This window comes from Flavobacterium sp. CYK-55 (assembly GCF_018413465.1).
GTDB lineage: Bacteria > Bacteroidota > Bacteroidia > Flavobacteriales > Flavobacteriaceae > Flavobacterium.
This window is the reverse complement of sequence record NZ_JAHCDK010000003.1, coordinates 1-57,671: the sequence shown is the minus strand read 5'-3', so window position 1 is coordinate 57,671 and position 57,671 is coordinate 1. Positions and strand designations below refer to the sequence as shown.

Below are 57,671 nucleotides of genomic sequence, written 5' to 3'. Positions count from 1 at the left end.
GCAAATTACGAATTACAAATGATGCTTCAAACTCAACTTCTTAAACCTTTTACACTTTTTAAACCTATATCAGGCACTCAGCTTCTCAGCTTCTCAGCAAATTACGAATTACGAATTATGAATTACGAATTACGAATGGGGCTTCAATCTATACTTCTTAAACCTTTTACACTTTTTAAACAGAAATAGACAGCTGGGATATAGACACGGCTGCGCCTACGGACACGCTTTGCTATAGACCGCTTCGTTGTATGACTGAAGGTAATTTGAAAATGAGATAATTTGAAAATTTGGAAATGAAATGATTCGTATGACTGAATATCTCGACTAAACTTCTTAAACCTTTTACACTTTTTAAACCTATATTGGTTTCTCGGTTACACCAATGCTTCATCGTTAATCTTTAATCATTACTGACCCTTTCGCTGGCGCGAGGGACGTTACAGAATTGTCAACAAAAAAGCCGCTACAGCGGCTTTTTATCATCATAAGTGATTTATTTAAATAGCAAAACCACCCGCTACTTCAATTCTTTGGGCATTGACCCATTTGGCCTCTTCACTGCATAAAAATGCCACTACGCTACCAACATCATCGGCTAATCCTACTCTACCCAAGGCGGTTCGGTTCGCAATCATGTTGTTGAGCTCTTGGTTGTCGCGTACTGCCCCACCGCCAAAATCAGTTTCTATAGCGCCCGGCGCTACGGTGTTGACTCTGATTTTTCTGCTGCCGAGCTCTAAGGCTTGATAACGGCTCAAACTCTCAATTCCGGCTTTCATGATGGCATAGGCCGAATAGTTGTTAAAGCTGAATCGGGCCAGCCCTGACGATATATTGACAATGCTTGCCCCATCGCTCAGTACACCCAAGAGTTTTTGCGTCAAAAAGTAAGCGGCTTTTAAATGAATGTTCACCATTTGATCAAACTGTTCTTCGGTGGTGCTTTCATAGGCTGCATGAACCCCAATACCCGCATTGTTCACCAAGGCATGCAAGCCCGATACACCAAATTCATTGCTAAGCGTTTCTGTAACGGTGTGGGCAAAAGCGCCAAAACTGTTACTTTGGGCTACGTCTAAAGGCAGTGCTACGGCCTTTTGGCCCAACGATTTTATTTGGCTGACCACTGCATCAGCCAATGCTTTATTGGTTTGATACGTAATGATGACATCAAAACCTTTGCAGGCCAAATGAAAGGCCATTTCTTTGCCCAGTCCGCGGCTGCCACCGGTAACCAAAGCTACTTTGCTATTGTTCATAATTATTGTTTTAAAATGATGGGGCAAAGTTCTGTTGAAAAAACCTGTGATGGTTTGCAAAAGTCAATCTTAAATTTGCAAATTTCAATCAATTTCTATACTTGAGCGGAGAAAGTGAGGTTTGCTTTTTGAAGAAATTTGAAAAATGAGCCACCTCATCAAAGCCCAAGGCAAAGGCTATTTCAGAAATGTTCCATTGCGTTTGTTTGAGCAGTATTTTGGCTTCTTCGGCCAAGCGGCTGTTGATGATTTCTGTGGTGCTTCGACCCGTGGTTTCTTTGAGCACTTTATTGAGGTGATTGATGTGAATGCCCAGCGTTGAAGCAAAGTCAAGCGGAGTTTTGAGCTGAATTTTCTGCACATCGCTCTCAATCGGAAACTGCCTTTCGAGCAATTCAATAAACAGCGCTGAGATTCTACTAGCCGCGTTGGTGACCGGCCCGGGTGTTTGCACGGGTTTTAATTTTTGCCCTAAATGAATCAGCTCTAAAACATAATTGCGCAACAAATCATATTTATAAAGATAATCTGATGATAGTTCAGCGTCCATCTTTTTAAAAATAGCTTCAATTTCGGCAAATTGTTCATCGGTGAGTTCAAAGACAAAATCAGTATTGGGCTGGTAAATGGGCAAGTCATCTAGCAAAATTCCCGTGTGTAATTTAGACAGAAAATCTTTGGTAAACACACAAAAACACCCTCCTTGCTCACTGTTTTGAGGTGTATATCGATAAGGAATTTTAGGCGTTGCAAATAAAATCCCCTGCTTTTCAATGAGCACTGTTTTATCGGCATACTCAACCAAATTGCTGCCTTTAATCAGGCTGATTTTGTAGTACAGCCTGCGGTTATAAGTCATCTCAGACTTTTTTGGGTTGCAATAGTAGAATTTGGCAATGTCAAAAACATTAAAATGTCCTAGATCAGTGTTGTTTTTTTGATCTAAAAAATAATCGAGCTGACAATTGGAATTGCCGCACATTTCTTTATAAAATTCTTTGATATCAATCGTATGCATCATTTGTAAAATTCAAACCATACAAAAGTAAGAGATCCTCAATTAAAAAATAACCCTTATACAAGACAATTGTGATTTTCACTTGATGATCAACCTAGGGTCTCTCAGCGCGCTTTCTTATGACCAACACTCTAATTCTTATCAATGGACAAGACGTTTTAGTTGGTGTTCAAAGGCAACAAGTTGATGTTTTATGATTTCAGTCATAAAATGAAAAGTGCTCTAAATCTGAAATTTGTATATGAAATTTTAATCTTATTCAATCATGAAAAAATCATTCATCATTATTTTATCAGCGGTGCTCTTAACTGCTTGTGGTAAAAAAGAAAAAGAAGCCGGCGATTTTGACAAACCAGCAGCAACTGAACAAGGAGCGGCTGATGCATCTTCATATGACCCGAAAAGAGGTGAAGGCAAATTTGACAAAGTTGATTTAGGTGCCACCTTAGATCAAGCTATGGCCACAAAAGGTGAAGAAGTAGCCGGTGTAAAATGTATTTCTTGTCACAAAACAACAGACGAAAAATTAGTGGGGCCAGGCTGGAAAGGCGTAACACAAAGAAAAAAACCTGAATGGATCATGAACTTCATCACCAATCCTGACCCAATGATTGATAAAGACCCTGAAGTTCAAGCACAACTTGAAATTTGTTTGGTGCGTATGCCCAATCAAAGCCTTACCGATGAAGATGCTCGAAATGTACTAGAGTATATGCGCAAAAACGACGGGGTAAAATAAACAAAACAAGCAGAGATAGGCAGTAGGTGAAAGTATTGCTTGTCTCTTTAAAACCAAGTAATATGAAAAATAAGTTTGTAACTGCAATGTATGCTATGGCTTTAGGAAGTTTATTGTTGACTTCTTGCAAGCCCAAAAATTCCGGAGATGCCGTGAGCGGAGATGCTGCTCAAAAGGCCTATGTAGCACCCGGTAAATACGATGAATTTTACAATTTTGTGTCAGGCGGATTTAGCGGACAATTAAGTGTTTACGGTTTGCCCAGCGGCAGATTGTTTCGCGTGATTCCGGTTTTTTCGGTAGATCCTGAAAAAGGTTGGGGCTACAGTGAAGAAACCAAACCCATGCTCAACACCTCAAATGGTTTTGTGCCGTGGGATGATTTACACCATACCGAACTATCGCAAACCAATGGTGAAGTAGATGGAAGATGGGTTTTTGGCAATGCCAATAATACTCCGCGTATTGCCCGCATTGATTTGAAAACATTCAAAACAGCAGAAATTATAGAGTTGCCCAACAGTGGCGGAAATCACTCTTCTCCATTCATCACAGAAAACACCGAATATGTTGTAGCGGGCACTCGTTTTAGTGTTCCGGCAGATTATGCCAACGGAGATGTGCCGATCAATACCTATAAAGAAAACTTCAAAGGACACATCAGTTTTGTAAAAGTAGGTAAAGAAGGCCAGATGGATTTGGCGTTTCAAATTGTAACGCCGGGTGTAAACTTTGACTTGTCACATGCCGGAAAAGGCAAATCACATGGCTGGTTTTTCTTTTCTTGTTACAATACAGAGCAAGCCAATACTTTGCTTGAAGTAAACGCTTCACAAAAAGACAAAGACTTTATCATGGCTGTTAACTGGAAAAAAGCCGAAGAATACATCAAAGCAGGAAAAGGCATTAAAAAATCGGTGAAATATGCCCACAACAAATGGAATGAAAAAACACACAGTGCTACTTCAGAAATTAAAAATGAAGTATTGGTTCTAGATGCTGCAGCACTCAAAGATATTTGCTACATGATTCCGTGCCCGAAATCACCACATGGTTGTGATGTTGATCCAACGGGTGAATATATTGTGGGTTCAGGTAAATTGGCCGCTTTGATTCCGGTGTTTAGTTTTGACAAATTACAAGACGCAATTCAAAACAAAAAATTTGAAGGCAACTACGGAGGCATCAACGTAATTAAATATGAAGCTGCGCTACACGGCGAAGTTCAAAAACCGGGATTAGGGCCATTGCACACTGAGTTTGACGGAAAAGGCAATGCCTACACTACGTTCTTCGTATCTTCTGAGGTGGTCAAATGGAACATCGAATCGCTTAAAGTGCTCGACAGAGTGCCAACGTATTACTCTGTGGGTCACTTGTGTATTCCGGGTGGCGACAGTAAAAAACCTTTTGGCAAATATTTGGTAGCCTATAATAAAATTACCAAAGACCGCTACTTGCCTACCGGCCCTGAGTTGGCACAATCAGCGCAGTTATATGACATTAGTGGCGATAAAATGCAGTTGGTGCTAGACTTCCCAACCATTGGCGAGCCGCACTACGCTCAGGCAGCACCGGCTGATGTGATCAGAAACAATGGTCAGCTCAAGTTCTATCCGATCAAAGACAACAACCACCCGTTTGTAGCCAAAGGAGAGAAAGAAACCAAAGTAGTTCGCAAAGGCAATCGAGTGGATGTGTATATGACCTCTATACGCTCACACTTTGCCCCGGATAATATTGAAGGTGTCAAATTGGGCGACGAAGTGTATTTTCACGTAACCAACCTCGAACAAGATTGGGATGTACCGCACGGATTTGCCATCAAAGGTGCAGACAATGGCGAATTGCTCATCATGCCGGGCGAGACCACCACGCTCAAATGGATTCCTAAAAAAGTGGGGATGTTCCCAATGTATTGCACCGATTTCTGTAGTGCACTACACCAAGAAATGCAAGGATATGTTAGGGTTTCACCAGCCGGAAGTTCGGTTCCGCTCACTTGGAGTGTAGGAACCAATCTACCCAAAGCAAACCAATAAAATTAACCAAAGGGAGCAATTTTATTGTTCCCTTTTTTTCTCAAATAAAATGAAAAAGCATCGTATTTCTGTTCTATCCAAAGCGCTACTGCTCCTCACGGCTTTATTGTTTATCGGTGCCTTGTTTGTTCCGATGTGGCAAATTCAATTAGAAGCGCCTCAGTATCCGGAAGGATTGGTTCTCCGGCTCTACGCAAACAAAATTGGCGGTGATGTAGACATCATCAACGGATTGAACCACTACATCGGCATGGCTACTTTGCACACCGAAAACTTTCCTGAATTTCTGGTATTACCATATGTTTTTGCGGTATTTGCCTTGATTTCGGCCGCTTTGGTCTTTTTATCAAATAAAAAATACATCTTGATTTTCGCAGTGGTCTATTTGGTTTTTATTGCCTTGGCCGCAGTTGATTTTTACCGATGGAACTATGAGTACGGACACAATTTAGATCCGAACGCTGCCATCAAAGTGCCTGGAATGGCCTATCAACCTCCGCTGATTGGCTACAAACAATTGCTCAATTTTGCAGCGTATTCTATTCCGGATACCGGAGGTTGGTTGCTCAGTCTGGCTTTGGTATTTATTTGTGTCGTGCTGCTGAAAGAATATAAGTTTACTTCAAAAAAAGGAATATGAAAAAAGTATTTTTAATGCTACTCCTCTGGAGCTTATGGTCTTGTAATGGTTATGAACCACAGCCTATTGAGCTCAATATTGACAGCTGTGATTTTTGTAAGATGACTATTGCCAACAGTAAATTTTCGGCAGAACTCATCACCCAAAAAGGGCGTTGTTATAAATTTGATGACTTGGCCTGCATGATTCAGTTTGCACAATCAAATACGGTGGTGCCCTATCGCGCCTTTTATGTCAACGATTATCTGCAAGACAATCATCTGATAGCTGTAGAAAAAGCTTATTTGCTCAAAGGCGGAAGTATCAACTCACCTATGCGGGGCAATTTTGCCGCTTTTGCCGATGAAGCCAACCAGAAAAAAATGGCGCAAACATACCAAGCACAGCTCATCAGTTGGTCAAGTGCTTATAAATCATACCAATGAAAAAATGGGTTTACATAGTGTTTGTGTTGAGTTGCAGTGTTGTAGCCAAAACTATTGAAGTGGGCAAAACACCCGGAGCACCTACCATTCACAAAGCCCTCGTGCTGGCTCAAAATCACGATACTATTATAGTGCCCCACGGCTGTTATCGCGAAGGCAATATTAAGATTGATAAATCTATTGCACTTTTAGGGAAGAACTTCCCCACTATTGACGGTCAAAACAAACACGAAGTCATTTCGGTAACTGCCGATGGGGTTATTATCAAAGGATTCAAAGTAATCAATTCAGGATACGCGGCTTTAGATGATCCGTGCGGTATTAGAATTTACAATCGCCGCAATGTGGTTATTGCCAACAACCAATTAGACAATAATTTTTTTGGAATATATCTGCAAAACGCTCAAAATTGTCTCATTCAAAACAACATCATCAAAGCCTACGGAAAACAAGAACAACTTATTGGCAACGGAATTCATTGCTGGAAAAGCAGTCAGCTGCAAATCATTGGGAATAAAATTTCAGGACACAGAGACGGAATTTATTTTGAATTTGTAACCGAATCAGTGATTTGGCGCAACCTATCAAACCAAAATATTCGCTATGGTTTGCACTTTATGTTTTCAAATGACGATGCCTATATATCAAACGTTTTTAAAAGAAACGGAGCCGGCGTGGCGGTCATGTTTACGCGCAATGTTCGGATGATTCACAATTATTTTGAAGAAAACTGGGGCGACTCTGCTTATGGACTTTTGCTTAAAGAAATTTCAGATAGTTATATTTTAAACAATCATTTTATGAAAAATACTTCCGGAATATATATGGAAGGTACCTCACGGATTCAAGTACAGAAGAACGTTTTTGAAAGCAATGGTTGGGGCATGAAAATACAAGCCAGTTGTATGGAAAATAACATCACACAAAACAATTTTTTGGGCAATACCTTTGACATCAGCACCAACGGCAGTTTGGTTTTAAACACTTTTGATCAAAACTATTGGGATAAATATGAAGGCTATGACTTAGATAAAAACGGTTTGGGCGATGTGCCGTATCATCCGCTGAGTTTGTTTGCGGTACTCACTGAGAACAATCCGTCGGCCATGCTTTTGTTTCGAAGTTTTATGATTACCCTTTTAGATAAATCCGAAAAAATATTGCCCAGTATTACGCCAGACAATTTCGTTGACCACCAACCTTTGATGAAATCTTTGCCTTTATGATTCAGCTCAAAAACATCACTAAAAAATTCGGAAAACTCACTGTTTTAGACCAAGTAAACCTGCACTTTAAATCAGGTGAATGCATTGCTTTGATTGGTCCGAACGGCTGCGGAAAAACTACGCTAATCAAATCAATCTTAGGGATGGTTTTACCCGATTCCGGACATATTGAATACCGCGAAGAATCAATTTTCAACCAACATCAGTACCGAAATAACATTGGTTATATGCCGCAAATTGGTAGATATCCAGACCACATGACCATCGGACAAATCATTGAGATGATCAAGCAAGTGCGCAACCAATGGACAAATCTAGACCAAGAACTCATTGAGGCTTTTGGGCTTGAAAAAATGTTTGACAAACCCATGCGTACCCTCTCGGGCGGAACCACGCAAAAAGTAAGTGCGGTTTTGGCTTTTTTGTTTGATCCTGAAATATTGATTTTAGACGAACCCACCGCCGGTCTTGACCCTCTGGCTTCTGAGATTCTCAAAGAAAAAATAATCAAAGAAAAACAACGCGGCAAGCTCATTTTGATTACCTCGCATTTGCTCAATGAGCTTGATGACTTAATTACCGAAATTATTTTTATGCAAGACGGCTGCGTACAGTTTCACGAAAAGAACAGCGCTTTAAAGCAACGCACCGGTGAAGAAAAAATTTCTAAAGCGATTGCTAAAATTTTAAAACAAAATCAGCATGAATCAAATCATTAAAATCATACTGCTCGACATACTCAAAAACAAAATTGTGTTGGTTTATACCTTGATTTTGAGTGCGCTTTGTTGGAGTTCATTTGCGCTTGAAGACAACTCAGCCAAAGGTTTGCTTACGGTTTTGAACATAATTTTGTTTACCGTTCCGTTGGTATCCGTACTTTTTGCCACCATTTATTTATACAACAGCGCTGAGTTTATCGAACTCTTGGTCAGTCAACCCGTGAAGCGTCAAAAAATATGGCTCAGTTTGTTTTTAGGATTGACCCTGTCGATGATTTTGGCTTTTGCAGTGGGTGCCGGGATTCCTTTATTGGTATTTGCTCCTGACGCAACCGGTTTGATGATGCTTTTGGTGGGCGCGCTGATCACGATGATTTTTATTTCATTGGCTTTTTTGAGTTCTATTTTAACCCGAGATAAAGCCAAAGGCATCGGAATTGCCATTATGCTGTGGCTGTTTTTTGCGCTGCTGTTTGATGGGATTGTTCTGTTTTTACTGTTTCAGTTGGCTGATTATCCCATTGAGCAATTTATGGTAGTTATATCGGCGCTTAGCCCCATTGATTTGGCCCGAATTCAGATATTAATGCAACTTGACGTATCGGCTATGATGGGCTATACCGGCGCCATATTTAAAGACTTTTTTGGTACCTCGACAGGTTTGGTTGTCTCATTTTTGTTGTTGTGCTTGTGGAGCTTTGTTCCCTTTTTTATTTCGTTGCGAAAATTCAAACAAAAAGATTTGTAAGATGAAACCCGATATTCAAAACAGAAAAGATATTGAAGTATTGGTCAATGCTTTTTATGAAAAAGTAAAAACCGACGCTGTGATTGGTTATTTATTTAACGATGTGGCTCAGGTTAATTGGGCCACACATCTGCCTAAAATGTATGATTTTTGGGAGAATATTCTTTTTTTCACGGGCAATTACGACGGAAACCCGATGGCCAAACACAAAGAGCTGCATCAAAAAAGCACTATGAATCCATCGCATTTTGCGCATTGGAACAAACTCTTTACCGAAACCGTTGACCATTTATATGAAGGCGCCAAAGCTGAAGAAATCAAAAACAGAGCGCTTAATATTTCGGCGGCGATGATGTATAAAACGTTGAGTTAGGCTCTGTATTCAATAGCGCTAAACTTATGACCGGTCATCGATTTTATAAAAAGCGCCACAATTATTTGTACGTTGAATAGAGTGTTCGATTATAGACCAAGCAGTGGTCAGCATGTTTTTAAGTTCAACCAAATTTTTGTTTATACCATAAGATAATTCCCAATGGTTTACTTGCTTCAGCCACAGCATCACTTGTGTTTGCGAGGTTAGCAAATGGGCATTTTTTCGGACAATCCCAACGTTTTGCTGCATGAGTTTTTGAAGTTGCTTTTTTAGAAATTGAATTTCTTGAAACAGCATCGTCGCATCAGAAACAATTAACGGAAAGATGTGTTCATCGCAATGTATAGGTTCCATTTTTTGTTGTCGCAAATACTGATAAATAGCCTCTGAATATACCAATGCTTCAAGCAAAGAATTCGAAGCTAATCTATTGGCACCATGCAAACCAGTTCTACTACATTCACCGCAGGCCAAGAGTTTTTCTATAGAGGTTTGTCCGTTTTGGTTCACGACAATTCCGCCGCACATATAGTGTTGTGCAGGTTTTACCGGAATCCAATCTCGCGTAGCATCTATACCGTGAATCAGACAATTTTGATAGATGGTTGGAAATTTCTGTTTCAAATCATCGGGGTCAAAATGAGTGCAATCAAGATAAACACAAGGTTGTTGGCTTGCTGCCAATTCGGTCTGAATCGCTCTTGACACAATATCACGCGAGGCCAATTCTCCTCTAGAATCATAATCAAACATGAATCGGTTGCCTTGGTGATTTTTAAGTTGGGCTCCGTATCCGCGAACTGCTTCAGAGATCAAAAAAGTGTTTTCGGCCGTAGGATGATACAGCGCCGTAGGATGAAACTGTATAAACTCTAATTCAGCGAGCTTCGCCCCTGCCCGAATAGCCATCGCCAAACCATCGGCGGTTGCCACCATAGGGTTGGTAGTTTGTTCGTACATCTGACCAATTCCGCCGGTTGCAAGGATGGTAAAATGGGCATGTATGCCGATGATTTTATGTTTTTTTTCATTCAAAACCCAAACACCCAAACATTGATTTTGATGCAGTATAAAATCTAGAGCAAAATAATGATCCCGCAAAATAATGTTTGAAGTTTGGCTGACTTTTTCTAGCAGTGCGCGCTGAATTTCCCAACCGGTTTGATCTTGATAATGAACCACACGTTTGTTAGAATGCCCGCCTTCTTGACCCAAATCAAGAATTCCATCTGTGGTTTTGTCAAACCGTGTGCCCCATTCCATGAGTTCTTTTAATCTTTCCGGACCTTGATGAACCACTCGCTGCACAACTTTTGCATCGCACAAACCGTCGCCACAAATGAACGTATCTTGTATGTGTTGGTCAAAATGATCTTGGGTTTGATCAACCACCACAGCAATACCACCTTGGGCATATTTGGTATTTGATTCATCAGCATGGGCCTTGGTAATGATGGTTATTTTTCGATCCGGAAATGTCTCGGCCAATTTAATAGCCAAAGTCAGTCCGCTGATGCCCGAACCCAAAACGAGGTAATCTGTTGTGTCAATCATTTTTCGATAAAGCTAACATGCGCTTAATGGGTATTACTGCATTATGGGCTATTGAGGCATCTATATTTATTTCGGGGCTTTCGTTTTGTAAACATTCATATACTTTTTGCAGCGTATTGAGTTTCATATAAGCACATTGACTGCAAGCGCAAGTGTTGTTTTCAAACGAAGGAGCGGGAATCAGTTTTTTGTCGGGCACCGCTTGTTGCATTTTGTGCAGAATGCCAACCTCGGTAGCTACAATAAATTCTGTGGTAGTAGACTTTTTTACATAGTCAATCAAAGCTGATGTTGACCCAATAAAACGGGCCGTTTCAAGAATATGCGATTCAGATTCAGGATGGGCAATGATGTGCGCTTGCGGATGAAGCTGATGCAGCGCAATTAATTTGTCTAATGAAAAAGCTTCGTGAACCACACAGCTTCCGTCCCAAAGCAACATTTCTCTACCCGTTTTTTGGTGTATGTAGCGCCCTAAATTTTTGTCGGGTGCAAATATAATCGGTACATCAATCGGTACAGAATTTACTATTTTTTCGGCATTTGACGAGGTGCAAACCAAATCACTCATGGCTTTTATTTTGGCTGAGCAATTGACATAAGTAATTACCCGATGATTTGGATGAGCCGTAATGAATTTTTCAAAAGCCTCTGGCAAACACGAATCAGCTAGCGAACAACCCGCATTTAAATCAGGTAAAATCACTTTTTTATCAGGGTTCAACAACTTGGCGGTTTCGGCCATAAAATGAACGCCTGCAAACAAAATAAGATCGGCTTGGGTTTGCTCGGCTTGTTGTGAAAGCCCTAAGCTATCCCCCACATAATCAGCAATTTCTTGTATTTCGGGCGTTTGATAATAGTGCGCCAAGATGACTGCATTCTTTTTTTTCTTGAGGGAAATAATTTGTTCTTGTAGCTTTTTCATCTGTGTCAAATTCACTTGATTTTTGAATTGCAAAGAAGCTCAACTGTTCTTGATTATAATATGATTTTAGTCATAATTATCAAAGGTCGTTTCGGCTTAATATTGTTCAACTTATAATAATTTAAAAAGCATTTTTATGAATGATATCACTTATCCAACCGTGGGCGCCATTGTCGCTGATGACTATAGAACCGCTGCTGTTTTTTCAAAATACGGCATTGATTTTTGCTGTAAAGGCCACCGAAGTATTGACCAAGCATGCACCAAAAAAGGAATTGACTTAGAGCAACTACTCACTGAAATAGAAACTGTTTTAAGCAGTGATTCGCCGTCTGATGTTGATTTTAAATCTTGGCCACTTGACTTGCTGATTGATTATATTGAAAAGACACATCATCGGTATGTTACCGAACAATCTCAAACGCTTTTATTTTACTTAGACAAATTGGGCAAAGTACACGGGCAAAGACATCCGGAGCTTTTAGAAATAGCCTTACACTTTAAAATCACAGCTACCGAATTGGCGCAGCACATGAAAAAAGAAGAGCTGATTTTGTTTCCGTTTATCAAAAAAATGTTGTTGGCTTTACAGCAAAAACAAACCATTGAGCAACCTGCGTTTTTAACCGTTGAAAACCCGATTGCGCAAATGAAGGATGAACACGACAATGAAGGAACTCGCTTTGATATTATTGCCAAACTTACCCAACAGTATACACCGCCAACTGATGCTTGTGAAACCTACCGAGTAACTTTTGCGCTGTTGGCTGATTTTGAAAAAGATCTGCACAAACACATTCATTTAGAAAACAACATTGTGTTTCCGAAAGCTATTGAACTTGAATCGCATTTTACCATTGTTTAAATCTTTGAAAGCTCATGGAAAAATTGGTAATCAAAAGAAATGGTCAGCAACAACCTTTCTTAGACTTTAAAATTAGAGATGCTCTTTTAAAAAGTTTCCAAAGTGTAACGACTGAGTTTGACCCTCAAGTATTTGAAGCAATCATAGAAAAGTTAAACCAAAGAAAAATATGGGCCGTTGAAGAAATTCAAGACATCATTGAGCAAACGCTTTTTGATTTCGATTATTTTTTGGTCATGCGTTCGTTTATGCTTTACAGGCATACCCGAAAATTACAGCGCGAACACATCGCTGGTTTGAACGATGACACAACCTATGTAAACAGCACCCAAACCATTGAAGAATATATTTCGCAAACAGATTGGCGCATTCATGCCAATGCCAACACATCCTATTCTAATGCTGGTTTGGTCAATAATGTAGCCGGAAAAATCATTGCCAATTATTGGCTTGACAAAGTATATACAAAAGAAGAAGGTTATGCCCACCGCAACGCAGATATACACATTCACGATTTAGATTGCCTCACCGGTTATTGTGCTGGTTGGAGTTTGCGGGCATTGCTTGACGAAGGATTTAACGGAGTACGCGGTCGCGTTGAGAGCAAACCACCGGCGCATTTTCGGGAAGCTCTGGGGCAAATGGCTAATTTTTTGGGCATCTTGCAAAGCGAATGGGCCGGCGCACAAGCGTTTAGCTCTTTTGACACCTATTTGGCGCCTTATGTATTTAAAGATCAATTGTCATTTGACGAAGTGCTCAAAGCCATCCGAAGTTTTGTTTATAATTTAAATGTTCCCGCGCGCTGGGGCCAATCGCCTTTTACCAATATTACACTTGATTGGGTAGCGCCCGAAGATTTAAAAAAACAAATTCCCACGCGGGCAGGACAGCATTTATTTTCAAAGAATGCATCGATTGATTTGTTGCAATTAGCACAAAAAAGAGGCGTTGAAAACCTGACTGATTTGTGTTATGAGCATTTTCAGCCCGAAATGAATCTGATCAACAAAGCCTATTACACCATTATGACCGAAGGTGATGCTCATGGCCAACCGTTTACTTTTCCGATTCCGACGGTCAACATCACAGAAGATTTTGATTGGGAAGGCGAAAATGTTGATTTGCTCTTTGAGAACACAGCCAAAATAGGTTCATCATACTTTCAGAATTTTATTGGCAGTCAGTATACTTATGATGTAAACGGGCAAAAAACTGAGAATCCCGAGGCTTATAAACCCAATGCCGTCCGAAGTATGTGTTGTCGTTTACAACTTGATTTGCGCGAATTGCTCAAGCGCGGAAATGGTCTTTTTGGCAGCGCAGAAATGACCGGTAGTATCGGTGTTGTTACCCTGAACATGGCGCGTTTGGGTTATTTATATGCCGATGATATTACGGCTTTTTACACCAGATTGGACGATTTATTGCATATGGCAAAATCAATACTTGAAAAGAAACGCCAATTTATTCAAGAAATGTATGACCGAGGCTTGTATCCGTATACCAAAAGATATCTGCCGCATTTTAGAAATCACTTTTCAACCATTGGAGTCAACGGAATGAATGAAATGGTTCGGAATTTTACCCACGACCAGCATGATTTAACAACCTCGTTTGGGAAAGAATTTTGCCTTGAAATTTTAGATTATATCCGAAAAAAAATGCGATTGTTTCAAGAAGAAACAGGCAATTTATACAATCTTGAGGCTACTCCGGCTGAGGGAACCACTTATCGTTTTGCCAAAGAAGACCTCAAGCGTTATCCGCAGATTATTCAGGCCGGAACAGCGCCTCATATTTATTACACCAATAGTTCACAAATTCCGGTGCAACATACTGAAGATCCTTTTGAAGCTTTGTTGTTACAAGATGAATTGCAATGCAAATATACCGGCGGAACCGTATTGCATTTATACATGAGCGAACGGCTCAGTTCAGCAAAAGCATGCAAAGAATTCGTGCGTAAAGTATTGACCCAATTTAGATTGCCATACATAACGGTCACTCCGGTTTTTAGCATCTGCCCCATTCACGGATATTTAAACGGCGAACACGAATATTGCCCTAAGTGCGATGACATTTTATTAAAACAACTCAATACAAATGAATATGAACTCAATCACAAATGAATTTTTAGAAAAACATCTTGAGTCTCGAACCAAATGTTTGGTGTACACTCGGGTCATGGGCTACCACAGACCGGTAGAAAGTTTTAATGTCGGAAAAAAAGGCGAACATCAGCAACGCGCCCATTTTAAAGAAGTAATTCATGGTTCGGCCTGTTAGCAACCTTACTCCTTTTACGCTTTTAGACTATCCAGACAAAACAGCCTGTATCTTATGGTATGCAGGCTGTAATATGCGCTGTTTGTATTGCTATAACCCGGAGGTTGTTTTGGGAAAAGGTAAATTTTCTTTAGACCAAATGCTTGTGTTTTTAAAATCTCGCGTGGGCTTGTTGGATGCTGTTGTTTTTAGCGGTGGTGAATGTTTGTTGCACAAAGACATCGAATCACACATCAAAACAGTCAAAGAAATGGGATTCTTGGTGAAAGTTGATACCAACGGTTCACAACCCAAAAAACTTCAAAAATTACTTGAGGCTCAGTTGATTGATTATGTGGCCTTAGATTTTAAATCTAAACGCGAATCTTTTGAGTTCATCACACAATCTGATTTGTTTGATAAGTTTGAGGCTTCACTCAAAATGCTCATTGCCGGAAATTATTCTTTTGAAGTCAGAACCACTTATCATTCTGAGCTCATTGCCAAACAAGAAATGTACGATATGATTGATTATCTGAAATTCAATCAATACAGCGGCGTTTACTATCTGCAACATTTTAGAAATAATTCGCCAACGCTTACTGCTTTGAATAATTCTCAAAACAACCTGGATGCTTTTCGGGATCAAAACCTTCAAATATCGGTTAGATAAGTCTTACATTTTTTTTAGTAAAGACTTTAGAAAACTCAGAATCAACAAAGTCAATCCTAAGGCTGTCATAATCCCGGCCGATAAAAATATCCAGTAAAAAGGCAACATTGATTTCTGAAAAACAGCAAACGAAACTTCAGATTCCTGCCATAGCCAGAGTGTTTTTCGAATTCCCATCAACAATAAACAACACCAGAAAACAAAGAATGAAGGTTTGAAAACCCTGAGTCCTAATTGCAATACTTTTTGTAATTGTGCCGATATCACTGCGTCAGATTCACAGCGAAAACTTATAGAAGCCAATAAAATTAAGGTGTTAATTCCGATGGTTGTTCCCATAGAATGCGCTACCGTGGTATGGGTTCCGTGTGTAAAAAGATTCAGTGCCGGAATCGATATCAAAAGCGCCAAAATAATATTGAGCAAAACCCAAAAGCTTGATAAATGAAGTATTTTTTCGGTGATGGGATGCGGATGAACCACTTGTTGTTGCATCTTGCTTTTGAATTCCTTGAGTATCGACCATAAAACCAACCATTCAGTCATGCTGATTGCATAGGCCAAATAGCGCAACCAAGGAGCGGTGGGCAAAAGATACACATGATGCGCCCAGCCAAACATCAAATTGGTCAATCCTAAAAAATAAAAAAAGAAAGCTTTGGGCGATCGAGCCGATAGATTATTGTGGGTGGTTTGCTCTGCGATATACAACGAAGTTCCGTAAACCAACATATTCCATGCGCCTACGTATGATCCGCCTGACTTCCATTGAAGGGCCATATTTTGAATAAAGTGACCTTTAAAATATGGTAGTAGCCACAGATGTGCTTCGGCAAAATGATAGATCATAAACACAATGCCCGTGGCCCACATCCAAACATATACTGACTGATTTTTGAACGAAAATTGAATCGTCTTAAAGAAATTAAAACCAAATAACATCCATGAAAACAGTATTGGTCCAAAAAAAACGGTGGGAAATTCTAGATATTCTTTTCCTGAAAAATCGCCGTTCGCATAACACGCAACCACAGATAACCCGATGATTACAAGCAATGCATAATGAACAAACACGAGTTTATTGTGGGTAGTATTCAGTTGCTGATTCAAATAGCGGTAAATATTGCCTATGGCTGCCAGTAAAATCCAACTGATTACCAACAAAGTGTGCAATGGTCGCATCTGATTAAAAGCAAGGAAGTTTTTGGCCAAGCCCGGAATGACATATTGTAAACCTGACGACAACCCAAAGAGCAAGCCTAAAAACAAAGAGACTAAAGCGGTAATAAAAAAAAGGTCAGAAAAAGGTTTATTCTTCATATAAAGTGTCTTTATATCTCAGTTTGAGGGCGCCATTAGCTTCAAGAGTAGCTTGGTTCGGATAATATCCGGTTTGATCTATTTCTTTAAAAAAGGCCGTGAGTTGTTTTTTTTCGGTATTGTTGAAACGAAACTTCGGCATGGCACCAATACCACTGTTGAATATATTTTGTAGATAAATGGTATCTTTTTTTCGCAAGCTGTAAATGTTGGTTAAATCGGGGCCCAAATATCCACCCAAACCATATAGTTGATGACAGGCGTGACAATTGTGTTTTAGCCATAAGGTTTCTCCTTTGAGGGCTTGGTCTGAAAGGCAAATGTTTCCGTAATCAGATTTTGTTGTATAGATTTTAAAATTGTAAATGACAAACAAACCCAAGAGTAAGCATAAGAACATTTTGTAAGAAAGTTTCATTTGCGATATTTTATGGATACAAGCATTCAAAAAAAAGACGCGAACGACAACTTTCACGTCTTTTTTCCTTGAAAAATCAATAAAAATGAATTAATAATTAACTATTTCGGAAGCAACACATCGTTGATAACATGGATGATTCCGTTAGAAGTTTCGATAGAAGCTACAATCTCAGAACCATTGACATAGGTTTTTCCATCTTTTTTGGTAATGGTTACTTTTTGTGGTGTTACCATTTCATAGGTCTGACCGTCTTGCATATAGTCCGTTTTTAAACCGCCTACATAAGTGTGGTATCCTAAAATAGTCACCAATTTTTGTTTGTTTTCGGGTTTGACCAAATCTTCAACGGTACCGGCCGGTAATTTATCAAAGGCTGCGTTGGTGGGCGCAAATACGGTAAATGGCCCGGCATTACTCAGTGAAGTGACCAATCCGGCAGCTTTTAACGCAGCGACCAAAGTAGTGTGGTCTTTACTTTTTACGGCCACTTGTACGATGTTTGGATTTGAGGTGTCATCAACAACACCTTCTTGACCAACACTTTGTTCGGTGTTGCTGTTGTCAGTTGCTTCTGGTTCGGCTTGTTTATTTTGGTTACAACTTATGGCTGCAAACAAACAAGCCATCATCAAAGGTTTAAAAATAGTTTTCATGATATAAATACTTGGTTTAGTGATACAAAGTACCTGATAATGAAAAGCATATTTTATGATTGCACGCATAAAGTGCCTTTTTTTTCAGAATCTTTTTATTTTTTTGATACCGACCCAACCATGCCTATCAAACCAAATAGCATAACCAAAGCTACTACAAAGAGAGTTTCGTTTTGAAAGGGAATCAAGGTATAACTAAAAGAAGCGATTCCTTGAATGCCCAATACAATCTCATTGCATACCACACCCACAACAAATACAACAAAGCTTTTTTTCATGATGGATGTGTTGGGCAACAGTTTTTTGGCCAATAGGTAGGTGAGCAAAAAAAGACTGATGACCATCAATAAAACCAAATGCAGATAAGCAATAACAATAGGTCTAAAACCAAAAGCTAGTTGACTGACTGAAGGGATTACTGAGGCCAATTGCAAGGCCATCTTTACAGTCAAGGCCAAAGCGACCAATGCGAAAATAAATCTAAGATGCGGTGCTAAACTTGCAAATTTATTTTTTTGTGTGGCCAATACAACTTGTAAAAGCTTGAGCCAAGCCAAAGTTTGAACCAAGGCTGCCAAAACCACAATTATATAAACAAAAACGGGTAAGTCTAGCCAAAGTATCGACAGTCCGTAGGCGGGAATACAACTGATGAACAAAGCCCAAAAGCATTGGTTATATGTTTTTTGCTCATGGGTTTTAAGGTTTAAAAAACCTATCAATAAGCCTGCGCAGGCAAAGAAAAACCAGCCGTTGTACTGAAAATGCAGGTAATAATATATAGAAGCTAAATATTCGTTTTGGTGGATGTTTTTGGTGGCCATCATATAAGCCAATGCAAAGGTGCCAACTGATGAAACTACATTAAAAAACAAAGCCGCTTTAAACCATGGCAAGGCAGGTTGGCCGAGCATCAATTTTGTAGAATCGCGCCAAAACCAGAAGGCAAACACATACGAGACAACCACTGATAAACTCGAAAAAACAATAGAAAAAAATCCGTATCCCTGAACCGTAAAAAACACCAACATACCATAGGCACACACCAAGTGAATAGCCAAAAGCCAAACATATTTTGGTGAGAAAAAAGCATTAGCATTTAATTTTTTACTCAGCGTATAAATCATCAGAACCATCAAGGTGTGGCTCACCCAACCTGAAAACGCAAAATGAGAGTGTGCGTGTTGTAGGCTTTTTTGATTTAAATACGGAAATTCAAAAGCAATTTTGTAGCGCATCAGCAAGCCAACCAAGGCCACAATCAGCAAATTAAAGATTGAAAACTTAAGCCAAAATTTAGCTTGATAAAGCATCAGAAGTATATTTTATGATTGATAATATCGATTTTGTTTTCGGCTTTCATTTTTGATAAAGCGCGAATCACGGTTTCAACGCGCAAACCCGTAAAATTGGCAATTTCCTGGCGGGTAAAAGGCACCAATTCTTTGGTAGAATCACTGCTTTTTTTGTTTGAATTTAAAAAAGCTAAGATTCTAAATTCTGGTTTTTGATTGATGATGTCTTTAGAAGTTTTGGCTTTGCTGTGAATGCGTTGCGCCATTAAAATCAAGAATTTCTTTTGAATACTCGGATACTCGTCCAATATTTTTAAAAATTTTTCTTTTGAAAGTTTGATGATCGTAACATCTTGAAAGGCGGTAGCAGTGGCCGGATATTTTTCGTCAATAAACAACGGAGGTTCACCAAAACTTTGACCGTTACAGAAATAGCCTTGAGTGAATTCTTTTCCGTCATCATTTGAGTTAAACATGCGCACACATCCGTCTATTACCTGAAAATAAAAATGAGCGGTTTCGCCTTCATTGATGATTACTTCGTTTTTTTTGTATTCTTTGGCCAGAGCACCCCAGGTAAAAAGTAAATCTAAATCTATTGCCATATTGTTTGATGTGTCTTACAACCTTTGTAGTTTTTCAGAAACTCAGAGTTTGAGGTTGTAAATTTAGTTCTCATAAAATTAAGAAAAATATGACTCAGGTCATAAGAAAGACTTTTATGGCTCAATTAAATTTGTAGTGTGAAAAAGTTAATCCTCATAATAGCACTACTGATTTTTTTCAAGCCTATGTTGCCCATCATCAATTATTGGGTGCATTATGAGTACATTGCCCAAAACCTGTGCGTTAACAAATCTAAACCACAGCTGCATTGCAACGGTAAATGTCATCTTAAAAATCAATTGGCCCAAGCGGCTGACACCTCAGATAAATCAAATTCTTCAGACAAAAAAAGTAATTCGGTTACTGATGAAGTTCTGTATTTTCATCAAATTGAAATATTAAAAGTCGTACAAACCTATTTTATCTATAAAAAACCAATCGGCGATTGCTATTCTAATCATTACTTTCACTTGAATAGTGTTGCCTTTTTTCATCCTCCGGCATAAAAGTTTACATTTTAGTTTATCGGTCGACTCACTGGCTTTGAGCTGAGCCGCAAGCATCGGTTAAAACAACCGAACAAAATTCTATTGTCTAAAAAATATAACTTTTATGAAATCAATTCTAAAATACACAGTCCTTTTTGGGTTGTTCCTAACCCTATTTACCGCATGTTCAAGTTCTGATGATGCGCCAAAAACAAACGAACTCAGCGGGCTAACCAAATTCAAAGAAATCACCAACGACACACACATTATTGAGCTATACGCTGCTAAAGGTTCGCTAGCACAAGGCTATAATGAAGTTTCATTGCGCATCAAAAACAAACAAACCGGAGCGTATGAAAAAAACGCAACAGTTACTTGGCAACCTTTGATGCATATGGCAATGATGAGCCATTCATGCCCTTTTTCAGCAATACAAAAAACCACTACCGACGGAACGCTGTACAAAGGCTATATGGTTTTTCAAATGGCACAGAACGACACCGAATATTGGGATTTAAAAGTTGATTATACCTTAGACGGCGTAAATTACAGCAGTACATCGGTTATTGATGTTCCGGCATCAGAATACAAAAACACAACTACCTTTACCGGTACAGACGGTGCCAAATACATCATGGCTTACATTGCTCCTCAAACGCCTAAAGTAGCCGTGAATGATTTTAAAGTTGGGCTCTGGAAAATGCAAAGTATGATGTCATTTACTACCGTTGATGGTTATCAAATTAATATTGACCCGAGAATGCCCAGCATGGGAAATCACGGTTCGCCCAACAATGTAAACGCGACACAAACCAAAGCCGGCGATTTTTATACCGGTAAATTATCGCTCACCATGACCGGTTACTGGAAAATAAATATGCAACTGCTTAATACTGCCGGCGAAGTCTTAAAAGGCGAAGCTATTACAGAAACCCAAACCGACAGCAGCCTGTATTTTGATTTAGAATTTTAAATTTTTCAGGCCCTTTGAATTTTCGGAGGGCCTTTTTAATATTATGTTACGATTTTACACCATCCTTTTATTTTTGTGTTTGCGTTATACAGTAACAGCACAAAAAGAGGTTGACTCTTTACCTCCGAATACTTTAAACGAAGTAATTGTTATAGCGCCCAAAAAACAACTCAACGAAAAGCAATTTAAATCGTTGGCTACCCTTGACGAGTTTCTGCAAAAAGGCGGTAAAGTCAATCTTATCAGACGCGGAACTTATGCTTGGGAACCACTGATCAACAATATGGCTACAGAAAGAACATTAGTAACCATTGACGGTATGAGGATTTTTGGCGCTTGTACCGATAAAATGGACCCGATTACCTCTTATGTAGAAATATCCAATTTGGCACAGGCTGATTTGTGCTCTGGCCAACAAGGAAGTTGTTTTGGCGCAACCATTGGCGGCAGCTTAGATTTAAAACGAAATGCAAGTTTCTTTAAAGAAAAAGGATGGGATTTTGGGCTCAACCACGGATTAGAAGCCAATAATTTACACCAAATAGCTGGTTTATCGGCCACATACTCACATCCGACTTATTATATAGATGCTGATGTAACTTATCGAGAGGCCGGCAATTACTTTGACGGAAAAGGCCGTGAAATAGCCCATTCAGGGTTTAAAAAAATAAACGTTTCTAATACTTTGGGTTGGAAATTCAGCCCGAACAAGCTGATCGAAACTTCAATCATTTATGATCGTGCTACCCAAGTTGGCTATCCGGCCTTGCCTATGGATGTATCGCTGGCTCAAGCATTGATCAGTTCAGTTAAATATGCCTCAACGATGGCTCAAGTTCCTACGAACAAATTTGAAGCTAAAGTATATTACAACACCATTACCCATCAGATGGACGATACGACCCGGCCCGAAGTTCCAATTCACATGGATATGCCCGGCTGGAGCAATACCGGCGGTTTTTATGCTCAGTTAGAACGAACTAAGGCACAACATCAATGGCTTTTTCAAGCAAATTCATTTTATAATCAGTCAAAGGCTGAGATGACCATGTATCCGAAAAACCCAACCGAAAAAGAAATGTTCATGTATACTTGGCCAGATGTGCGCACTTGGTACAGCGGATTGTTCTTACAGGATAATTACACCTTGAATTGTCATTCAGAACTCAAATTAACGGCTTCAGTCGGAAGACATCAAAACACAGTAGCGAGCCCATTTGGCTTGTCAAGTTTACAGATATTTTATCCGGAAATGTCCCAACAAAAAAATCGATGGCTCAAAAGCTTCGGATTGCAGTATCGCCTTCAGCATCGGTCATTGGAATACAGTTTTGGAACCGCTTATTCTGAGAGAGCTCCGAGTGTTTCAGAAGGCTACGGATTTTATCTGTTCAATAGTTCTGATCGGTATGATTACATCGGAAATCCAAACTTAAAAAACGAATCTGCTTTTGAAATCAATGCATCAGCAACGTATAAAACGCCCAAAATACTTCTTAAAATAAGCGGAAATACATTCCGCATTCAAAATTACATCATCGGAGCGCCCGACCTTGATTTTATTCCGATGACCATCGGCGCTTCTGGGGTAAAATGGTATCAAGCAATAAATTATGCCACATTGATGAACTTTGATTTTATCGCTCAATATAAAGCATTTGCACATTTAACGTGCACTGCACAAATCAAATACAGTTCAGGACAAGACAGTCATAACCATTATTTACCGCTCATTCAGCCATTGGCTTATCAATTGAGTTGCAATTGGAACCATCAAAAATTTTCGGCTACTTTTGAGGCTTTGGGCAATGCCACTCAAAACCATTACGGACAAACTTATGGCGAACATAAAACAGCTGATTTTGGCATATACAACCTCAGCAGTTCGTATCAATTCAAATGGAGTCAAACCCAATTGCTCATAAAAATCGGAGTCGAAAACCTTACCGATCAATATTATACAACCTATTCTGATTGGAATAAAATTCCTAGAATGGGCAGAAACGCGTTTATAAATTTAACCGCACATTTTTTTTAATATAAATTATACAGCTAAAAAAAAATAAAGAACTTTTGACAATCTAATGATCAGATTATCAGCAATTATTCTCTTTTTATACTCGAAAATCCCGATATAGATTTCCCTCATAACAAATACCCTCGGTTCACCTGAGATTACTCCTGCGCCTTTAGACACGCTACGCTGTGAGAAGCAAGAAAAAAGAATTGCAAATGAATTTGAATTTAGAATAATACTTCAAACTCAACTTTTGAAACTCCTGGTACTAGGCTGACAAACATCTTGTTTGGACACAACCCCAGCCTATTTAATTTTATTAGATTTGTGGTACCTTGTATTGCTGTAAAGAAGCAACCGGCTCATTGGTAAATCATAAAAAAAATTACAAAAACCACCATTACCCAACATGAAAAACCATTTGTTACTTATTGTTTTTTGTTTTTTTATTCAAAATGCAACAGCCCAAAAAGTTGTGTTTATTAGTCTAGGCGACACGCTTCAAAAGCCTGAATACCAACAATTTATTTATTTGACAGACAGTACAGATACCAGCAACATCATCGAGGTTGGAAAAGTTAAATGCACCGGAAAAATTGACAATGTCATTGTATTGTTTAACGCCATCCGAACCCGAGCCCTCCAATGCGGAGCCAACGCATTTAAATTTGAAAGTTTTAAAAAAACCGAGCCTGAAACCGCAGAATTGGTTCTTTCACTTTACTACAACGAGGACGACTTATTTGATAAAAACGCTGAATTACTCCCCAAAAACAAGATTTATATTTTTGGTCATCAAAACCTGTTGTCAAACAAAAGCCAAACCTTTAAGCTCAACGATGACAAATATGAAGTCAAAGCCGGAACTTACCTTGTATTTGACCGAAAACCCGAAGGAATAAAAATCAGCAAAGGTGGTTTAACGGGTGAAACAATGTACATCAACCCATCAGAAGAAGGCTTTTGTAAGTTTTTGAGCTTTTCGAGTATTGACATCAACGGTGCGCAAAGTTATCCGAGCAACGGTGGTGTGGCTGTTAATTTTAACACCGGACGCATCAATCACATTGAGCCAAATTTAGCCCTTGCTTTATTAAAAATTTACCGTCAAATAGAGGTGGCTCAATAAAGTTGAAGAATGGTTTTTCAGATTTCAAAACTGCCCTCTATAGCTTAAAAAACACAAGGGCTTAAGGCACTCTTAAGGCACCTTTGTAGCACTCAGAGGGCAAAAAACAACGTTTTTACTGGGCTAACAGCCGCCTTACTGCCTTAAGACTGCCTTGAAACTGCCTTAAAACCCCTCGCAAAAAAACACGAATCTTGATTTAAGACAGGCCCAAAACCTCAATGTGAAAATAGATGATTTCCTGGGTGTGTAGTGTAAAGCATATACGGCTTTTGGGAATTGGTTTTTGGGTAAAGGTTAGAGAGAGATTGTTGGCAGTAGTTTTATTTATCTGATTTAACTTTCGGATCATGTTTTATTGCTCGCTTATTATTTCTTTGATAAGCTCTTCGCTGTTTTGTTATTTCATAAAGAACAATTCCTGTTGATGTTGCAAGATTAAAACTTTCAATAATTCCACACATTTCAATACTTAAACATGCTTCACTATTTTCAACTGCTACATCACTAATTCCCTGTGATTCATTCCCAAACCATACAGCTAATCTTTTTTGGATATAATTTCCTTCTTGCAATATCACATTGGTTCTTCCTTTTAGGTGTGGCGAAGTTACAACCGAAGTAAATTTCTTGTTTTTTAAATGTTCAATACATTCTTGAGTACTTTCAAAAGTTTTAACAAAAGTCCATTTTATTGCAGAAACAGATGGCTTCATGAGAGATTTACTTTCTCTCATTTCATCCCAATCTTTCGGTAATCTTTTTTTGCTGTCAACAATATATAATTTTTCAACACCAAGTGCATTAATGTTTCTAACAACAGTTCCGATGTTTTTTATATCGTGAGGTTCTTCAAGTACTGCAATTAAATTTTTGCACCGAAGTTCTTTTATTTCATCGGCTTTTTTTCTTAATGAACTTTTTTCCGGTTTATGAATTTCTTCCATTTTACGATTTTTTCATAATTACAGCCAACGGTCTCTTACTAGACGCGCATTGCAAAACAGCAAACAGCGCAAGCTTGGCTAAGATAGAATTTTGTTCGTGAAAAATTGGCATGAAACTAATAAAACAATAAAGAGAGTTAATGACAAGACTCGCTGCGCTATAGACCGCTACGCTTTGAGAAACAAGAAGAAAGAGAGGTTTTTAATTACGAATGATGAATTATGAATTACGAATGGGGCTTTAATCTAAACTTCTTAAACCTTTTACACTTTTTAAACCTATATTGGTTTCTCAGTTACACCAATGCTTCATCGTTAATCTTTATGCGCAGCATCTCAGGCACTCAGGCACTCAGCAAATTACAAATGGGGCTTCAATCTAAACTTCTTAAACCTTTTACACTTTTTAAACAGAAATTGATTGTTGCGCTTTAGGACTGAAGATAATTTGAAAATGAGATAATTTGAAAATTTGAAAATTTGGAAATGAAATGATTCGTATGACTGAATGTCTCGACTAAACTTCTTAAACCTTTTACACTTTTTAAACCTGTAGCGGCTTATTGGTGAAGTGCAGTTGCTGAGCTTATCGACTGCGCTCGGGGTGACAAAGCATCAGTTTACACCGTGGTTTCAACTCAACTTTTTAAACCTTTTACACTTTTTAAACAGAAATAGACCGCTGCGCAGTATGAAGTATAAATATCTTTATCTGTAAGTTAATGTGAGCACAACCAAGGGTATCGTTTACTTTTTTATGACCTTAAAGGTAACTTCTTGGCTATTTTGGTTTGAGCATTTTAAAAAATAGACTCCTATAGTGCCGTCTATATCTAAGTTAACTTGCGTAGTATTGGTGTATTCCTTTTCAAGAATGAGCTGCCCCAAGGTATTTACTAAGGAAACATTTATGGTTTTGTATACCTCATGAAAATCGATCAAAATATGCTCAGTAGTTGGGTTGGGATAGACTGAAATGGCGGTTGCATTAAAATTATTCCTGGTTAATTGATCAGAGTTCAGTTTTACCAGCCAATAATCTGCCAAGCCTCTTGAAATTTCTGATTTATCACCGGAATTTGATGATAAACTGGTTCCGGCAATTGTTAAACTATCATCGATGATGTTATAACAGTGATCCGCATTAATTTCATTTTCAGTTCCTCCAATGGTTTTATCCCAAACAACACTTCCGGTTGGGTCTATTTTTACCACCCAATAATCATAACCTCCTCTTGAGTTTTCTGTTTTCTCACCTGATGCATTTGAATTTGACACGCCCGTTATATAAAAATTTTGTTGATTGTCTTCAGACAACCCTTCTAAATATTCACTACCTATACCGCCCAGAGTTTTGTCCCAAAGGATATTTCCTTGAGCATCTATTTTTACAATCCAAAAATCTTGTTCTCCTCTGCAATTTTCAGATTTATTTCCCGAAGCATTTGACTTTGATACTAAACCTAACAGATAGCCCCCATCTGAGGTACTTATAGCACTGTCCAACTCATCAAATTGAGCTCCTCCATATTTTTTCTGCCAAAGGATGCTTCCGTCCATATCTAGTTTTACGATCCAAGCGTCTACACCTCCAAAACAAACTCCGTTTTGATCACCGGATGCATCACAATAAGTATAACCGCCAATTAAATATCCGCCATCTGATGCGTTGATCGCAACAGTAACTCCATCGGTTAATTTACTCCCTACGGTGTTGTCCCACATAATATGGCCTTGTGCATCAAGTTTTACCACCCAATAATCAAAATAGGTGTAATAAGGCAAGCCAAATGCAAAGCCTACATTGTTTTCTGTTTTATCACCTGTATTATCCGATACCGAACTACCCGCCAATAAATAGCCGCCATCAGGAGTTTGTATGATTGAATTCAATAAATCTGAAAATGCCGCACCAATGGTATTTTGCCATTCTATGCTTCCGTTAACATCTAATTTAATGACCCAAAAATCGTTAAACCCATTCGTGTCTTCGGTTTTATTCCCTGAGCTATTTGAATCTGAACTTCCGCCCACCAAAATGCCTCCATCAGAGGTTTCAATAATAGTTGGCCTGCTTTCGTTATTATTACCTCCGAAGTCTTTTTGCCATAGTATATTGCCTGATGAATCTGTTTTGATGATCCAATAATCCGATTGTCCGTAGTTGGTTTCGGTTTTATTGCCGGAAATTCCCGATTCAGACTCACCACACAAAACATAACCACCATCTAGCGTTGGTATTATTTTATTTAATCTTTCATTATTTGTTCCGCCAAAGACTTTTTGCCATTGAATATCGGGCGCTTGGGCGTTGACCAGCAAAGCAAACGAGAGGTACAGTATAGAAATGTAGATTTTCATGTTGCACAAATTTAAAGGATTGGTTTAGTCAAAAGAGCAAACCAATCCTTTTTCTTTTTAATTTTTAAAAAATGCTTGTTCTACTTTCGCACCAGAAGTTGTAATTTTTTTTAGGATATAGTAGTATTGTTCCATCAACTTATCATATAGTTCCGGATCTTTTACTTCTATCTCATTAAGCTCTTTAACCGAAATGTTCATAGAACCCAAAACAGCCATAGAATATATGGTTCCAGATTCATACGATTCAAAATTACAATTGCCAATCACACTACTGATGACACCGATTCCTCCGCGAATTTGATTGCTTATTGATGGAATTTGAACTCCAATAGCATGATCAAACGAATTATCATAATTAAATTGCTCATTGGCAGTTTGACTGACCGGGCCATTATTTACGTCATAGAAAATTTGCTGATAACCCGGCTGAAAACGTAGCCTGTATATTTGTTTGCGACAAACAATTGCCCCTCCAAGTTCGGGCTGGTCATTAATACTGATTACATCACCTGCGATAACTTGAGCATCAAATGGCTCATACAAAGCAGCAATATCCGTTTTAGCTGAATCAAGCCCAGATAAATACCCCAAATTAGTAGAACTGTTTTCAATATAGTTGCGCATTCTAGTGATTTGCCCGTCTGTAAAATTCCAACATTGGTCAACAAGCATGCTATTGTTCATGTAATTACCTGGCGTAACACTTAGATAATGTTCTGAATAGCAATTTACAAGGCTAGGGTCGACAATAAAGTTTTGACAATTATTTATCAGCAGCGGTTGAGCTTCTGTATCAACCACTTCGTCACCTGCAATATCTGCATTGTATATTGACGGATCGTCATTGGGAATTCTATTGACCCTTTCACATTGAGTAAATACTCTTATTTCTTCATTTCCTGGGATGTCAGGATAATGACTACCTACCTCATAAGTGTGATATAGAGAAAAATTGTGTGCTACTTCATGGGTCAATACATAAGTTAGAAAGCCTAAATTTTGAGGCATTAAGTAAATAAGTGAATAAATGCTTTCTACACCACCAATCTTTGCAGTAGAGTCTATGCTGCCAGCATAGTTTACAAAATAAAAATTCAAAGCATCGGGTTCTCTATAAAATTGAAGCGCATTCCATTGATCATCGGAACCTGATATCTCTTGGACATTATTATCAGACGTGTTTTCTACTCTAAACCCTGTATATTTAAAGTATATATTGTATGGATTATATTGAATGTTAAGTATTCTAACACATTCCAGAAATCTTCCTTCAATTTGTTGGTTACTTCCTAATTGATTGTTTTCCGAACCATCAACAAAAGTATGTCCATTTTCGTCCTTGAATAAAGTGAAGAAAGCATTAAGAACATGGGGGGTATTACTTGATGGTGGTATCTGACTTTGATTAGCTAATCGATTAATATTTGGAGTTATCGGTATAAACCCATTTGTTTTGCAACCAAAGTTCTGTGCGTTCACGAATTGAATTATGATGGCTAAAAGAATTGTCATTATTTTTTTCATGTGGAGTATATTTAAGATTGTATTTATTTTGAAGTCGATAAACTCTTTGTTATTATCGTGGATTAGGAGTTTGACAATCCCACGAGTAAAGCTACTTTTTTGGGGTTCTTTTGGATAAATTAAATGATTGTTTTTTATCATGCTACTATTTCAAATTAAAACAAAAAATCAGTCCTCAAAGCCTATTTGAGTTGCTAAATATGAAACAGTAAAAAGTGGTGAGTGTAGTAAATGTAATGATTTTAGTTAGAGAAGCAAAAAAAGTTTCTTAAAGGATAAAGCTGGGCTGAACGATGAAAGAAGGAATTTTAATTACGAATTATGAATTTGGAGTAATGATTCAAAAAATACTCAGTGAAATAAAATTGTAAAAAGTGCATGTCACATTCATTGTGCGCAGCATCTCAGGCACTCAGGCACTCAGCAAATTACGAATCGGGCTTCAATCTAAACTTCTTAAACCTTTTACACTTTTTAAACCTATATCAGGCTCTCAGCCGCTCAGGCTCCCATCCCAACCAACCTAGGGTATCTCCCTTTTTAACTGTTATAAAGCCAATTTCAAACTAAACTAAACTAAACAAACGTCCGTATGAAGTATCCTTTTATTTTGCTGTTGGTTCTGGCCTTTAGCTTAAATTTTTATGCCCAAGAAAAAAGCGTTGACCTTGAACCCATTACCATCAAAGGCAGAAAAAAGAACATCAAAGAGCTTTTCGAGTTTAAAAAACACGCTCAAAGTACTGAAGTGCTTGATGCCAATGACCTCAACCGAAACAACCCCGCTTTTATTGAACAAAGTTTAAATACCATGGCCGGAGTTCAGGTAGATAAACGCACCCAATTGGGCGGTCAGCGCATTGTGATAAGAGGCTATGGCAACGATCAAAAGTTCAACAATTGGGGCATTAAAGCCTATTTAAACAACATGCCTTTGACCACGGCCGATGGAACAACAATTTTAGACGATTTTGATTTTTCAATTCTGGATAATCTTGAAGTAATCAAAGGGCCGGCCTCAAGTCAATACGGTTCAGGGGTGGGCGGAACAGTACGATTTTATACAAAAACGCCTGCTGATGAGGGCATATCGGTAGAACAAAAAACCACTACCGGAAGTTTTGGGCTTTTTCAGTCGAGCTCTAAAGTGAACTACAAAAATGACAAAGCTTCGATGTTTTTGAACTATGGACATTTAGAGTCTGACGGTTACCGACCACACGGGGCTAGTTTAAAAAACTTTGTGAGTTATTGGGGTGAATTTTCAATATCCGAAAAAGCCAAAATAAGCCTCTTTACAGGGTTTAACAACTCATATGAGCAGGTAGCAGGGCAAATTTCGTATGCCGACTATTATGCCGGAATTGACAACGGAAACAGCGCTTACCTCAAAAAAGATGCGGGCAATTTGATCAAATCAACGCGCTTTGGAGTATCTTATGAAAATCAGTGGAACGCGCATTTTAAAAACACCACTACTCTATTTTATTACAACTCTGATTTTACCAGAATTGCAGCCGGTGCTTATGAAGTAAGCAAAAACCCGAATTATGGCTTGCGTTCGGTTTTTACCCTAAAAAATCAATTCGGAACCAACTGGCGCAATGAATTTAATTTTGGAACCGAAATGCAAGAATCAACTTCATTGATTTCAAACTACCGATTTCTGGGCACCGATGATAGTAATCCGTTGTTGGTGAGCAATATTGCTAAGGGGTCGTATTTTAAGTACACCAACAATCAGTTGGCTTTTTTTATTGAAGAGCGATTGCAGTATGAGCCTTATGCGCTTGGGCTGGTCTTTGGGCTCAGTGCCAACAAGATTAAGTTTGACCGCGACGATTTGCTGGCTTTGCCGGGTTTGGTGGCTAATTACAACAAAGACTTATCATTTACTAAATCATTCAACACGGTGCTGAATCCACACATAGCTGTGCAAAAAACCATCAAAAATCAGGTGGTTAATTTGAGTTACAGCTTTGGATATAATGCGCCTACAGCAGCTACTTCGTTCATCAGCGCCATCAACCAAACCAATGATCAGTTAATGCCCGAAAAGGCCAGAATGATTGATTTGAGTATTCATGGATTGTTGTTTGACACCAGGTTTGACTACCAAATTGCGGTATATGATATGCAAATTCAAAACAAGCTCACCCAATTATCGGCCATCAACCCACAAGGAGGCGCAGCCTATACCTATTGGGCCAACACGGGCAACCAACAAAACCGGGGTATTGAACTGAGTTTGGGCTATGTGTATACACCCAACGAAGGCCATTTTTTAAAATCGATACAACCTTTTACAAGCCTGAGCATCAATGACTTTAAGTACAAAGATTTTGCTACTCAATTGGGCTCAAACCTAACCGATTATACCCACAAAATGGTGGTGGGTGTTCCGAGTTCAAAATACACTTTGGGGTTGGATATTATATTCAAAAAAGGTTTTTATGTGCAAAATACCTTTAACCGCGTAGGCAATGTTTATACTGATTTTGCCAACACCAACTCAGTACAAGGTTTTGAACAATACAACGCTAAAATAGGCTATCAAAAATCGTTTTTAAACCAGAAACTCGTCTTGGATATTTATTTGGCCGGCAATAATTTGACCCACAAAATCAACTATACTTTTTTATTTCTGGGCAACAGCATCAATGACTCTGACACGGGCAGTAATTATCCGGCCGGTGTAGCCACCGATGTGAATCCGGGTGCTTCAAAAGCCTATTATTTTGGTGGGGTAAACATAAAATACAGCTTGTAGTATAAGGGCTATTTCTGTTGCAAAGCAGGTTACTGAAAAAAAATCAAAATATATTGCTCTGTTGGGCTAGGGTATTACCTGAATTAACTGTTGTTTAAGGGTACGGATTTTTCAATTTTTATCTAACAAAACTACCTATTGCCCCGGGAAGTTGATACAAGTTCAAAAAACCAAACACAACTACACTAAACCACAACAACCACGGGCATGAATAAAAAAACTACACCTCATTTGTATTTAAACAAATCAATCGTTTTAATTCTGCTCATGATGGCTAACTTGGGCTGGAGTCAGCTCACAAACAAAAGCACCCATGCTGCAATGCCCAATGAGCAAGTGCACAACAAATCTAAAGAGTGGGTAAGCACAACTTCAAAAGGCCATACTCCATCGGCTAAAATGCCTGCCAATACGATCAATACACAAGCAATGGCTATGGGGGGCAATGCCTCGTTTATTCAAAACGTGGGTCAATATGGCTCAACCATGAAAGGCTATGAAAACCTGGGCAACATTAAATTTGGTTATGAAGGCTTAGATATGCCGATTCTTTTTACGCCCAAAGGACTCATTCATTTGCATCGTGAATACAAAAGGATTTCACATGAAGAAGAAGAAAAACTAGAAAAACAAGGTATACCCGAAGAAGAAATTGAACGTCGATTGGTGATTACTGACCGCGTCATTACCCTAGAATGGGTAGGTGCCAATGAGCAAGCCGAGATTATTGCCGCCGAAAAAACAACTGATTACCACACCTATGGTATGCTTCAGGAAAAAGCATACGGCTATAAAAAAATCATTTATAAAAATCTATATCCGGGCATTGACCTCGTGTATAGTTTTACCAACCAAAGCCTACTGGGTTTTGAATACAGCTTGCTCGTAAAACCCGGTGCTGATATCAGCGCTGTAAAACTGAAATACGCCGGTGATGTCAAAAAAATAAAAACAAATCGTCAAGGTCAACTCATTATTCAGTCTGACCTTGATGGCATTTTATCAACGGTTCCGGTGAGTTATTATGGCGAAACTTTGCGCCCCGAGGCTACAGCCGCTTTTAAAACAACCTATCATTTGTCGGGCAACGAGGTTAGCTTTTCATTCCCGGAGGGTTATGACCCTACCCAAGCACTTGTTATAGACCCGTTTGTCAGCAGCACCAGCAACCTTACCGGTGCTAATGCAGGCAAAGCGATTGATGTAGATTTTGACTACAATGGCAATGTATACGTGGCCGGCGGTGGGAATCTGGTTACTTCATTTGCCGCAGGAGCCAGTCATAAACACGCCAAATACAGCAGTGCCGGTGTACTCGAATGGACGTTTAGCGGGGTATTAACCATACCGTCGTGGCAAGCCGATTTTTACTACGGAGGCTGGGTAGTTGATAAAGCTACCGGTAATTTATACATAGGTCAAGGTTATGCAACCAATGGTTTTAGGGTAATCAGACTCAACACCACAGGTTTGTATGACAATTATATTTCTGACGGCGACCCTGCCTTTCAAGAAGCCTGGAAGATGTATTGGGCCTGTAATAATGGTTCCCCGCAAATTATTTGTGCCGGAGGGGGTACCACCGGACCCACCAATTTTGCTTATTGTTCACCGCCTTCAACTACCTTGAGTGCTGCGGTTAATTTGACGGGTAGCGGAGTAGTTGGTCAAGATATGACCGATTTGATTGTTGACCCGGTGACCAATAGTTTGTATACCATTTATGCCTCGCCACTTGACCCTTCTACCGGAAACAAAATATACAAAACCAATCCGCCCTATAGTTTTGCCTCAACGGCTTGGAGTACGGCTACCGGATATCCGAGTGTGATTAATGAATTGGCCAATAGGCCTTATTTGTCGGCCGGATATAACGACAACTCCTCAAATATTTTAGGTCAAAATGCCACGTATTTGTTTTATTGGGACGGACAACATCTAAAAGCCTTCAACAAAACCACCGGGGCTGTGGCCGGAACTCCGTTGACCATAGGTGCCAATGCTCTTTTGATGCAAGGAGGTGTTGTGGCCGATGCGTGTAATAATGTATTCATCGGAAACACCAACGGAACCATAAAAGTCTACCTCTTTGACGGTTCTACTTTTAATGATGCCGCAGCAGCTGATATTACCATATCGGGATACAACACCAATGTGTATGATTTAGCGTTAGATGAATCAAAAAAATTATTATACGCCAGTGGCGATGGCTTTGTGTCGTCAATTAATATTGCGGCCTATTGTCCAAGCACTATCTACACCTTAAATGCAGCACCTGATTGTGCAACAGCCAGTGCCTCGGCTACCATAAGCCCTTCTCCACCCGCTGATGCTACGGTGAATTATGTTTTATACAATGGTGTGACTCAAGTGGCCGTGATCAATACAATCGGCAGTAATCCGGCAGTATTCACAGCCCTTAGTCCGAATGTCACTTATGCGATTGTTGCTACAGTTAATTCAGCCTGTAGCGGCGTACAAGCTACCACCCAATTTATACTTCCGGGCCCTTCCATTGCTTATACACAAACCAATACGAGTTGCGGAGCCAACACCGGGAGCATTAGTGCAACGGGGTCGGGCGCATCTGGGCCTTATACCTATAGTATAGACGGAGGCGCATTTCAGCCCAGCGGAATATTTACCGGATTGGCGGCAGGCATTCATACACTTGAGGTCAAAGCGGCAGGCGGATGCCCAAATACTGCCACCGTAAACATTCTAAACAGCAATGGCCCGGCTGTAAGCTTTACACAAACCGATGCCACTTGCGGAAATAATTCAGGTACGGTAACCACTACTGTAACGGGTGGCACCACGCCTTATCAATACAGTATAACTGGAAGCATCAGCTATCCGTATCAAACCGGTAATTTCTTTACCGGACTTACTGCGGGTCAATACATTTTAACCGTAAAAGATGCTGCCGATTGTATCAACAGCGCCATAGTAACCATCACAACCAGTCCGGCCATCATTTTCAACGCCATTCCGGCATCAGCTACTTGTGGCCAAAACAACGGAACCATCACGGCCTTTGGCAGTGGCGGAACTGCTCCGTTGCAATACAGCATCAACGGCAATACTTTTCAGGCAGGCAATATTTTTAACAATGTAACACCGGGTACTTATACCGTTTTTGTCAAAGATGCCATTGGCTGTAACAGCTCGGTTACCGTTACTGTTGACAGCAATCCGTTGCCTACCATCTCAGCCACCACAACCAATGCGGCCTGTGGCAACATCAACGGAAGCATTACCGCCAGCGGTTCGGGTGGTGTAGCACCGCTGCAATACAGTATTAATGGAACTACTTTTCAGGCCAGCCCGCTGTTTAGCGGATTGTCGGCCGGAAGTTATACCGTAACCGTCAAAGATGCCACCGGCTGTCTTGACACCACTACAGTTTTGATTGGAAGCACCGGAGGTCCGAGTGCCTCTGCTACCTCAACTCCGGCCAACTGTGGCGCATCAAACGGAACCATCACCATTACCCCTACCGGCACAGGACCTTTTACCTACAGCATCAACGGATTTACTTATCAGGTGAGCAACACTTTTACCGGTGTAGCTGCGGGCAATTATTTTGTTTTTGTCAGAGATGCATTGGGTTGTGTCGGAGCAGCCATTGTGGTTGTAAACCCTGTGGCCGGCCCATCGATAAGCGCGGTAAGTACCCCTGCCGCTTGTACGGTTAATAACGGAACCATTACCGCTACCGGTAGTGGCGGAACTGCCCCACTACAATACAGTATTGACGGAGTAACTTATTCATCGAGTAATACTTTTAGCAGTTTGGCACCCAACACCTATACGGTTTATGTAAAAGATGCCAGCGGTTGTATCAAAACCACTACCCTAACGGTTGACAATGCATCGGGATTGACCCTAGCTTTAAGCGCAGTATCGTCATCATGTGGCAATACGGGTATCATTACCGCAACAGCCGGTGGCGGAGTTGCGCCTTTGCAGTATAACATCAATGCAGGGGCGTATCAAGCCAGTAATGTGTTCAGCGGGTTATCACCCGGAACTTATACAGTTAATGTTAAAGATGCCAATAATTGTATCGTAACCAAACAAGAAATCATAGAATCATTAACCGGGCTGAGTCTGAGTGCCTCGGTGGTTTTGCAAGCTACTTGCGGCGGAAGTAATGCGGTAATTGAAGCCATCGGTAGTGGCGGATCGGCACCTTTGACCTACAGCATCAACGGAACCACTTATCAAAGCTCGGGTACTTTTTTGAATGTGGCCGCGGGCACTTATACGGTTTATCTTAAAGATGCCACAGGCTGTATCTTTACCCAAACGGGTCTGGTAGTAACCAACAGCGGGGTTGGCCCGGGCATTAGTACCTTTACCTTTACGATCAAAGATGCCTTGGTTTGTGATGGCACCTTGGGAAAAATTCAAAACTTTAAAGTCAACGGTTCTAGTTGCAGCTCATGTACGTTTAGTTTAGATTTCGGGCCGTTTCTTTCGGGAAGTAATTTTATTGATATTCCCCCCGGAGATCACTATGTAATAGCCATGAACGCTTCGGGTTGTACCAAACTAGTTCCGTTTACCATCAGCGATACCAACGGAGCTACTGCAACTGCTACAGTTGTTGGTGCTCCTTGTGGGTCTAGTACCGGTCAAATTACCCTAACCGGAATCAATGGCGATGGCAGCCCACCTTATCATTACAGCCTCGACGGCGGAATTACATGGTCACAATTTAATTCTACCGTAACCCTAACCGGATATGCACCGGGCACTTATACCATACTTATTGCCGATGATTCAGGCTTTGACCCGGACCCTCCCGGCCCTAATTGTATGAACACCATAACCGTGACCGTACCTGCCACTACAGGCAGCCCTACCTTATCAATAACCCCGACCAATGAATCCTGCGCGTTGGGCAATGGCAGTATTTCAGCCGTAGGCTCCGGTGGCAGTGGCGCTCCCTATTCGTATAGTTTGAATGGTGACCCATATCAGCCCGACGGAGATTACTTTGGGCTCACAGCCGGAACTTATTCGGTGAGTGTAATGGATGTGGCCGGGTGTATCAAAACCTCAACTGTTACGCTAACCAACAGCGGTGGGGCCACCCTTAGTGTTTTGAGTTCAGATACCTCTTGCGGTTTAACCAATGGAATGATCACAGTAACCGGCAGCGGTGGTACAACTCCGTATCAGTACAGCATTAACGGAACTGTTTTTCAAACCAGTAATTTATTCAACAACTTACCTTCAGACCTGTATACTGTTTATATAAAAGATGCTGCGGGCTGTATTGATTCAACCCTTGTTTTGATTTCAGTGGGCGATGTGCCAACCGTAACTGCCTTTACAGTAGCCGCAACTTGCAGCAGTAGTGACGGTGCTATTTTTGCCACGGGCGCACTGGGTGTTAGTCCGTATCAATTTAGTTTAGATGGCAGCGTATACCAAAGCAGCAATATTTTTACCGGCTTAGCCGCCGGTTTTTATACCGTTTATTTAAAAGACGCCCGTGACTGTGTGGTAACCACCGGTATTGCGATTGGCAATCTGTCGGCAGCCAATTTTACAACTTCGGTAGTAGCAGCTACTTGCGGAGATCAAAACGGAAGCATAACTGTTACAGCCTCAGGCGGTACGCTGCCGTATAGTTATAGTTTTGACGGAGGTTTAACTTTTTCGGGCAGCAATACATCGGGCTTGTTGTTTCCGGGCACTTATACTGTAATAGTACAAGACGACAATGGTTGTTTGACCACCAAAGTAGTTTTGGTAAATGATACACTAGGACCGCAAAACTTAACAGCTCTTGTGACTAATGCCACTTGCGGATTAAGCAATGGTACCGTTGAACTATCGGTTATTGGGGGCACACCGGATTATGAATACAGCGCTGATGATGTAACTTATCAGACCAGTAATTTTCTCACTGATTTTGGGCCCGGAACTTATACCGTTTGGGTTCGAGATGCCAACCTATGCAAGAAATCAATAACGGTAACCATCTTAGATTTAGCAGGAGCTACCCTTAGTGCTACAGCCACCCCAACCAGCTGTGGTGCCAATGACGGAACCATTACTGCCACTGCCTTGGGCGGAACACTACCCCTTTTGTACAGCATTGACGGAGGCGGCAGCTTTCAGAGCAGTAATATTTTTACAGGTTTAAATGCTGGATTCTATGATGTGGTGGTGCTTGATGGCAATGGTTGCCCGAGCAATATCGTGAATATTGAGGTAGAAACTTCAGGAGGTGCATTGAGCCCGACCCTGAATTGCGGAGCCTCGACCACTTCATCGGTCATTTTTGAATGGGCAGCTGTAGCCGGAGCAACCGACTATGAGGTATCGTATCAAATCAATGCTGACCCGGTGATCAATATCGGAAGCATCGGAAATGTACTTTCCTATGAAATAACCGGTTTAAATGAAAACGATACCGTGGTGATTACCTTAACCCCTATCGGTGGTTCGGGCAGTTGCTATATGGCTGCAACCGCAACGTGTTCGGCCTCCAATTGTACACACCCAACGGCCCAAATTAGCCCAGACCAAACCATTTGTAACCACGGAACGGCTACTTTTAGCATTGCTTTGACCGGAACAGCTCCGTGGAATATTACCTACAGCAATGGCAGTGTGCAAACCACCATCAACAACGTCAACACGAATCCGTATGTTTTAAGTGTTACTGATATTACAGCCGATGAAACCTATACCATTACCGCTTTGAGCGATGCAACCTGTAGCGCATCGGCAGCCGACATGACCGGAACAGCAGTAGTAACTGTAATGAACGGAACCCCGGGACTATGGACCGGACTGGTGAGCAACGATTGGTTTGATTGTAGAAACTGGGCCGGAGGATTACCTTCGGATACTATTGATGCGCAAATTCTGACCGGCCCGGCCCGTATGCCGGTAATTGACCCGAATACATCAGTTTATGCGGCTTTATACAGCAATATTGCCTGGGCAAGAGATCTTATTATTGACCCTACAGCCTCTGTGACCATGGCAGCTAATTCAGATTTATACATCAGCAGAGATTGGAAAAACAGCGGCACCTTTACGCCCGGCCAAGGAACGGTTACTTTTATCGGAGCCACTACAAATCAAATACAAACCATCAACGCAGGCATCAAAACCAATGAGACATTCTATAACCTTAGCCTAAACACATCAAACGGAGCCAAAGGAGTTAGTTTGGCTGATGGTTATGAGCTGACGGTTTCAAATTTATTATCGCTGCAAAGTGGCGATATCCGACTTACCGGCGAAGCGCAAATTGTTCAATCGGGATTGGTGGCTAACCCTACCGGCGGTACCGGAAAAATCTACCGCGACCAACAAGGTACCCGCAGCAGTTATAATTACAATTATTGGTCATCTCCGGTGAGTGCCAACGGGCTCGATTATAGTATTGGTGATGTACTTAGAGACGGATCTGATGTAATAACTAATTCGTTTAATCCGGGCTTGATTAATTTTGGAGCAGGGCCTAATTTTGCCGATGGAGCGCTCTCAAGCCCCATCAATATAAGTGACTATTGGTTGTTTAAATATACCAGTGTTAGTACAGTCTATGCCGGTTGGCAATATGTGGGCAGTACGGGTAACATAAAAGTTGGTGAAGGTTTTACGATGAAAGGAACCGACGGAACTGCCAGTATTACAGACACCCAAAACTATGTGTTTGCCGGTAAACCCAACAACGGAACTATGCTTTTGAACATTGCTCCGAATCAGCTTTATTTGGTTGGAAATCCGTATCCGTCAGCCTTAGACGCCGATGAATTCATCAAAGACAACATCAAGGATGGAGCCGGAAGAAACAGCACCAATATATTTAATGGAGCATTGTCATTCTGGAATCATTTTGCAGGTCAAACCCATATTTTGGCCTCGTATATTGGCGGTTATGCAACCTATACTTTGATGGGTGGCGTTCCGGCTATATCAAATGACGTTTTGATCAACCACAATGGTGCCATCGGAACCATGATTCCGCAAAGATATGTTCCGGTAGGGCAAGGTTTCTTTGTAGGAACCATATTAGATCCGTCATTGGTGGTCAACAATCCAAACCTAACTACAGCTGTAACCGGCGGGCCTATTGTAATCAAAAACAGTCAGCGCGCCTTTCAAACCGAATCAGTTGCTCAGTCAGTATTTATGCGCTTACAAAGCAACAAGGCTACCAGAACAACCAACCAAAACAATGACCTCAGACCTAAAATCAGATTGCGTTTTGATGCTCCGAATGGTCTTCACAGACAACTCTTGGTAGGTGCCGACGGCCATACTACCGATTTATTTGATTTGGGTTATGATGCTCCTATGATGGACATCAACAGCGACGATATGTATTGGGTGTTTAACGGAGGTAACTTTGTCATTCAAGCGCTTTCAGATTTTAATCCCGACAGAATTATTCCGTTGGGTGTTAAAATTACAAACCCCGGACAAGCAACCTTTAAGATTGATGCCCTTGAGCATGTTGCGGAGGCCACCGAAATTTATGTTTTTGATAATGTTACCGGTATTTACCACGACATTAAAAACCATGATTTTGTTATCGCGCTTGAACCGGGTGTATATGATCATAGATTTTCATTGCGCTTTAGCGTTGAAACTCTTGCAAACGATGATTTTGCTGCAAGCCCATTGCTGATTAATTTTACCAACAACAACAATTGTCTGAATATTCAAAACAACGATGTAAATACGGTTGTTGAAAAAGTGTACTTGTACAACATAGTAGGTCAAATCATTGCAGAATGGAAAGTTGAACACAAAAGCCATATTCAAATTCCGATCCGAAACATCAGTCAAGGAACTTATTTGGTTAAGGTCAAAACATCAAACCGCTTTGTGAGTACAAAGATTATGGTTTATTAGAGCGGCTGAGACTCTGAGTGACTGAGATATGGAGCAATTGAGATACTGAGAACCTGAGAAGCTGAGAGATTTTGAGTTACAATACAGTTTCAAACCAACATTCAACCACAAGATGGTCTGTATGATTACACGCTGCATTCATTATGCGCAGCTGCTCAGGAGCTCTTATTCTTAGGTACTTTACTATTCTTCTTCAAAAAACTCATCTTTAAACCCAATCAAATACAATTTTTCACGAGCACGGGTCACCGCAGTATACAGCCATCTAAAGTAATCGCTGTCTAAGATTCCCTCAGGCAAATACGGTTGCTCAATAAATACATTGGCCCATTGCCCACCCTGCGATTTATGACACGTCATGGCATAGGCAAACTTGACCTGCAAGGCGTTGAAGTATTCATTCTCTTTGAGTTTCTGCATCTTTTTGTACTTTGAAGGCTCATCTTGGTAGTCTTTGAGCACTTCTTCATACAAGCGGTTGGCATCATCATATGAAAGCGCAGGTGATTCACTATTCAGCGTATCAAGCAACAAAACCGTTTCAATGGGGCGCTGATCGGGGTAATCAACCATTCTGATTTTGACTTGGGCAAAGGTGAATTCGTAGAGTTCTTTGATGCCAAAAACCTGCATCACTTCAATAATATCGCCATTGGCCATAAAGCCGGCTTGGTCAGTTTCAGTAAGCCAGAAGTAATTGTTCTTGACAATCATCAAATAATCGCCGGTGGCAATCTGGCTTTCTTTGTCTAAGATACGCGAGCGAATTTGCTGGTTGTATAAATTGGCGCGCTTGTTTGATCGCACAATAAAAGCCGTGTCTTCAATGCTGTATTGGCTATATGAGCTGTGAATGGCATCTTGAATATCATAACCATCGCTGAGCCTGATAACATCAGGAAAGTCTTTGATTTGAAATCGGAATTCTTCAAAGAATTCTTCAAAAAGTTGGTCGCGCAATTGGGTGGCGTTGTAGAGAATTCCTGAATCTTCTTCTTGACGCATGACTTCGTCGAGCTCAATATGCACCACGCGTTTTTGATAGTGCAAACCCAGTAAATCAATATTGAGTGCCGGTGAGTCAGAGGCATTCACCGGAGGCAACTGGGCCGAATCACCCAGTAAAACCAATTTGCAATTGGCACCCGAGTATACATATGAAATCAAATCATCAAGTAAAGAACCGTTTTCATACAGGCGGCTTTCGGCAGGTGCATCTGATATCATCGAGGCTTCATCTACAATAAACAAAGTGTCTTTGTGTTTGTTGGGTTGCAGCGTAAAGCTCATACCGCCGCCGGAGTTCTTTTTGGGGAAGTATATTTTTTTGTGGATTGTAAAAGCCGCTCTGCCCGAATACTGCGCAATGACTTTGGCCGCGCGTCCGGTGGGTGCGAGTTGTACTGATTTGTATCGGATATCTGAAAGTGAGTTGACCAAGGTGGCAATCACGCTGGTTTTACCGGTTCCGGCGTAGCCCTTGAGTACAAAGATTTCATCGGTTCGGCCATTGGTCGCAAAATCGGCCATGAGCTGAAAAAAAATATCCTGCTTGACCGTGGGGCTGAACGGAAACTTTTGTTGTAAGATGCGGTAAAAAGCAGTGGCGCTCATGAATGAAGTTTAGTGGCAGCAAAGTACATTTGAGATGAACAGGAGAAAGTCCGGTGGACTTCAGGTACTTTTAGTTTTTGCAAATTAAGCCTCAAAAATAAACAAAAAGTGTGCTTTAAAATCATTTAAAACTTAGCTTTTAAAGATTTTCTGAGGCGCTGAGGCGCTGAGAAGCTGAGTGCCTGAGAACCTGAGTGCCTGAGTGCCTGAGAACCTGAGAACCTGAGCAGCTGAGCAGCTGCGCACAATGAATGTGACATGCACTTTTTACAATTTTATTTCACTGAGTATTTTTTGAATCATTACTCCAAATTCGTAATTCGTAATTCGTAATTCTCACAGCGCAGCGGTCTTTAGGCGCAGCCGTGTCTATATCCCAGCGGTCTATTTCTGTTTAAGAAGTGTAAAAAGTTTAAGAAGTTTAGTCGCGACATTCAGTCATACGAATCATTTCATTTCCAAATTTTCAAATTATCTCATTTTCAAATTATCTTCAGTCATACAGAGCAACAATCTATTTCTGTTGAAAAAGTGTAAAAGGTTCAAGAAGTTTAGATTGAAGCCTCATTTGTAATTTGCTGAGTGCCTGAGTGCTTGAGATGCTGCGCACAATGAATGTGACATGCACTTTTTACAATTTTATTTCACTGAGTATTTTTTGAATCATTACTCCAAATTCGTAATTCGTAATTCGTAATTCATAATTCTCACAGCGCAGCCGTCTGTAGCAAAGCGTGTCCATAAATTCCCCCACAACATTCATCACTCACAAAAAAATTGTAAGTTTGTCGTGGCCGTATCAAACGGTTCACTATTGCCTTATGCTTGTAAACGCTGCGAATATTACCGAAAAGAAATACCGAAAACTAACGCTTTTACTCACTGAGCACGGTTTGGAAATGAGTGTTACTGATACGCTCAACAATCAAATTTTGTCGTTTGATGTTGTGTCGTTTGATGCGAGCGCTCCGGCTGAACAACAGTTGCTGGACGCGCTGCAAAATCACGCTAGCTTGCGCGATCTCTATGATGAAGTTGGGGTTGTGCAGCAAAACAATTTATCGACTTTTGTGCCCGATGCTTTGTTGGACGAAAGCCAATTGGGCGCTTATTTGCAATACAACAATAAGGTATTTGCGCACGACGATTTTAGAACTGATACACTCAACAACTACAGTATACACCACGTATATGTGGCGCAAAGCCGCTGGTTGCATGTTTTAGAAGAGCATTTTAAAATAATTTCGGCCAAACACGCGCATTCGGTTTTGGTAGGACGTTTGCTTGATTTGTCTAAAAATGTAGATGACAAGCGTATGTTTGTGCATATGGCGCCGGGGCATTTTGAAATCATCATTGTGCAAAACCAACATTTGTTGTTGTTTAACAGCTTTGAATATAAAACGCCCGAAGATTTGATATACTATTTGCTCTTTACGGCTGAACAACTCAATTTAAACCCCGAGAGTTTTAGATTAGAGTTTTTAGGTAAAATTTCTGAGGACGATGCGTTTTACAAAATAGCCTACAAATACATCCGCAACGTGAGTTTGTTTGACCCTGAAGATGCGCGTATCAACAATGACTTTTCGGCCCAAGACAACCGTGAACACTTTATTTTGTTTCAGTCGTGAGAATTATTTCAGGTGCCTTCAAAGGCCGACGCATTCATCCGCCTAAAAACCTTCCGGTACGCCCCACTACCGATATGAGCAAAGAAGCGTTGTTTAATGTGCTCAACAATCATTTTCATTTTCAAGATTTAAAAGTGCTCGACTTATTTGCCGGAACGGGTAACATCAGCTATGAGTTTGCTTCGCGCGGTTGTGAAGACATCACTTGCGTGGATGGTGATTTTGGCTGTGTAAAATTTATCAAACAAACCGCGGCTGAATTTGATTTTCATATTTCGGCCATCAAAAGCGATGTGTTTAAGTTTATTGAGAAATGCGGTGTGCAATACGATTTGATTTTTGCCGATCCGCCGTATGATTTATCACAAGAAGTTTTTGAAAACTTGGTCAAAGATATTTTTAAGTATCAACTCTTGACCCAAGACGGTATGCTGATTATTGAGCATTCCAAACACACGCATCTGGAACATTTGCTGCACCATTCCGAAGGCCGAAATTACGGTGGTTCTGTGTTTAGTTTTTTTGAAATTCAATCTGAATCAGACGAGTAATACTTGCGTTTCCCGCTATGAAAACCAAAATCTGTTTGTGGCTGCTACTCTTTTGTTTCGTTTTAGAAGCGCAAAATTTAGTGAGTAGTAATTTGCCCATCGTCATCATCAATACCGATACGAACGAAAGTGGAATTCCTCAAGAAATTCAAGATGAAGTACGCATTGGTGCGAACATGAAAATCATCTACCATACCGATGGCACCCGAAATTACCTCACCGATCAAACCAACGCCAATTATTTGAACTACAACGGTAGAATATCAATTGAGATTAGAGGTTCAACATCGCAATGGCTCGATAAAAAACCCTACGGACTCACTACTTTACAAGCCGATAATACCAGCAACAACAATGTTTCATTGCTGGACATGCCTGAAGAAAACGATTGGATACTCAACGCTTTGGCTTTTGACAATTCACTCATCCGCGATGTCTTGTCGTATGATTTGGCGCGTTCTATAGGTGAATACGCACCGCGTGTACAATTTTGTGAAGTCATGATCAACGGCACTTATCAAGGTTTGTATCTGTTGTCTGAAAAAATAAAAATTGACTCCAAACGCGTCAATATCATCAAGCTTACCAATACCGATAACACCCAGCCCAACATCAGCGGCGGCTATATTACCAAATGCGACAAGACTACAGGAGGTGATCCGGTGGCTTGGGAATTCACAACCAATATAGGCAACACCGTAGCTTTTATTCACGATGCACCCAATCCGTCAGAAATTACCAACGTACAAAACAACTATATATACAATCGGTTTACGGCACTTGAGCAAGCCGCCGCCGCACAAAATGCATCAGTAAGCAATGGCTATCCATCAATAATTGATGTGCCCACTTTTGTTGATTTTATGCTCATCAATGAGTTGGCCTCAAATGTTGATGCATATCAGCTGAGTACTTATTTTCATAAAGACCGCAACGGCAAACTCAGAGCCGGCCCTATTTGGGATTTTAACTTGGCCTATGGTTTAGATGTTTTTGGCAACCGAAGCCTTACCAATGTTTGGCAATTTGACAACGTTGATAATGTAGGGGCTAAGTTCTGGAAGAACCTCTACAACAACTCTGTCTTTAATTGTTACCTCAGAAAACGCTGGGCAGAACTCACCGCAGCCAATGCGCCCCTGAATTACAATACGCTCATCAGTAAAATAAATTCTTATACAACTTTACTCGCCGAAGCGCGTGCGCGTGAAAACACCCGTTGGGGAACCTTGACCAATTACGCGGGCAATATTATCAATCTTAAAAGTTGGTTGCAAACGCGCATCAATTGGCTCAATGGCCATTGGGGTTCAACAGTCAATTGCACTTTTCCGACGCTACCCAACATCGTTATCAGCAAGATCAATTACAATCCGGTTGAGATAAACGGCAACACCAGCAATAACCTTGAGTTTATTGAACTCACCAACAACAGCGCGCAAACGGTAAATGTTTCAGGCTATTACTTTAAAGAACTGGGGCTTACTTATATTTTTCCGAACAATGCAACCCTGGCGCCCAACGGTAAAATTTACTTGGCCAGCAATAGCACAGCTTTTACGAGTGTTTATGGTTTTGCTCCATACGGAACCTTTACTAGAAACTTATCGAACAAATCTCAAGCTTTGGTTTTGGCTGATGCCTTCGGAAACATCGTTGATTCGGTAACCTATCTTGACAACACGCCTTGGCCCGCAGAAGCAGATGGCAACGGTTCGTATTTATCGTTGATCGATTTAAATGCCGACAATGCATTGGCCGAAAGTTGGACGGCCTCGAGTGCAACGCTTTCAGCCAGTGAATTTGCATCTGAAAACGCAACACAAGTTTATCCCAACCCGACCACTGCTACCTTATATATATACCATCCGAAGATTCGCATCAAAACCTATGAACTCATCGATGTTTTAGGACGTAGTATTGTGAGCCAAAACCTTTTGATGAAAAATGAAATCACCATCGATTTATCTGCACTCGCAGCGCAACAATACTTTTTAAAGTTGGTTTTTGAGGATGGAAGCTCAGTGGTGAAGAAGATTTTGAAACAGTAGTTGGTCAGGGACACGCTGCACTATAGACACGGCTACGCCTACAGACACGCTTCGCTACAGACCGCTTTGCTGTAAGACAGAAGATAATTTGAAAATGAGACAATTTGAAAATTTGGAAATGAAATGATGCGTATGACTGAATGTTTCTGCTAAACTTCTTAAACAGTTTCGACCGCTGCGCTGTAAGACACGCTACGCTACAGACCGCTGCGCTTTAAGACAAAATGGATTTTTGACGGTGAGACAAATACTTCAAAAATCAAAGTTCGTTAATCTTCAATCGTTAATCATTTCTCTCAGGCACTCAGCAGCTCAGTAAAAAAAAGCAGGCCTATAAGCCGGATTCTGTATTCTATTACTAGAACCCTTATCATTTATCTAGGCGATCAGTTACCCGAGCGCTCGATCTTTCTACCCTCCGGCAACGAGCGAGAAACCCTTAAATGCCGGTATACTTGAAATTTCACCACATAGAGTTTACCTGATTTCACTACAGCCGAACTGTACATCCTTTCTGTTGCACTGGTCCTCGCCTTTCGGCGGACGGGCGTTACCCGCTATGTCTCTCTACGGTGTCCGGACTTTCCTCTGATGTATACACCAGCGATAAGGCGGCCTGCGGCGCAAAAGTAGTTTTATTATTTTGAATTATGCGTATTAAATATTTCATGAGGAGCTATTTCCCGCTCTGCGCTCTTATCTTTTGCTCTGAACCCCAGAACAAAAGGATAACCGCTGCGCTCGGGGCTAGAAATGAGTGCCTGAGTTGCTGAGAAGATGAGCGACTGAGAAAAGACCGCTGCGCTGTAAGACACGCTGTGCTACAGACACGGCTGCGCCTATAGACCGCTTCGCTCTAGGACTGAAGATAATTTGGAAATGAAATGATGCGTATAACAGAATGTTTCAACTAAACATTCCTATACCTTTTACACTTTATAAACTCAAAGGCGCAGCCGTATCTAAATTGTGCAAAACTTTTCACCAAAACCTCCAATTCAACAAAGCAACAAATCAACAAATCAGCTATATTTGTTCACCAATAAAAAAGCATGGAACAATTTGTAGTATCGGCCCGCAAGTACCGCCCGCAAACGTTTAAAGACGTGGTGGGGCAACAGGCTATTACCAACACTTTGCTCAACGCCATTGAAACCAACCACTTGGCATCGGCCTTGCTTTTTACCGGACCGCGCGGTGTGGGTAAAACCACTTGTGCGCGTATCTTGGCACGCAAAATCAACCAACCGGGTTATGATGACCCGAACGAAGATTTTGCCTTCAACGTTTTTGAACTCGATGCCGCATCAAACAACTCTGTTGAAGATATTCGCAACCTAATTGACCAAGTGCGCATTCCGCCACAGACCGGTCAGTACAAAGTGTATATTATTGATGAGGTGCACATGCTCTCGCAAGCGGCCTTCAATGCTTTTCTGAAAACCTTAGAAGAACCGCCCAAGCACGCGATTTTTATATTGGCTACCACCGAAAAGCACAAAATCATTCCGACCATTTTATCGCGTTGTCAGATTTTTGACTTTAAACGCATCACCGTTAAAGATGCCAAAGAACATTTGGCCGAAGTGGCCCAAAGCCAAGGCGTTACTTTTGAAGACGATGCCTTGCACATCATTGCACTCAAAGCCGATGGTGCCATGCGTGACGCTTTGTCTATTTTTGATCGCGTGGTATCGTATTGCGGAAACAACCTGACGCGTGCCGCCGTTACCGAGAACTTAAACGTGCTCGACTATGAAACTTATCTGCAAATGACTGATTTGATTTTGGCCAACAAAATCCCTGATTTGCTCATGGCTTATAATGATATTTTGTCGCGCGGATTTGACGGCCATCATTTTATTACCGGAATGGCATCGCACTTCAGAGATTTACTCGTGAGCAAAACGCCTTCAACTTTAACTTTGCTTGAAGCCGGTGAACAAGTGCAACAACTTTATGCCATACAAGCTCAGAAAACTTCAGCTGAGTTTTTACTCAAAGCCATCGAGATTGCCAATGATTGTGATTTGCGTTATAAGGTTTCACAAAACCAACGTTTATTGGTGGAACTTTGCTTGATGCAATTGGCCTCTATCACTTTTGATGGTGAAAAAAAAAAGTTGACGGATTTATAATTCCGGCCAAATACTTTTATGGTCGTGTGCTGGAACTGTCAGTAGAAGCGCCAGAAATTGTCGAGAACAAAACTGAAACACCCACCAACGAAACTACCGAATCTGTTGTTGCATCAACCATAGAAACCACACCAGTTACTACAGAAACGCAACAGAATCATACACCCGCAGCAATTCAACAACAACCCATAACTTCTTCGGCGCCTAGCCCTGAACAAAACAACATACCTAAAGTTTCGGCTTTATCACTAGCCAGCATCAAAGCCAAACGCGAGATGCAACAAAACAGTCAGGCGGTTGTGAAAGAAGCGGCTCAATTACCAACCGAACCTTTTACCGAAACCGATATGCGTTTGTACTGGACCAAATATGCCAACAAACTCGGTGAAAAAGGCTTTAAGATTATGGAGTCGTTGCTAACGATAAACGACCCTGTTTTAAACGGTGCGCACATTACCATTGAGCTGCCTAATGAAGGCTCTAAGATTGATTTTGAATCTGAAAAGAATGGTTTGCTCGGTTATCTTAGAGGGCATTTGCACAACCACGATATTACCATTGAGGTGATTGTCAACGAGGCCATTGAAAACAAATTTGCGTTTACGCCTCAAGACAAATACAATCGTTTGAATGAGATCAATCCGAACTTGGAATTGCTCAAACGTACTTTTGATTTGGATTTTTAAGAGTGGTCTAACATACGCTCAATGCGCTTATCGGGTATGAGCCACATGAGCGCTACAAAAGTATAAACCGCGCCCGCCATCCATACGTTATAAAATGAAAAAGCGATTCCTATAATATATAATATAGGTGAAGCTTTGCCTTTGTAATCTTGGCCAATGGCTTTTTTCAAAACTGAATTCGGGCCTTGGCTCTTGATGATGAGGTTTTGTAAAATGAAATAAGCAGTTCCGGCCATGAGCAACATTAAACCATACAAAGCCATGGGCACTTGGGCAAAGTGATATTCGCCAATCCAGCCGGTGGCAAACGGAACCAATGACAACCAAAACAACAAATGCAAGTTGGCCCATAAGATTTTACCGTTCACGTGTGTCATGCTGTGCAACATGTGGTGGTGGTTGTTCCAGTAGATACCTATATAGATAAAACTCAAAACATAACTCAGAAACACCGGAATCAGCTGACATAAATCTGACCAACCAGAACCTTCAGGCACTTTGATTTCAAGTACCATGATGGTTAAGATGATGGCGAGCACACCGTCACTAAAAGCTTCGAGTCTGTTCTTGTTCATACTAGATTTTGTTGAAATACATGGCTTTGATGATGCCGTCAGACAGACCAATTTTTGGAACAAATATCTTTTTGGCGCGGCTCCATTTCATGGCATTGAGGTAGATTTCGGTAGCCAAAACAATCACGTCGGCACGGTCCATGTTCAAATCGAGTTCTGAAATTCTTTGCTCATAAGTGAGTGAATTCAAGAAGTGATAACGCTTGTTCAAATACCAATACGAAAGCGGTTTATCAAGTTTTCGGCCCGACATTTTGAACAACTTATTGATGTTTCCGCCCGAACCAATTAAGGTAACTTCGGGATAAATTCGGGTTTGCTCTTTGATCCATTGCTCAATTTCATCCCAAGTTTTTGGATCAACCATTTCGTTGAGCAAACGAACCGTTCCGATTTTGAATGATTTTGAGGCGACCATTTTTCCGTTGTCAAACAAAGAAAACTCAGTACTTCCGCCGCCTACATCTACAAATAAATAGGTTTGTTCGGTTTGCACCAAATGGCTCAAATCAGTTGATGCGATGATGGCCGCTTCGGTTTTTCCGTCAATGATTTTAATGTCAATATCGGCTTGTTCTTTGATGGTTTTGATGACTTCAGGGCTATTGACGGCCTCACGCATGGCTGAAGTAGCCAATGCTGCGTATCGCTCAACTTTATGGACTTTCATAAGCAACTTAAATGCTTTCATCCCGTCAATCATGCGCTCAATATTTTCAGGAGAAATTTGCCCAACGGTGAACGAATCTTGCCCGAGACGAATGGGCAAACGCACCAAGGCACTTTTACTAAAATGAGTTGGAACGCCGGGCTCTTCAATCACGTTGGCTACGAGCAATCGCATGGCATTCGAACCAATATCAATAGCAGCAAATTTGCGAATGGTAATCATATATTAACTTAAGATTTGGGTTGTTTGGTGTGGCTTTCGGCCAATTCATTTTCGTGACGCTGTTTGTAATAATGATAGGTTTCAAGTTGTGCCCGAAAAACTTTGTTGTGCCCGCGAGGACGATATTTATTATCAAGTAAATCTGAATGAAAACGCGCTTTTACGTTGCCTTTCCACCCGATATTGAATACTTCTATAAGTTCGTTTTTGAGATCTCGGTCATAGATCGGACAGGTCACTTCTACCCTTCCGTCGAGGTTTCGGCGCATAAAATCAGCCGATGAAATAAATACTTCGGGCTCGCCTTTGTTCTCAAATATATACAAACGAACATGTTCAAGGTAATTATCGACAATGCTCACGGCTTCAATGTTTTCGCTCATGCCCGGAACCCCCGGAATTAAAGAGCAAATACCGCGCACTTGCAATTTAATTTTAACTCCGGCTCGGCTGGCTTCATACAATTTGTCAATCAAATCAAAGTCAGAAAGGCTATTCATTTTGAGTTTAATGGATGCCTCAAAGCCCAATTTGGCATGGGTTATTTCACGGTCAATAAGCTTGTTGAAGCGCGAACGCGTGTAATGCGGTGATACAATTAAATGCTTGTAACGATGTACTCTGAAGTTAACATCAAAGAAATCAAAGATTTTATTGACGTCTTTAAGAATCTGCTCGTGGCTGGTAAACAGCGTTACATCGGTATATACTTTGGCCGTTGATTCGTTGAAGTTTCCGGTGGAGATAAAGCCGTAACGTTTGAGTTTTCCGGCTTCAATGCGCTCAATAACGCATATTTTACTGTGCACTTTGAGGCCTTTGATTCCAAAGATCAGGTGAATGCCTTCGGTTTGCATTTTTTCGGCGTATGAGATGTTACTCGCTTCGTCAAATCGGGCTTGCAACTCAATTTGCACCACTACTTTTTTGCCGTTTTTGGCGGCATTGATCAGTGAACTGATGATTTGTGAATTCTTGGCCAAACGGTATAAAGTAATCTTAATTGTGGTGACTTTTGGATCCAAAGCTGCCTCGCGCAAAAACTTGATTAAGTATGAAAACGACTGATATGGCGCATGCATCAAATAATCTTTTTTGCTGATTTTATCCAACATACTACCTTCGAGCGATAGCCCCGGAACCGGCAAAGGTTCATTGGTTTTGTAGAGCAAATCATAACGTCCCAAATTCGGGAAACTCATATAATCGCGACGGTTGTGATAACGGCCACCCGGTATAATACTATCGGTTTCGTGGATGTGCATTTTGCTCAGGAAAAACTTGAGTGTATCTTTGCCGATTTGCTGATCATACACAAAGCGAACCGGCTCACCAATGCGGCGTTCTTTAACACTGGTGGCGATTTTTTCCATCATACTTTTGCTCAAATCACTATCAATTTCAAGCTCGGCATCGCGGGTAATTTTGATCATGTGTGCCGAAATGCTTTCGTAATCAAAGATGCTGAAAATGCTGTGCAAATTGTATCGAATCACATCGTCTAAAAACATGATGTATTGTTTGTCATCCTGCGAAGGCAACACTACAAAACGGTTGATGGTTTTGGGAATTTCAATAACCGCATAAGTAATTTCTTTCTTTGATTTTACCAGATCGGTTAAAGATTTTCTGGTTGATTTTGTATTCATGACCAACTTCACGGCTAAATACCCTGAGGTATCTTTTAAGAGCGGAAACTCGGCCAAATCATTTAAGATAATGGTTACCAGTGCCGGGCTTACTTGTTGAATGAAGTAGTCTTTGACGAAGGCTTTTTGGTGTTCGAGCAACTCGTTTTCATTGACCATGTATATCTTTTGAGCTTCGAGTTTTTTTTCGATGACGCTCAAAATACGCAAACTTTCTGACTGTTGGCGAATAACAATTTGGGTGATTTCATGAAGCAATTCTTGCGCACTTACACCGCCCAAAACCTTCTCACCTGATATACCTGACAAGCTCAGACGGCGGATAGCAGCATAACGAACTCTAAAAAACTCATCGAGGTTGTTTGAAAATATTCCGAGAAATCTGAGACGATCCAACAATGGCACGGTATCATCACCGGCTTCTTGTAATACCCGAGCATTAAAAGCCAACCAGCTTTTTTCTCGGTCAATATATCTGTTTTCTGACATAACTATTTTAGGTCTTTGGGAGAAAGTACTTTTAACGTTTTGGCGTTGCTCATGTTTTGCCAATGATCAGTAGAGAACTCTAACATGGTAAATCCGGAAGTAGCAACATTGGGTATAAAAACGCTGCCAAATTTATTAACAAAATTCGTAATGGCCTCGTTGTGTCCGAAAAGAATTATGGAATCGTATTGATCATCAAAGCTGCGAACAACGCGTTCTAATTCATATTCGTCAAAAGTGTACAAATCTTGTCTGTACTCGATATTTTTAATTTGATATACCTGTGCAAAAATCTGTGCTGTTTGAACAGCTCTTTGCGCGGCGCTCGATACGATATGATAATTTTCTGAGATGAGTTCTTTGGTTTTTTGGGCTATCATTTCGGCGTCTTTGATGCCTCGGTATTCTAAAATTCTATCAAAATCGCGTACCGGTCCATCCCAAGATGATTTAGCATGTCTTACAATAATGAGTCTTTTCATAGGTGTATTATTGGGCTACAATTTACATATATATAATCTTGTCTTAGACAACTTGATTGAATAGTTTTAAACAGATAAAACTAAATATGCTTTATTTTTTATTTGATTAACCCATCAATAAAAAGGCTGCTCTATTTTGATATTATTGTAAGATATATCTGTATTTATACTTACAAAAATGCATTTCATCGATATTTTATGTATTTTATCGATGTTTTTTTTGGTCAGAAGAAATAGAAAATCTAGTTTTGGATTGTTAAAACACATAATTATAAAAAACATCGAAGCTTTTTAGCTTTATAAAAGCGTGCTTAAGTGCAGTTAAAAAGTTTAGAATCAGTGTCAAAAAGAAACTATAATTAAGTTAAAAATCGGAGTTGTTTTTTCTTAAAAGTGTGCGTTTATCGAGTTTTCAGGCTTTTGGTGGATAAAAGAACGGGAGAAATATTTATGTAAGTAAATTAGCCAACAATATTTTTTGAAGGCCCCAATCTGCTGAAAATATAGTCTAAAAACTATTGAAATTAACGTTTTAATCTTTTAATGTGATGGAATCAACTGTCCCAACAATTTTAATTAATCCTAAGAGCAACGTTCTGTTGTCTCTTTTCAAACCTCAGATCATAATGAAACGACTACTACTTGTATTAGTATTGGTTTGCTTTTGCGTGCAAGCCAAGGCTCAGGTTTCAGGTAATTCCGGTGCTATTATGGAAGTGAGTGCTTATCTGTCTTCAATCAGATCAAACACCTCCATGGCAAGAACTTCTGGTTCTGGCATCGATCATCTTGAGAACCTGCTCAATGAAGTGCAGCCAGCAGTTTATTTGTCTTCAGGGCAAGTAAAAACTTTTGGCGATCAACCAACTGCTTTGTACACCGATGTAAGTTCATTGGCCGATGCAAACAGTTTGGTAAGCTCTAAAGAATCAATTGAGATGGTAACCATTCGCATGGAACGATCTGCAGATTTAAGAACAATTGATCTATCGTTGCTTTCAAGCTTCCCTAACTTGAAGTACGTGTATTTACTCTCAACCATCGAAACCACAGCAAACACATTGGTGAGTCTGGTTCAAAATACCGACAGCCGATTTGTTGTTTTCTATAAAATTTCAAAAGGAGCTTAATAGCGCCTCAGATCTTTAAAAGTAATCTTATGAGAAATACATACTTTACCCCAAAAACTAGTGTCAAGCATTTTCTACTGACTTTTTTCTTATTGGCTGTATCTTTGACTTCAAAAGCGCAAGTTCGTATTGATTTTACGCAAAGAGCTTCACAGTATACTCCTACCAAGAAAATCTATAATGTAAAAGGTGATTTTACCATGATTGGTAACACCAACTTGACCCGTCAAAGCTACAGTAATACTGAAAACAATAACAACACCACGATGGTGTATGTTGATGTGGATGGAAATTCAACTAACGGTGTTGACGGAAAACCAACGTTTAACTCATCATCTGCTGATTTGACATTTTCAACTGAAAACGGAGCTACACCGTCATGTTCAAATATTGTTTATGCCGGCCTTTATTGGACCGGTAAAGCATCATCTGACAATGCATCAAGTAGTCCCGAAACTTTTAGTTTAACAAGAACTATTTCGGGAACTTCCTATACCAAGTCTTTCAACAAAAGACAAATTTCATTCAAAGGACCCGGTGCAAGTTCGTATACTCAATTTACAGCTGCATCATCCAACATTTATTACCCTTTAAGTTCAGACGCCTATATCTATTCTGCTTACGTAGAAGTAACAGATTATGTTCGTCAAAACGGATTAGGAACGTATACCGCTGCCGATATCGCTGTTAGAGATGGTAACGGCGGAAACACCGGATATTCAGGCGGTTGGGGTTTAATTGTAGTATATGAAAATACTAAAATGAAATACCGCGATGTAACCATTTTTGATGGACACGCCTTTGTATTGAGTTCAAACAGCAACGGAAATAATCTTCCGGTTTCTGGTTTCAATACAGTTCAAACCGGGAACGTTGGTGTTAAATTAGGAATTATGGCCAGTGAAGGTGATGTAAACCTGACTGGTGATTACTTGAAAATCCAAAAACTTAGCTCTACACAATATTTAGATTTAAGCCACACGGGTAATTCAACTACCAACTTCTTTAACAGTTCAATCAATACTGGCGGAAATACCCGAAATCCAAACTTGCAAAACAATACCGGTATTGATATCAGTATGTTTAATTTACCAAATGCTGGCAATGCCGTAATTGGAAATAACCAAACACAAACCAACTTTATTTACGGAACGAGTGGCGATACTTATGCCATTTTTGCCATAGCCATGTCGGTTGATGCCTATAAGCCTGAAGCTGAAAGTATCATCACGGCAACAACCATTAATAACGTACCGGTAACTTCAGAACCTTATGTGGCTTTACCAAACGAAGAAATTGGTTTTAATGTAGATGTGCGCAACTTAGGTACTGAAGCCATCAATAACTTCAAAGTTGTTGTACCGATTCCTTATAACGCCTCATATGTTCCTGGAAGCGCCAATGCAACTGCATTGTTTACACCACTACCATCACCTAACAACGTGTATTTTGATGCCAATTTAGGCGCTACAGGTTCGGTTGTTTGGGATATGGGTACTTTGCCATTACCAGCCAACCCAAGTGTTTTATTGGGTAAATTAAGATTCAAATTAACAGCTACTACCAACTGTTCGATTCTCTTGAATCCAACTTGTGGTAGCCCTATTTATATTAATGGTTCAACCAACGGAACAGGTGCCACTACTGGTATTTCATTCAGCGGAGCAAGAGCTATTAAAGGTTACTCGCAAAACGGAAACTGTACCGGACAACCAATTCCTGAAACATTGGCTATTGGTATCAACGGTGCAAATTATGTGGCCAGTAATTGTATCAATACACCGGTGGTTCAAACTTTTGGTTTCTGCCAAGCCGGAAGCACAATTGGAACTACTCAGTTAGCGCCAAACTTTCCTCCGGGTTCAATGTTCTACAATGAATTCCCGGTTACAGTTAATTCAATTCAGTATTCAGATGTAAACCCAATTCCTTTAGTAGCCGGATCAACAGTTACTTACTATGCTGTTCCTCCTAATACTACAGGCTGTACGTTTCCTTTTATCGTTACCAAATGTAAATTAATCGATGCTAAAAATGATACTTTTGGTTCTATCAACGGAACTACCGGTAACAACAACATCGGTAATATTTTCAACAACAACGGAAGCGGTTCTGATACCCTAGACAACGTTCAAACCAACTTATCACAGGTAAACTTGAGCATTGTTACTCCGGCCACAGCAATCAATGGCGGACAAGTACCTTATATTGATTTAGCCACCGGAAATGTGGTAGTGCCTGCAGGAACTTCGGCAGGAACTTATACTATTACTTATAAGATTTGTGAAAAAACAGCTGCCAGTAACTGTGACACTGCTGTAGTAACAATTACCTGCCCTAACCCGGTAATTAACGCCGTAAATGATACCATCTCTGGCGGAAACGGTGCAAACGGTAACCCGAATGCAGGTAATGTTTTAGCCACCAACGGTAATGGACCTGATACTTTAAACGGTACTCCGGTAACTATTGCTCAGGTAAATATGACCGTAACAACCGCTGCTACACCAATCAACAACGGACCAGTTCCAAGTATTGATGTTACAACCGGTCAAGTGTCAATTCCTGCCGGAACTCCTGCAGGTAACTATACTATTGTTTACCAAATCTGTGAGAAACTAAATCCTTCAAACTGTGATTCTGCAACAGTTACCATCAACGTAACTGCTCCGGCTATCGATGCGGTTAATGATACTATTTTAGGTGGAAACGGTGCAAACGGTAACCCGAATGCAGGTAATGTTTTAGCCACCAACGGTAATGGCCCTGATACTTTAAACGGTACTCCGGTAACTATTGCTCAGGTAAATATGACCGTAACAACCGCTGCTACACCAATCAACAACGGACCAGTTCCAAGTATTGATGTTACAACCGGTCAAGTGTCAATTC

42 protein-coding genes and 1 other RNA gene are annotated in these 57,671 nt (G+C 40.4%); 25 read left to right on the top strand and 18 right to left on the bottom strand.

Going from position 1 to position 57,671, the window contains the following annotated elements:
• Nucleotides 1-500 precede the first annotated feature (500 nt).
• Both KIH23_RS04830 and KIH23_RS04825 read right to left on the bottom strand, forming a co-directional pair.
• The gene (locus KIH23_RS04830; protein WP_213211543.1) at nt 501-1,262 is read right to left on the bottom strand and encodes an SDR family NAD(P)-dependent oxidoreductase; all 762 of its coding nucleotides are present in this window, start codon (nt 1,260-1,262) and stop codon (nt 501-503) included.
• 88 nt (nt 1,263-1,350) lie between these two features.
• A complete protein-coding gene (locus KIH23_RS04825; RefSeq protein ID WP_317197022.1) occupies nt 1,351-2,283 on the bottom strand; it encodes a helix-turn-helix transcriptional regulator in 933 nt (310 codons plus the stop codon).
• A gap of 262 nt (nt 2,284-2,545) precedes the next feature.
• Here KIH23_RS04825 and KIH23_RS04820 point away from each other — a divergent pair, with 262 nt between their 5' ends.
• The 8 genes from KIH23_RS04820 (at nt 2,546) to KIH23_RS04785 (ending at nt 9,195) form a co-directional block, all read left to right on the top strand.
• Nucleotides 2,546-3,019, top strand: a complete 474-nt coding sequence (locus tag KIH23_RS04820; protein ID WP_213211541.1) for a c-type cytochrome — start codon at nt 2,546-2,548, stop codon at nt 3,017-3,019.
• Nucleotides 3,020-3,081: 62 nt separating this feature from the next.
• The gene (nosZ, locus tag KIH23_RS04815; protein ID WP_213211540.1) at nt 3,082-5,061 is read left to right on the top strand and encodes a Sec-dependent nitrous-oxide reductase; all 1,980 of its coding nucleotides are present in this window, start codon (nt 3,082-3,084) and stop codon (nt 5,059-5,061) included.
• A gap of 49 nt (nt 5,062-5,110) precedes the next feature.
• Entirely contained in the window at nt 5,111-5,701 is a 591-nt protein-coding gene (locus KIH23_RS04810; RefSeq protein ID WP_213211539.1) for a hypothetical protein, read from the top strand.
• Nucleotides 5,698-6,126, top strand: a complete 429-nt coding sequence (locus tag KIH23_RS04805) for a nitrous oxide reductase accessory protein NosL (RefSeq protein ID WP_213211538.1) — start codon at nt 5,698-5,700, stop codon at nt 6,124-6,126. The genes KIH23_RS04810 and KIH23_RS04805 overlap by 4 nt, the downstream gene beginning before the upstream one ends.
• Nucleotides 6,123-7,352, top strand: coding sequence for a nitrous oxide reductase family maturation protein NosD (locus KIH23_RS04800; protein WP_213211537.1), 1,230 nt, complete (start codon nt 6,123-6,125; stop codon nt 7,350-7,352). Before KIH23_RS04805 ends, KIH23_RS04800 begins: the two co-directional genes overlap by 4 nt.
• On the top strand, nt 7,349-8,071 hold the full coding sequence (locus tag KIH23_RS04795) for an ABC transporter ATP-binding protein (RefSeq protein WP_213211536.1): 723 nt from the start codon (nt 7,349-7,351) through the stop codon (nt 8,069-8,071). The genes KIH23_RS04800 and KIH23_RS04795 overlap by 4 nt, the downstream gene beginning before the upstream one ends.
• Complete coding sequence (locus KIH23_RS04790; protein ID WP_213211535.1) at nt 8,055-8,822, top strand: ABC transporter permease subunit; 768 nt, start codon at nt 8,055-8,057, stop codon at nt 8,820-8,822. Before KIH23_RS04795 ends, KIH23_RS04790 begins: the two co-directional genes overlap by 17 nt.
• Nucleotide 8,823: 1 nt before the next feature.
• Nucleotides 8,824-9,195: a group III truncated hemoglobin gene (locus KIH23_RS04785; protein ID WP_213211534.1), complete on the top strand. Its 372-nt coding sequence runs from the start codon at nt 8,824-8,826 to the stop codon at nt 9,193-9,195.
• A 24-nt stretch (nt 9,196-9,219) separates the two neighbouring features.
• On the opposite strand, the gene nadB is transcribed toward KIH23_RS04785, so the two are convergent.
• Entirely contained in the window at nt 9,220-10,752 is a 1,533-nt protein-coding gene (nadB, locus tag KIH23_RS04780; RefSeq protein WP_213211533.1) for an L-aspartate oxidase, read from the bottom strand.
• Entirely contained in the window at nt 10,745-11,680 is a 936-nt protein-coding gene (gene nadA / locus KIH23_RS04775; RefSeq protein WP_213211532.1) for a quinolinate synthase NadA, read from the bottom strand. The genes nadB and nadA overlap by 8 nt, the downstream gene beginning before the upstream one ends.
• Before the next feature lie 136 nt (nt 11,681-11,816).
• Here nadA and ric point away from each other — a divergent pair, with 136 nt between their 5' ends.
• From ric to KIH23_RS04755, 4 genes are read left to right on the top strand one after another with little or no spacing between them, the layout of a single operon-like run.
• A complete protein-coding gene (gene ric / locus KIH23_RS04770; RefSeq protein WP_213211531.1) occupies nt 11,817-12,545 on the top strand; it encodes an iron-sulfur cluster repair di-iron protein in 729 nt (242 codons plus the stop codon).
• 14 nt (nt 12,546-12,559) lie between these two features.
• Nucleotides 12,560-14,677: a ribonucleoside triphosphate reductase gene (locus KIH23_RS04765; RefSeq protein WP_213211530.1), complete on the top strand. Its 2,118-nt coding sequence runs from the start codon at nt 12,560-12,562 to the stop codon at nt 14,675-14,677.
• Nucleotides 14,658-14,834: an anaerobic ribonucleoside-triphosphate reductase gene (gene nrdD, locus KIH23_RS13800; RefSeq protein ID WP_213211529.1), complete on the top strand. Its 177-nt coding sequence runs from the start codon at nt 14,658-14,660 to the stop codon at nt 14,832-14,834. Before KIH23_RS04765 ends, nrdD begins: the two co-directional genes overlap by 20 nt.
• Nucleotides 14,818-15,486 (top strand): anaerobic ribonucleoside-triphosphate reductase activating protein, encoded by a 669-nt coding sequence (locus tag KIH23_RS04755; RefSeq protein ID WP_213211528.1) that lies wholly within the window; start codon nt 14,818-14,820, stop codon nt 15,484-15,486. Before nrdD ends, KIH23_RS04755 begins: the two co-directional genes overlap by 17 nt.
• 3 nt (nt 15,487-15,489) lie before the next feature.
• Here KIH23_RS04755 and KIH23_RS04750 read toward each other — a convergent pair whose 3' ends face one another.
• The 5 genes from KIH23_RS04750 to KIH23_RS04730 all read right to left on the bottom strand — a co-directional run bounded on the left by KIH23_RS04750 (nt 15,490) and on the right by KIH23_RS04730 (nt 19,780).
• Entirely contained in the window at nt 15,490-16,806 is a 1,317-nt protein-coding gene (locus KIH23_RS04750) for a cbb3-type cytochrome c oxidase subunit I (RefSeq protein ID WP_213211527.1), read from the bottom strand.
• Nucleotides 16,796-17,224: a c-type cytochrome gene (locus KIH23_RS04745; RefSeq protein WP_213211526.1), complete on the bottom strand. Its 429-nt coding sequence runs from the start codon at nt 17,222-17,224 to the stop codon at nt 16,796-16,798. Before KIH23_RS04745 ends, KIH23_RS04750 begins: the two co-directional genes overlap by 11 nt.
• Nucleotides 17,225-17,325: 101 nt before the next feature.
• Nucleotides 17,326-17,880 carry a fasciclin domain-containing protein gene (locus KIH23_RS04740; RefSeq protein WP_213211525.1) on the bottom strand — a complete coding sequence of 185 codons (555 nt, stop codon included), beginning with the start codon at nt 17,878-17,880 and terminating at the stop codon, nt 17,326-17,328.
• Between the two features lie 95 nt (nt 17,881-17,975).
• Nucleotides 17,976-19,193 carry a hypothetical protein gene (locus KIH23_RS04735; RefSeq protein WP_213211524.1) on the bottom strand — a complete coding sequence of 406 codons (1,218 nt, stop codon included), beginning with the start codon at nt 19,191-19,193 and terminating at the stop codon, nt 17,976-17,978.
• A complete protein-coding gene (locus KIH23_RS04730; protein WP_213211523.1) occupies nt 19,193-19,780 on the bottom strand; it encodes a Crp/Fnr family transcriptional regulator in 588 nt (195 codons plus the stop codon). Before KIH23_RS04730 ends, KIH23_RS04735 begins: the two co-directional genes overlap by 1 nt.
• A gap of 138 nt (nt 19,781-19,918) precedes the next feature.
• On the opposite strand from KIH23_RS04730, the gene KIH23_RS04725 reads away from it, so the two are divergent.
• The 4 genes from KIH23_RS04725 to KIH23_RS04710 all read left to right on the top strand — a co-directional run bounded on the left by KIH23_RS04725 (nt 19,919) and on the right by KIH23_RS04710 (nt 24,388).
• Complete coding sequence (locus KIH23_RS04725) at nt 19,919-20,287, top strand: hypothetical protein (protein WP_213211522.1); 369 nt, start codon at nt 19,919-19,921, stop codon at nt 20,285-20,287.
• Between the two features lie 106 nt (nt 20,288-20,393).
• Nucleotides 20,394-21,242 carry a hypothetical protein gene (locus tag KIH23_RS04720; RefSeq protein WP_213211521.1) on the top strand — a complete coding sequence of 283 codons (849 nt, stop codon included), beginning with the start codon at nt 20,394-20,396 and terminating at the stop codon, nt 21,240-21,242.
• Nucleotides 21,243-21,285: 43 nt separating this feature from the next.
• On the top strand, nt 21,286-23,280 hold the full coding sequence (locus KIH23_RS04715; protein WP_213211520.1) for a TonB-dependent receptor domain-containing protein: 1,995 nt from the start codon (nt 21,286-21,288) through the stop codon (nt 23,278-23,280).
• 388 nt (nt 23,281-23,668) lie between these two features.
• The gene (locus KIH23_RS04710; RefSeq protein WP_213211519.1) at nt 23,669-24,388 is read left to right on the top strand and encodes a hypothetical protein; all 720 of its coding nucleotides are present in this window, start codon (nt 23,669-23,671) and stop codon (nt 24,386-24,388) included.
• A gap of 323 nt (nt 24,389-24,711) precedes the next feature.
• Here the strand turns inward: KIH23_RS04710 and KIH23_RS04705 are convergent, their stop codons facing one another.
• From KIH23_RS04705 to KIH23_RS04695, 3 genes are all read right to left on the bottom strand, one after another.
• Nucleotides 24,712-25,335: a TrmH family RNA methyltransferase gene (locus KIH23_RS04705; protein ID WP_213211518.1), complete on the bottom strand. Its 624-nt coding sequence runs from the start codon at nt 25,333-25,335 to the stop codon at nt 24,712-24,714.
• A 747-nt stretch (nt 25,336-26,082) separates the two neighbouring features.
• On the bottom strand, nt 26,083-27,696 hold the full coding sequence (locus KIH23_RS04700) for a T9SS type A sorting domain-containing protein (protein WP_213211517.1): 1,614 nt from the start codon (nt 27,694-27,696) through the stop codon (nt 26,083-26,085).
• Between the two features lie 57 nt (nt 27,697-27,753).
• Complete coding sequence (locus KIH23_RS04695; RefSeq protein WP_213211516.1) at nt 27,754-29,223, bottom strand: M43 family zinc metalloprotease; 1,470 nt, start codon at nt 29,221-29,223, stop codon at nt 27,754-27,756.
• Nucleotides 29,224-29,815: 592 nt separating this feature from the next.
• Here KIH23_RS04695 and KIH23_RS04690 point away from each other — a divergent pair.
• Nucleotides 29,816-31,993 (top strand): TonB-dependent receptor, encoded by a 2,178-nt coding sequence (locus tag KIH23_RS04690; protein WP_213211515.1) that lies wholly within the window; start codon nt 29,816-29,818, stop codon nt 31,991-31,993.
• A 207-nt stretch (nt 31,994-32,200) separates the two neighbouring features.
• Nucleotides 32,201-40,888 carry a T9SS type A sorting domain-containing protein gene (locus KIH23_RS04685; protein ID WP_213211514.1) on the top strand — a complete coding sequence of 2,896 codons (8,688 nt, stop codon included), beginning with the start codon at nt 32,201-32,203 and terminating at the stop codon, nt 40,886-40,888.
• Nucleotides 40,889-41,071: 183 nt separating this feature from the next.
• Here the strand turns inward: KIH23_RS04685 and KIH23_RS04680 are convergent, their stop codons facing one another.
• Nucleotides 41,072-42,502, bottom strand: a complete 1,431-nt coding sequence (locus tag KIH23_RS04680; RefSeq protein WP_213211513.1) for an ATP-dependent RecD-like DNA helicase — start codon at nt 42,500-42,502, stop codon at nt 41,072-41,074.
• 821 nt (nt 42,503-43,323) lie between these two features.
• On the opposite strand from KIH23_RS04680, the gene KIH23_RS04675 reads away from it, so the two are divergent.
• Genes KIH23_RS04675 through KIH23_RS04665 form a run of 3 tightly spaced genes read left to right on the top strand, consistent with a single transcriptional unit; the run spans nt 43,324 to nt 46,738 of the window.
• Complete coding sequence (locus KIH23_RS04675) at nt 43,324-44,136, top strand: DUF3822 family protein (protein ID WP_213211512.1); 813 nt, start codon at nt 43,324-43,326, stop codon at nt 44,134-44,136.
• Entirely contained in the window at nt 44,133-44,687 is a 555-nt protein-coding gene (locus tag KIH23_RS04670; protein WP_213211511.1) for an RsmD family RNA methyltransferase, read from the top strand. Before KIH23_RS04675 ends, KIH23_RS04670 begins: the two co-directional genes overlap by 4 nt.
• Nucleotides 44,688-44,704: 17 nt before the next feature.
• A complete protein-coding gene (locus KIH23_RS04665) occupies nt 44,705-46,738 on the top strand; it encodes a CotH kinase family protein (RefSeq protein WP_213211510.1) in 2,034 nt (677 codons plus the stop codon).
• Nucleotides 46,739-47,056: 318 nt separating this feature from the next.
• Here the strand turns inward: KIH23_RS04665 and rnpB are convergent.
• Nucleotides 47,057-47,361: RNase P RNA component class A (rnpB, locus tag KIH23_RS04660), an RNA gene on the bottom strand.
• A 429-nt stretch (nt 47,362-47,790) separates the two neighbouring features.
• Between rnpB and dnaX the strand changes: the two genes are divergently transcribed.
• Both dnaX and KIH23_RS13735 read left to right on the top strand, forming a co-directional pair.
• A complete protein-coding gene (gene dnaX, locus KIH23_RS04655) occupies nt 47,791-48,876 on the top strand; it encodes a DNA polymerase III subunit gamma/tau (RefSeq protein ID WP_213211509.1) in 1,086 nt (361 codons plus the stop codon).
• A 26-nt stretch (nt 48,877-48,902) separates the two neighbouring features.
• On the top strand, nt 48,903-49,562 hold the full coding sequence (locus tag KIH23_RS13735) for a DNA polymerase III subunit gamma/tau (RefSeq protein WP_317197021.1): 660 nt from the start codon (nt 48,903-48,905) through the stop codon (nt 49,560-49,562).
• Here the strand turns inward: KIH23_RS13735 and KIH23_RS04645 are convergent.
• Genes KIH23_RS04645 through KIH23_RS04630 form a run of 4 tightly spaced genes read right to left on the bottom strand, consistent with a single transcriptional unit; the run spans nt 49,559 to nt 53,649 of the window.
• Entirely contained in the window at nt 49,559-50,137 is a 579-nt protein-coding gene (locus KIH23_RS04645) for a TMEM175 family protein (protein WP_213211508.1), read from the bottom strand. The genes KIH23_RS13735 and KIH23_RS04645 overlap by 4 nt on opposite strands.
• 1 nt (nt 50,138) lies before the next feature.
• Nucleotides 50,139-51,029, bottom strand: coding sequence for a Ppx/GppA phosphatase family protein (locus KIH23_RS04640; RefSeq protein ID WP_213211507.1), 891 nt, complete (start codon nt 51,027-51,029; stop codon nt 50,139-50,141).
• An 8-nt stretch (nt 51,030-51,037) separates the two neighbouring features.
• Nucleotides 51,038-53,167, bottom strand: coding sequence for a polyphosphate kinase 1 (gene ppk1, locus KIH23_RS04635; protein ID WP_213211506.1), 2,130 nt, complete (start codon nt 53,165-53,167; stop codon nt 51,038-51,040).
• Between the two features lie 2 nt (nt 53,168-53,169).
• The gene (locus tag KIH23_RS04630; protein ID WP_213211505.1) at nt 53,170-53,649 is read right to left on the bottom strand and encodes a SixA phosphatase family protein; all 480 of its coding nucleotides are present in this window, start codon (nt 53,647-53,649) and stop codon (nt 53,170-53,172) included.
• A gap of 626 nt (nt 53,650-54,275) precedes the next feature.
• On the opposite strand from KIH23_RS04630, the gene KIH23_RS04625 reads away from it, so the two are divergent.
• Together KIH23_RS04625 and KIH23_RS04620 are read left to right on the top strand one after the other, a co-directional pair.
• Nucleotides 54,276-54,779, top strand: coding sequence for a hypothetical protein (locus KIH23_RS04625; RefSeq protein WP_213211504.1), 504 nt, complete (start codon nt 54,276-54,278; stop codon nt 54,777-54,779).
• Between the two features lie 29 nt (nt 54,780-54,808).
• Nucleotides 54,809-57,671 (top strand): hypothetical protein (locus tag KIH23_RS04620; RefSeq protein ID WP_213211503.1); only part of this gene is annotated, 2,863 nt, incomplete at its 3' end.

What these genes read in the sequence shown, in the direction of transcription:
- KIH23_RS04830 (WP_213211543.1), bottom strand. Translation starts at nt 1,262, where the DNA reads ATGAACAATAGCAAAGTAGCTTTGGTTACCGGTGGCAGCCGCGGACTG.
- KIH23_RS04825 (WP_317197022.1), bottom strand. Translation starts at nt 2,283, where the DNA reads ATGATGCATACGATTGATATCAAAGAATTTTATAAAGAAATGTGCGGC.
- KIH23_RS04820 (WP_213211541.1), top strand. Translation starts at nt 2,546, where the DNA reads ATGAAAAAATCATTCATCATTATTTTATCAGCGGTGCTCTTAACTGCT.
- nosZ (WP_213211540.1), top strand. Translation starts at nt 3,082, where the DNA reads ATGAAAAATAAGTTTGTAACTGCAATGTATGCTATGGCTTTAGGAAGT.
- KIH23_RS04810 (WP_213211539.1), top strand. Translation starts at nt 5,111, where the DNA reads ATGAAAAAGCATCGTATTTCTGTTCTATCCAAAGCGCTACTGCTCCTC.
- KIH23_RS04805 (WP_213211538.1), top strand. Translation starts at nt 5,698, where the DNA reads ATGAAAAAAGTATTTTTAATGCTACTCCTCTGGAGCTTATGGTCTTGT.
- KIH23_RS04800 (WP_213211537.1), top strand. Translation starts at nt 6,123, where the DNA reads ATGAAAAAATGGGTTTACATAGTGTTTGTGTTGAGTTGCAGTGTTGTA.
- KIH23_RS04795 (WP_213211536.1), top strand. Translation starts at nt 7,349, where the DNA reads ATGATTCAGCTCAAAAACATCACTAAAAAATTCGGAAAACTCACTGTT.
- KIH23_RS04790 (WP_213211535.1), top strand. Translation starts at nt 8,055, where the DNA reads ATGAATCAAATCATTAAAATCATACTGCTCGACATACTCAAAAACAAA.
- KIH23_RS04785 (WP_213211534.1), top strand. Translation starts at nt 8,824, where the DNA reads ATGAAACCCGATATTCAAAACAGAAAAGATATTGAAGTATTGGTCAAT.
- nadB (WP_213211533.1), bottom strand. Translation starts at nt 10,752, where the DNA reads ATGATTGACACAACAGATTACCTCGTTTTGGGTTCGGGCATCAGCGGA.
- nadA (WP_213211532.1), bottom strand. Translation starts at nt 11,680, where the DNA reads ATGAAAAAGCTACAAGAACAAATTATTTCCCTCAAGAAAAAAAAGAAT.
- ric (WP_213211531.1), top strand. Translation starts at nt 11,817, where the DNA reads ATGAATGATATCACTTATCCAACCGTGGGCGCCATTGTCGCTGATGAC.
- KIH23_RS04765 (WP_213211530.1), top strand. Translation starts at nt 12,560, where the DNA reads ATGGAAAAATTGGTAATCAAAAGAAATGGTCAGCAACAACCTTTCTTA.
- nrdD (WP_213211529.1), top strand. Translation starts at nt 14,658, where the DNA reads ATGAACTCAATCACAAATGAATTTTTAGAAAAACATCTTGAGTCTCGA.
- KIH23_RS04755 (WP_213211528.1), top strand. Translation starts at nt 14,818, where the DNA reads ATGGTTCGGCCTGTTAGCAACCTTACTCCTTTTACGCTTTTAGACTAT.
- KIH23_RS04750 (WP_213211527.1), bottom strand. Translation starts at nt 16,806, where the DNA reads ATGAAGAATAAACCTTTTTCTGACCTTTTTTTTATTACCGCTTTAGTC.
- KIH23_RS04745 (WP_213211526.1), bottom strand. Translation starts at nt 17,224, where the DNA reads ATGAAACTTTCTTACAAAATGTTCTTATGCTTACTCTTGGGTTTGTTT.
- KIH23_RS04740 (WP_213211525.1), bottom strand. Translation starts at nt 17,880, where the DNA reads ATGAAAACTATTTTTAAACCTTTGATGATGGCTTGTTTGTTTGCAGCC.
- KIH23_RS04735 (WP_213211524.1), bottom strand. Translation starts at nt 19,193, where the DNA reads ATGCTTTATCAAGCTAAATTTTGGCTTAAGTTTTCAATCTTTAATTTG.
- KIH23_RS04730 (WP_213211523.1), bottom strand. Translation starts at nt 19,780, where the DNA reads ATGGCAATAGATTTAGATTTACTTTTTACCTGGGGTGCTCTGGCCAAA.
- KIH23_RS04720 (WP_213211521.1), top strand. Translation starts at nt 20,394, where the DNA reads ATGAAATCAATTCTAAAATACACAGTCCTTTTTGGGTTGTTCCTAACC.
- KIH23_RS04715 (WP_213211520.1), top strand. Translation starts at nt 21,286, where the DNA reads ATGTTACGATTTTACACCATCCTTTTATTTTTGTGTTTGCGTTATACA.
- KIH23_RS04710 (WP_213211519.1), top strand. Translation starts at nt 23,669, where the DNA reads ATGAAAAACCATTTGTTACTTATTGTTTTTTGTTTTTTTATTCAAAAT.
- KIH23_RS04705 (WP_213211518.1), bottom strand. Translation starts at nt 25,335, where the DNA reads ATGGAAGAAATTCATAAACCGGAAAAAAGTTCATTAAGAAAAAAAGCC.
- KIH23_RS04700 (WP_213211517.1), bottom strand. Translation starts at nt 27,696, where the DNA reads ATGAAAATCTACATTTCTATACTGTACCTCTCGTTTGCTTTGCTGGTC.
- KIH23_RS04695 (WP_213211516.1), bottom strand. Translation starts at nt 29,223, where the DNA reads ATGAAAAAAATAATGACAATTCTTTTAGCCATCATAATTCAATTCGTG.
- KIH23_RS04690 (WP_213211515.1), top strand. Translation starts at nt 29,816, where the DNA reads ATGAAGTATCCTTTTATTTTGCTGTTGGTTCTGGCCTTTAGCTTAAAT.
- KIH23_RS04685 (WP_213211514.1), top strand. Translation starts at nt 32,201, where the DNA reads ATGAATAAAAAAACTACACCTCATTTGTATTTAAACAAATCAATCGTT.
- KIH23_RS04680 (WP_213211513.1), bottom strand. Translation starts at nt 42,502, where the DNA reads ATGAGCGCCACTGCTTTTTACCGCATCTTACAACAAAAGTTTCCGTTC.
- KIH23_RS04675 (WP_213211512.1), top strand. Translation starts at nt 43,324, where the DNA reads ATGCTTGTAAACGCTGCGAATATTACCGAAAAGAAATACCGAAAACTA.
- KIH23_RS04665 (WP_213211510.1), top strand. Translation starts at nt 44,705, where the DNA reads ATGAAAACCAAAATCTGTTTGTGGCTGCTACTCTTTTGTTTCGTTTTA.
- dnaX (WP_213211509.1), top strand. Translation starts at nt 47,791, where the DNA reads ATGGAACAATTTGTAGTATCGGCCCGCAAGTACCGCCCGCAAACGTTT.
- KIH23_RS04645 (WP_213211508.1), bottom strand. Translation starts at nt 50,137, where the DNA reads ATGAACAAGAACAGACTCGAAGCTTTTAGTGACGGTGTGCTCGCCATC.
- KIH23_RS04640 (WP_213211507.1), bottom strand. Translation starts at nt 51,029, where the DNA reads ATGATTACCATTCGCAAATTTGCTGCTATTGATATTGGTTCGAATGCC.
- ppk1 (WP_213211506.1), bottom strand. Translation starts at nt 53,167, where the DNA reads ATGTCAGAAAACAGATATATTGACCGAGAAAAAAGCTGGTTGGCTTTT.
- KIH23_RS04630 (WP_213211505.1), bottom strand. Translation starts at nt 53,649, where the DNA reads ATGAAAAGACTCATTATTGTAAGACATGCTAAATCATCTTGGGATGGA.
- KIH23_RS04625 (WP_213211504.1), top strand. Translation starts at nt 54,276, where the DNA reads ATGAAACGACTACTACTTGTATTAGTATTGGTTTGCTTTTGCGTGCAA.